Annotated in this window: 44 protein-coding genes and 1 tRNA gene (1 of these 45 running past the window's edge); 24 read left to right on the forward strand and 21 right to left on the reverse strand. The window is 69.8% G+C overall.

Annotation, left to right across the window (positions count from 1 at the left end; all coding sequences use genetic code 11):
• Together EBL84_RS08505 and EBL84_RS08510 are read right to left on the reverse strand one after the other, a co-directional pair.
• On the reverse strand, nt 1–1201 hold a 1201-nt coding region (locus EBL84_RS08505; protein ID WP_148040278.1), incomplete at its 3' end, for an ABC transporter permease.
• Nucleotides 1171–1881 carry an ABC transporter ATP-binding protein gene (locus EBL84_RS08510; RefSeq protein ID WP_123140433.1) on the reverse strand — a complete coding sequence of 237 codons (711 nt, stop codon included), beginning with the start codon at nt 1879–1881 and terminating at the stop codon, nt 1171–1173. The genes EBL84_RS08505 and EBL84_RS08510, both read right to left, overlap by 31 nt.
• A 257-nt stretch (nt 1882–2138) precedes the next feature.
• Between EBL84_RS08510 and EBL84_RS08515 the strand changes: the two genes are divergently transcribed.
• From EBL84_RS08515 to mgtE, 6 genes are all read left to right on the forward strand, one after another.
• Nucleotides 2139–3323: a glycoside hydrolase family 57 gene (locus EBL84_RS08515; RefSeq protein WP_123140434.1), complete on the forward strand. Its 1185-nt coding sequence runs from the start codon at nt 2139–2141 to the stop codon at nt 3321–3323.
• A 106-nt stretch (nt 3324–3429) separates the two neighbouring features.
• Complete coding sequence (locus EBL84_RS08520; RefSeq protein WP_123140435.1) at nt 3430–4908, forward strand: glycosyl hydrolase family 57; 1479 nt, start codon at nt 3430–3432, stop codon at nt 4906–4908.
• 128 nt (nt 4909–5036) lie between these two features.
• Nucleotides 5037–5447 (forward strand): flagellar basal body-associated protein FliL, encoded by a 411-nt coding sequence (gene fliL, locus EBL84_RS08525; protein WP_123140436.1) that lies wholly within the window; start codon nt 5037–5039, stop codon nt 5445–5447.
• A gap of 26 nt (nt 5448–5473) precedes the next feature.
• Nucleotides 5474–7087 (forward strand): ExeA family protein, encoded by a 1614-nt coding sequence (locus EBL84_RS08530; protein ID WP_123140437.1) that lies wholly within the window; start codon nt 5474–5476, stop codon nt 7085–7087.
• Nucleotides 7084–7542, forward strand: a complete 459-nt coding sequence (locus tag EBL84_RS08535; protein WP_123140438.1) for a hypothetical protein — start codon at nt 7084–7086, stop codon at nt 7540–7542. The genes EBL84_RS08530 and EBL84_RS08535 overlap by 4 nt, the downstream gene beginning before the upstream one ends.
• A 113-nt stretch (nt 7543–7655) precedes the next feature.
• A complete protein-coding gene (mgtE, locus tag EBL84_RS08540; RefSeq protein ID WP_123140439.1) occupies nt 7656–9098 on the forward strand; it encodes a magnesium transporter in 1443 nt (480 codons plus the stop codon).
• 61 nt (nt 9099–9159) lie between these two features.
• On the opposite strand, the gene nhaD is transcribed toward mgtE, so the two are convergent.
• The gene (nhaD, locus tag EBL84_RS08545) at nt 9160–10584 is read right to left on the reverse strand and encodes a sodium:proton antiporter NhaD (protein ID WP_123140440.1); all 1425 of its coding nucleotides are present in this window, start codon (nt 10582–10584) and stop codon (nt 9160–9162) included.
• Between the two features lie 594 nt (nt 10585–11178).
• Between nhaD and EBL84_RS08550 the strand changes: the two genes are divergently transcribed.
• Complete coding sequence (locus EBL84_RS08550; protein ID WP_190287920.1) at nt 11179–12747, forward strand: PAS domain-containing methyl-accepting chemotaxis protein; 1569 nt, start codon at nt 11179–11181, stop codon at nt 12745–12747.
• A 120-nt stretch (nt 12748–12867) separates the two neighbouring features.
• Here EBL84_RS08550 and EBL84_RS08555 read toward each other — a convergent pair whose 3' ends face one another.
• Complete coding sequence (locus EBL84_RS08555; RefSeq protein ID WP_123140442.1) at nt 12868–15711, reverse strand: valine--tRNA ligase; 2844 nt, start codon at nt 15709–15711, stop codon at nt 12868–12870.
• 623 nt (nt 15712–16334) lie between these two features.
• Here EBL84_RS08555 and ppdK point away from each other — a divergent pair.
• The 4 genes from ppdK (at nt 16335) to EBL84_RS08575 (ending at nt 23641) form a co-directional block, all read left to right on the forward strand.
• Nucleotides 16335–19106: a pyruvate, phosphate dikinase gene (gene ppdK, locus EBL84_RS08560; RefSeq protein ID WP_123140524.1), complete on the forward strand. Its 2772-nt coding sequence runs from the start codon at nt 16335–16337 to the stop codon at nt 19104–19106.
• A 39-nt stretch (nt 19107–19145) separates the two neighbouring features.
• Nucleotides 19146–21524, forward strand: coding sequence for a carbamoyltransferase HypF (gene hypF, locus EBL84_RS08565; protein WP_223806979.1), 2379 nt, complete (start codon nt 19146–19148; stop codon nt 21522–21524).
• A gap of 734 nt (nt 21525–22258) precedes the next feature.
• Nucleotides 22259–23332, forward strand: coding sequence for an alanine racemase (gene alr, locus EBL84_RS08570; RefSeq protein WP_123140444.1), 1074 nt, complete (start codon nt 22259–22261; stop codon nt 23330–23332).
• Nucleotides 23333–23458: 126 nt separating this feature from the next.
• A complete protein-coding gene (locus EBL84_RS08575; protein ID WP_123140445.1) occupies nt 23459–23641 on the forward strand; it encodes a PA3496 family putative envelope integrity protein in 183 nt (60 codons plus the stop codon).
• Nucleotides 23642–23728: 87 nt separating this feature from the next.
• Here EBL84_RS08575 and EBL84_RS08580 read toward each other — a convergent pair whose 3' ends face one another.
• From EBL84_RS08580 to EBL84_RS08595, 4 genes are all read right to left on the reverse strand, one after another.
• Entirely contained in the window at nt 23729–27196 is a 3468-nt protein-coding gene (locus EBL84_RS08580) for a mechanosensitive ion channel domain-containing protein (protein WP_223806980.1), read from the reverse strand.
• A 123-nt stretch (nt 27197–27319) separates the two neighbouring features.
• On the reverse strand, nt 27320–28642 hold the full coding sequence (gene argA / locus EBL84_RS08585) for an amino-acid N-acetyltransferase (RefSeq protein WP_123140447.1): 1323 nt from the start codon (nt 28640–28642) through the stop codon (nt 27320–27322).
• 38 nt (nt 28643–28680) lie between these two features.
• The gene (locus EBL84_RS08590) at nt 28681–30027 is read right to left on the reverse strand and encodes a sigma-54 dependent transcriptional regulator (protein ID WP_274606711.1); all 1347 of its coding nucleotides are present in this window, start codon (nt 30025–30027) and stop codon (nt 28681–28683) included.
• Between the two features lie 355 nt (nt 30028–30382).
• A complete protein-coding gene (locus EBL84_RS08595; RefSeq protein ID WP_123140448.1) occupies nt 30383–32002 on the reverse strand; it encodes a PAS domain-containing sensor histidine kinase in 1620 nt (539 codons plus the stop codon).
• Between the two features lie 195 nt (nt 32003–32197).
• On the opposite strand from EBL84_RS08595, the gene sucC reads away from it, so the two are divergent.
• The 4 genes from sucC to EBL84_RS08615 all read left to right on the forward strand — a co-directional run bounded on the left by sucC (nt 32198) and on the right by EBL84_RS08615 (nt 36345).
• The gene (gene sucC, locus EBL84_RS08600) at nt 32198–33382 is read left to right on the forward strand and encodes an ADP-forming succinate--CoA ligase subunit beta (protein WP_123140449.1); all 1185 of its coding nucleotides are present in this window, start codon (nt 32198–32200) and stop codon (nt 33380–33382) included.
• On the forward strand, nt 33379–34245 hold the full coding sequence (sucD, locus tag EBL84_RS08605) for a succinate--CoA ligase subunit alpha (RefSeq protein WP_123140450.1): 867 nt from the start codon (nt 33379–33381) through the stop codon (nt 34243–34245). Before sucC ends, sucD begins: the two co-directional genes overlap by 4 nt.
• A gap of 19 nt (nt 34246–34264) precedes the next feature.
• Nucleotides 34265–35893 carry an NAD+ synthase gene (locus tag EBL84_RS08610; RefSeq protein WP_223805994.1) on the forward strand — a complete coding sequence of 543 codons (1629 nt, stop codon included), beginning with the start codon at nt 34265–34267 and terminating at the stop codon, nt 35891–35893.
• Between the two features lie 113 nt (nt 35894–36006).
• A complete protein-coding gene (locus EBL84_RS08615) occupies nt 36007–36345 on the forward strand; it encodes a P-II family nitrogen regulator (protein ID WP_062276421.1) in 339 nt (112 codons plus the stop codon).
• A gap of 99 nt (nt 36346–36444) precedes the next feature.
• Here the strand turns inward: EBL84_RS08615 and EBL84_RS08620 are convergent, their stop codons facing one another.
• Nucleotides 36445–37272, reverse strand: coding sequence for an outer membrane protein assembly factor BamD (locus tag EBL84_RS08620; protein ID WP_123140452.1), 828 nt, complete (start codon nt 37270–37272; stop codon nt 36445–36447).
• 96 nt (nt 37273–37368) lie between these two features.
• Between EBL84_RS08620 and rluD the strand changes: the two genes are divergently transcribed.
• The 6 genes from rluD to gshA all read left to right on the forward strand — a co-directional run bounded on the left by rluD (nt 37369) and on the right by gshA (nt 44132).
• Complete coding sequence (gene rluD / locus EBL84_RS08625; protein ID WP_123140526.1) at nt 37369–38352, forward strand: 23S rRNA pseudouridine(1911/1915/1917) synthase RluD; 984 nt, start codon at nt 37369–37371, stop codon at nt 38350–38352.
• Nucleotides 38333–39097 carry a peptidoglycan editing factor PgeF gene (gene pgeF, locus EBL84_RS08630; RefSeq protein WP_123140453.1) on the forward strand — a complete coding sequence of 255 codons (765 nt, stop codon included), beginning with the start codon at nt 38333–38335 and terminating at the stop codon, nt 39095–39097. Before rluD ends, pgeF begins: the two co-directional genes overlap by 20 nt.
• Complete coding sequence (locus tag EBL84_RS08635; RefSeq protein ID WP_123140454.1) at nt 39090–39611, forward strand: glycine cleavage system protein R; 522 nt, start codon at nt 39090–39092, stop codon at nt 39609–39611. Before pgeF ends, EBL84_RS08635 begins: the two co-directional genes overlap by 8 nt.
• A gap of 3 nt (nt 39612–39614) precedes the next feature.
• Entirely contained in the window at nt 39615–40142 is a 528-nt protein-coding gene (def, locus tag EBL84_RS08640; RefSeq protein ID WP_123140455.1) for a peptide deformylase, read from the forward strand.
• A gap of 217 nt (nt 40143–40359) precedes the next feature.
• Nucleotides 40360–42462, forward strand: a complete 2103-nt coding sequence (locus EBL84_RS08645) for a carboxy terminal-processing peptidase (protein WP_123140456.1) — start codon at nt 40360–40362, stop codon at nt 42460–42462.
• Between the two features lie 71 nt (nt 42463–42533).
• Nucleotides 42534–44132, forward strand: a complete 1599-nt coding sequence (gene gshA / locus EBL84_RS08650; protein ID WP_123140457.1) for a glutamate--cysteine ligase — start codon at nt 42534–42536, stop codon at nt 44130–44132.
• A gap of 45 nt (nt 44133–44177) precedes the next feature.
• Here gshA and EBL84_RS08655 read toward each other — a convergent pair whose 3' ends face one another.
• The 8 genes from EBL84_RS08655 to nth all read right to left on the reverse strand — a co-directional run bounded on the left by EBL84_RS08655 (nt 44178) and on the right by nth (nt 50924).
• Nucleotides 44178–44801, reverse strand: a complete 624-nt coding sequence (locus tag EBL84_RS08655) for a hypothetical protein (RefSeq protein WP_123140458.1) — start codon at nt 44799–44801, stop codon at nt 44178–44180.
• A gap of 416 nt (nt 44802–45217) precedes the next feature.
• A complete protein-coding gene (gene sthA / locus EBL84_RS08660) occupies nt 45218–46615 on the reverse strand; it encodes a Si-specific NAD(P)(+) transhydrogenase (RefSeq protein ID WP_062276403.1) in 1398 nt (465 codons plus the stop codon).
• A 128-nt stretch (nt 46616–46743) separates the two neighbouring features.
• Nucleotides 46744–47208, reverse strand: coding sequence for a host attachment protein (locus EBL84_RS08665; protein ID WP_123140459.1), 465 nt, complete (start codon nt 47206–47208; stop codon nt 46744–46746).
• Between the two features lie 152 nt (nt 47209–47360).
• On the reverse strand, nt 47361–48134 hold the full coding sequence (locus tag EBL84_RS08670) for a DUF2063 domain-containing protein (protein ID WP_123140460.1): 774 nt from the start codon (nt 48132–48134) through the stop codon (nt 47361–47363).
• Nucleotides 48127–48975 carry a DUF692 domain-containing protein gene (locus tag EBL84_RS08675; RefSeq protein WP_123140461.1) on the reverse strand — a complete coding sequence of 283 codons (849 nt, stop codon included), beginning with the start codon at nt 48973–48975 and terminating at the stop codon, nt 48127–48129. The genes EBL84_RS08670 and EBL84_RS08675 overlap by 8 nt, the downstream gene beginning before the upstream one ends.
• 3 nt (nt 48976–48978) lie before the next feature.
• A complete protein-coding gene (locus EBL84_RS08680) occupies nt 48979–49263 on the reverse strand; it encodes a low-complexity protein (protein WP_123140462.1) in 285 nt (94 codons plus the stop codon).
• Nucleotides 49264–49431: 168 nt separating this feature from the next.
• The gene (locus EBL84_RS08685) at nt 49432–49914 is read right to left on the reverse strand and encodes a DUF1841 family protein (protein ID WP_123140463.1); all 483 of its coding nucleotides are present in this window, start codon (nt 49912–49914) and stop codon (nt 49432–49434) included.
• Nucleotides 49915–50252: 338 nt separating this feature from the next.
• Nucleotides 50253–50924, reverse strand: coding sequence for an endonuclease III (gene nth, locus EBL84_RS08690; protein ID WP_123140464.1), 672 nt, complete (start codon nt 50922–50924; stop codon nt 50253–50255).
• Nucleotides 50925–51054: 130 nt separating this feature from the next.
• Here nth and EBL84_RS08695 point away from each other — a divergent pair, with 130 nt between their 5' ends.
• Nucleotides 51055–51768 (forward strand): lytic transglycosylase domain-containing protein, encoded by a 714-nt coding sequence (locus EBL84_RS08695; RefSeq protein ID WP_123140465.1) that lies wholly within the window; start codon nt 51055–51057, stop codon nt 51766–51768.
• Nucleotides 51769–51776: 8 nt separating this feature from the next.
• Here the strand turns inward: EBL84_RS08695 and cls are convergent, their stop codons facing one another.
• The 4 genes from cls to EBL84_RS08715 form a co-directional block, all read right to left on the reverse strand.
• Nucleotides 51777–53216, reverse strand: coding sequence for a cardiolipin synthase (gene cls, locus EBL84_RS08700; protein ID WP_123140466.1), 1440 nt, complete (start codon nt 53214–53216; stop codon nt 51777–51779).
• A 94-nt stretch (nt 53217–53310) separates the two neighbouring features.
• Nucleotides 53311–53397, reverse strand: a tRNA-Leu gene (locus EBL84_RS08705).
• 49 nt (nt 53398–53446) lie between these two features.
• The gene (locus EBL84_RS08710) at nt 53447–53899 is read right to left on the reverse strand and encodes a tetratricopeptide repeat protein (RefSeq protein ID WP_123140467.1); all 453 of its coding nucleotides are present in this window, start codon (nt 53897–53899) and stop codon (nt 53447–53449) included.
• Between the two features lie 134 nt (nt 53900–54033).
• Nucleotides 54034–54846, reverse strand: coding sequence for an inositol monophosphatase family protein (locus EBL84_RS08715; RefSeq protein ID WP_123140468.1), 813 nt, complete (start codon nt 54844–54846; stop codon nt 54034–54036).
• Between the two features lie 109 nt (nt 54847–54955).
• On the opposite strand from EBL84_RS08715, the gene EBL84_RS08720 reads away from it, so the two are divergent.
• Together EBL84_RS08720 and ychF are read left to right on the forward strand one after the other, a co-directional pair.
• On the forward strand, nt 54956–56437 hold the full coding sequence (locus tag EBL84_RS08720; protein WP_123140469.1) for a mannose-1-phosphate guanylyltransferase/mannose-6-phosphate isomerase: 1482 nt from the start codon (nt 54956–54958) through the stop codon (nt 56435–56437).
• A gap of 206 nt (nt 56438–56643) precedes the next feature.
• Nucleotides 56644–57671, forward strand: partial view of a redox-regulated ATPase YchF gene (gene ychF / locus EBL84_RS08725; protein ID WP_123140470.1) — the 5' portion only. It continues 64 nt past the right edge of the window; the window shows 1028 of its 1092 coding nt (coding positions 1–1028); it begins with the start codon at nt 56644–56646; the stop codon falls past the right edge of the window.

Below are 57671 nucleotides of genomic sequence, written 5' to 3' on the forward strand. Positions count from 1 at the left end.
CGGCCCAGCCCTGGGCGCGTCGCTCCAGCCCCTGGGCGCGCATCGCCTCGCGCGGCGCGACGCCAGCGGCCTCCAGTGCCGGGGCGAGCGCGGCGAGCAGCGCCACGCCGAGCGCCAGCCCGGCGCCGAGCACCAGGGTCGCGGGGTCGAGCGCGAGCGTGCTGACCTCGAGGCGGAAATAGAGATCGTCGATGGTGCGCGCGACCAGCTGCACCAGCCCCCGCCCGGCGAGGATGCCGAGGGCGATCCCGAGCAGTGCGCCGACCAGGGCGAGGGCCAGGGTCTCGGCGAGCACCAGTGCGGCGATCCGCGTACGGGTGGCGCCGAGCGCGCGCAGGGTGCCGAACAACGCGCGCCGGCGCACCACCGTGAAGGTCTGGGTGCTATAGACGATGAAGCCGCCGACCAGCAGCGCGATCAGGCTCATCGCCAGCAGGTTGATGCGAAAGGCGCGGGTCATCTCGTGGAGCGCCGCGCCGCGTTGGGCGCTCGCTTCCAGCCGCAGTCCCGGCGGTAGCGCGGCGGCGACCCCGGCTGCCGCCGCGGGCGGCAGCACCAGATCGATGCGATCGACCACGCCGTCGCGCCCGGCAAGCCACTGGGCGCTGCCGAGATCGGCGAGCGCAAGACCGTCGAGCCCCTGCTCGATCACCCCGACCAGTCGCGCCTGCCGGGTGTGGCCGCCGTGACGTACGCTCAGCCGGTCGCCGGGGACCGCGCCGAGACGGCGGGCATCGGTCGCGCCGAGCAGCAGCGCGCCGGGCTCGGTGAGCAGGGCGGCGAGCCGCGACAGGTCGGGCAGGGCCTCGGCGGCGAGCGCGTCGCCGCGCAGCGCGTCGGCCTGGAGCAGATCGATGCCGAGCAGGGTGAGGCCCTCGCCCTCGAGGCGCAGCGGTTGCTCGATCACCGGTGTGGCCGGGTAGGGGGCGAGGGCCCGCAGCAGTCGCGCGGCCTCGGCGTCGGCGATGCCCGTGCCGCTCGACTCGATGCGATGACTGGCGCGGCCGTCGAGCTGCTCGACCGAGAGCGCGATGGCGCGGCGCGCGCTGTCGTTGGCCAGCCCCACCGCGACCACCACCGCGACCCCGAGGGCGATGCCGAGCACCGCCAGCGCGCTCTGCCAGGGCTGGCGCGAGAGCTGGCGCAGGCTGATGCGGGCGAGCAGCGGGATCACCAGGACAGCGCCGTGTCGTCGGTGCACAGCCGGCCGCGTTCGAGGGTCAGCACCCGATCGGCGATCGCCGCCACCGCGCGGCTGTGGGTGACCAGCACCAGGGCGCGCCCCTGCTCGCGAAACAGCGCCGCGAGCAGCTCCAGCACCCGCGCGCCGGTGTCGGCGTCGAGGTTGCCGGTGGGCTCGTCGGCGAGCACCAGCGCGGGCGCGTGGATCAGCGCCCGACCGATCGCCACGCGCTGCTGCTCGCCGCCGGAGAGCTGGTCGGGGAAGGCCTCGGCGCGACCGTCGAGCCCGAGGCGTTCGAGCATCGCGCTACAGCGCGGTTGCGCCTCACGGGCGCGCACGCCGTCGAGTGCCAGCGGCAGGGCGAGGTTCTCGGCCACGGTCAGCTCGTCGATCAGGTTGAACGACTGATAGATGAAGCCGACGCGGCGGCGGCGCAGCCGGGTCAGCGCCGGTTCGCCGAGGGTCGAGAGCCGCGTGCCGTCGATCTCCACCCAGCCGTGATCGGGCCGGTCGATGCCGGCGAGCAGGTTGAGCAGCGTCGACTTGCCCGAGCCGCTGCGCCCGAGCAGCGCCACGCACTCGCCGGCATGGGCGCTGAGGCCGACGCCCTCGAGCACCCGGCGCTCGCCGTGGCCGCCGGCCTCGCGGTAGTGCCGGTGCAGGTCGTGGGCGCGAAGCAGGGCATCGGTGTGGGGCATCGCCTCTCCAGCGGGTGGCTGACGGGGGTGTCTCCCGGCGAGATGGTGGGCGGGGAGGGCGGGCACAAGGGGCAACGCCCGGCGCTATCGATGGGGTTGGATGAAATGGGGCGCGAGTGACCGTCATCCGAGCGTAGTATGTCTGTCCCGGACCCTCTGTTATGCTCTAGGGACGGTCGTCCGGCATCTCCGGGGCGCACCGGACACCACGGCCGGATGCCGTCGGTCGCTCATCACCCGTCGCGGGGTCGCTCGTCATGACTGTGCACCATGCGCTCGTGCTCAACCTGCACCAGCCCACCGGCAACCTCGAGCAGTTGCTCGAGCACCAGCCCTGGGAGGCGCGCGAGATCCTCTTCGCGCTCGATCGCATCCCGCGCAGCCTGTGGGGACACGAGGCGCTGGCGCGGGTCCACCTGTCGCTCTCCGGCACCCTGCTCGAGACCCTCTCCGACCCCGAGTTCCAGCAGCGCGTCTACGGCGTCGTCGACTGCGGCTCGCTGCTCTGGCACCTGCAGAACCAGCGGCTGTTCGAGATCCTCGGCACCGGCTATTACCACCCGGTGCTGCCGCTGACCCCCGAGGCCGATCGCCTCGAGCACCTCGGGCGCTGGCTGGGTGTGGCGCGCCATCTGTTCTGGCGCCCGCGCTTCGACGGCTTCTGGCCGCCGGAGATGGGCTTCTCGATGGAGCTGATCCCGCAACTGCGCGCCGCCGGTTATCGCTACGTGCTGGTCGACAGCGAGCACGTCGAGCCGGTCACGCCGATGAGCTGGCAGGCGCTGCGCTACCGTCCGCACATCGCCCGTCATGGTGGCGCCGAGATCGTGGTGGTGGTGCGCGATCGCGAACTCTCCGACGCCCAGGAGTCGGGGATGGAGGTCGACTGGTTCCTGCGCGAGGTCGCCGAGCGCACCAGGTGGTGCGACTTCGAGCCGCTGGTGACCACCGCCACCGACGGCGAGAACGGCGGCTGGTTCCGCAACGTCACCCCCGGAGCGAACTTCTGGAGCGCCTTCTATCTGCCGCTGCTCGAGCGCGTCGGCGCCGGGACGGCGGCGCTGGTGCCGACCTTCATCGGCGACTATCTCGAACATCACGGCTTCCACGGCGAGGTGCGGGTACGCACCGGGGCCTGGAACACCGGCTGGCATCACGGCCGCGACTTCACTCAGTGGACCGGCTCGGCGCGCCAGCGCGCGGCGCTCGATGACTGCGCCCGGGTCAGCGCCGCGCTGCACCAGGCGCGCCGGGCCGCCGGCGAGCGCGACGACGGTGAGGCCCTGACGGTGTTGGGCGAGGCGCTGAACGCCTTGTTGCGCGCCGAGACCAGCTGCAACTTCTATTGGGGCGAGGACTGGGTGGGGCGCGCCGAGGCCGACCTGGCGCGGGCGGGCGCGCTGCTCGCCGGGGCGTCGCCCGAGCCCGTCGCCGACGACTGAGCGCCGGGCTGGCGCGGCGGTGGCACGATGCCCGCCGCGCGGGATCCACGGGCGCGGCCCGTCGCCGCGCCCGCTCGTGCATCACCAGCAGCAGAGGAGCACCGCCGTGGACCAGTTACCCGAATACATCGACGAATTGCCCAACATCAGCGGTCACGAGGCCGAGGTCGCGCGGGTGGCGACAGCGGCGCGCGCGCGACCGCTGTTTGCCGCGCCCGGCGGCATCGACTTCCCGCGGGTGCGCGCGGCCACCGCCATCGCGCTGCATCAGCACCAACCGCTGATCCCGGCCGGCGGGTCGGACCTGCGCAGCGCCGCCATCATCAGCAACCTGCAATACATGATGGAGCACCAGGACATCGGCGATAACCACAACGCCCCGGCGTTCGTCTGGTGCTACAAGCGCATGGGCGAGTTCATCCCCCAACTGATCGGCGAGGGCCACGCGCCGCGCTGCATGCTCGAGTACTCCGGCACCCTGTTGCACGGGTTGCGGCGGATGGGCGAGCACGGGGTGATCGAGGCGCTGCAGACGATCACCTGCAACCCCGACTACAGCCCCGCGGTGGAGTGGCTCGGCATGCCCTGGGGCCACGCGGTGGCGCCCTCCACCCCGGTGCAGGACTACCGGCTGCACGTGCGTGCCTTCCAGCACCACTTCGCCGCCCTCTTCGGCTGGGAGGCGTTGGAGCGGGTACGTGGCTTCTCGCCCTCGGAGATGGCGCTGCCCAATCATCCGGACGTCGCCTACGAGTTCGTCAAGACCCTGGTCGACTGCGGTTATCAGTGGGTGCTGGTGCAGGAGCACACCGTGATCGAGCCCGAGACCGGCGCTCACCCGCGCCGCCCCCACCTGCCGCACCGGCTGGTGTGCACCAACTCCAAGGGCGAGCAGGTGAGCATCATCGCCATCGTCAAGACCCAGGGGTCAGACACCAAGCTGGTGGCGCAGATGCAGCCCTGGTACGAGGCCCAGGGGCTCGCGCCGCTGACCCTCGACGGGCATGAGGTGCCGCCGCTGGTCACCCAGATCGCCGACGGCGAGAACGGCGGGGTGATGATGAACGAGTTCCCGCCCAAGTTCATTGAGGTGGTGCGCGCGGCCAGTGGCTCCGACACCCCGTTGATGAACGTCAGCGAGTATCTCGAACACCTGTTCGCGCTCGGCGTGCGCGAGTCGGCGCTGCCCGAGGTGCAGCCGTTGTTCCAGGACCGCATCTGGGCGCGGATGCAGCCCGGCGACGGCCCGCAGCGACTGGCCGAGGTGATCGACACGCTCCAGCGCGAGGACGACCGCTTCCACATGGACGGCGGCAGTTGGACCAGCGATCTGTCCTGGGTGGCCGGCTATGACAATGTGCTCGGGCCGATGGAGGAGGCCAGCGCGCTGTTCAACGAGCGCGTGCTGGTGCCCGGGATCGATAGCGACGACCCGCGCTACCGCAACGCGCTCTTCCATCTGCTGTGCTCGCAGACGAGCTGCTACCGCTACTGGGGGCAGGGCGAGTGGACCGATTACGGGCGCGAGATCTGCCGCCGCGCGATGGCGATCATCGAGCACGACCTGCCGCGCCCCGGCGGTTGAGTAGAGGCGCCCGGGCCTGGCCCTTTGCCCGGCCGCCCGCCTGGGGTAGAGTCATCGGTTGGACGCCGGACGCAAGGACGGCACCTTCCGGCCCCAGGCGGGGCATCATACGTACACAGTGAAATCCCATGAAGAACGCAGTGACTCAGCTCGCACTCGTGCTGACCCTGGTGCTCGGGCTGGCACAGCTCCAGCCGGTCGCGGCCCAGGACGAGCCCTTTACCGATAACTACATCGCCATCGATCCGGCCCTGATCGTCAACCTCGCCGGCGAGAGCCGTACCCGTTTCCTCAAGGTCGGCATCGATCTCTATGTCCGCACCGCCGAGGCGGCCGACGCGGTCAATACCCATATGCCGCTGATCCGCGACCGGCTGATCAGCTATTTCGCCGGTCGCACGGTCGATGAGGTGAGTGCGCTCGATCAGCGTGATGCGCTGCGTCTGGGCGCGCTCAAGGCGGTACAGGAGGGGCTGCTCGAACAGGCCGGAACCTTTGCCGTCGATGGTCTCTATTTCGGCAGCTTCATCATCCAGTAAGCCGGCAGCCGCCGCGAGCGACAGCCGTGTATCCCAGTTATTTCGGTCTCTCCGAACCCTGTTTCTCGATCGCGCCCGATCCGCGCTATCTGTTCCTCAGCGCGCAGCATCGCGAGGCGCTCGCGCACCTGGTCTATGGCGCCGGCGAGCAGGGCGGTTTCGTGCTGCTCACCGGCGAGGTCGGCACCGGCAAGACCACGGTCTGTCGCGCCTTCCTCGAACAGCTGCCCGAGCACGTCGAGGTGGCGCTGATCCTCAACCCGTGCCTCACCGCCCGCGAGTTGCTGGTGGCGGTGTGCGAGGAGTTCGGCATCGCGATCGCCGCCGACGAGCGTTCGCTCAAGCGTCTGGTCGATGCCCTCAACCAGTATCTGCTGGCGCTGCACGCCGAGGGGCGACGCGCGCTGCTGATCATCGACGAGGCGCAGAACCTGCGCCCGCGCGTGCTCGAACAGATCCGTCTGCTCACCAACCTCGAGACCAGCACCCACAAGCTGCTGCAGATCTTTCTCATCGGCCAGCCCGAGCTGCGCCGGATGCTGGCACGCGCGCAGCTGCGTCAGGTCGATCAGCGGATCACCGCGCGGGTCCACCTGCACCCTTTCGATCATCACGAGACCAGCGCCTATATCGGCCACCGACTGGCCGTCGCCGGTTGTGAGCGGATGCCCTTCACCGCCATGGCGCTGTGGCGCATCCACCGCTGGAGCCGTGGTCTGCCGCGGCTGATCAACATCCTCTGCGACCGCGCCCTGCTCGGCGCCTATGTCAGTCGTCACCCACGGGTCGATGCCGGGATCGTCGCCCGCGCCGCGCGCGAACTCGGCGGCGACCCGGTCGATCATCATGACCGCTCGCGCGGCGCCTCCCCGACACTGGTCGTCGGGGCGGTGTTGGCCGTGGCGCTCGGGGCCGCCTGGTGGGGCATGGACTGGCTCGGCGCGAGGTCGTCGCACCCGCTTGCCGGGCCAGGCACGAGCAGCGAGGCCGAGGTCGTCGAGCCGTTGCCCCGGCGTCTCCCCGAAGCGTTGCGGGCGGCCGCCGCGACCGAACCCGAGGCGATGCTGCGGCTGCTGCGTCGCTGGGGTGTCGAGCTCGAAACCCTGGGCGAGGGCGCGCCCTGCGCGCGCGTCGCCACGCTCGGGCTGCGCTGCGAGTCGGGTCGGGGGGCGCTCGCGGTGCTGCGGCGGCTCGACCGCCCGGCGCTGCTCGCGGTCGAGCCCGAGAAGGATGCGCCCGAGGCGCGTTATCTGGTGCTTGCCGGGCTGCGCCGAGACACGGCGTTGATCGATGGCCCCGAGGGGGCGGTCGAGATCCCCGCCAAGGCGCTCGAGCGGGCCTGGTCGGGGGACTTCGTGGTGCTCTGGCAGCCGCCCCCGGTCGGCGGGGCGGTGATCGGTCCCGGCGACGAGGCCGAGGCGATCCGCTGGCTGCGCCGACTGCTCGCCGAGGTGCCGGAGCTGGGCTTCAGCGATCTCGAGACCCCCGGCTTCGACCCGGTGCTGCGCAAGGCGCTGGAGCGCTTCCAGCGCAGCCAGGGGCTGGAGGCCGACGGGCTGGCCGGCGCACGGACCCTGATCGCACTGCACAATCAGGTCGACCTGCCGGGGATCGCCCGGCTGCGGGAGGTCTCGCCATGAGTTTCATCCTCGAGGCATTGCGCCAGTCGGAGCAGGCGCGCGGGCACGATCGCTCGCCGCCGGCGCCGGCCCTCGCGCCGGCGCCGGTCCCCTCGCGCTGGGGATTGGTGGCGACGCTGCTCGCGACCCTGGCGCTGGCGGTGGCGCTCTACGGGGCGTGGCGGGTGTCGACGGTGCCGCTCGTGCCTGCAGCGGCGTCGGATACGGTCGCGTCCGCGCCGCCGCGGGTCGTCGTCGAGCCGTCGCCAACCCCGCCGCCAGTCCCCCGGTCGTTGCCTGAGGCGCCCGGGGCTGTCGAGCCGCCCGAGTCGCCCGGGCCGCCACCGCCGAGCGTCGACCCGGCGCCGCCGGTGGCGGCCCTGCCCGCGGAGCTGCTGCGCGATATCGAGTCGTTCAAGCGTGAACTCGAGCGCACCCGGACCACGGCCCCCGCGACGCCCGTCCCGGGGCGCTGACCGTCACGCCGGATCGGTATAATCGCCTCGGTCCGCGGTCGCGCGGCGCGCGGCCTGTGCGAGGTCGTCCGCACGGCGATCCCCTCATCCCCGCTCAGCCCGGCCTCACGCGCATGTCACAGTCGAAATCCCGCGATCCCGACGTCCTCCACCGTCATCTGCGCGACGTGCAGGAGCTGCTCTCGCGCCAGCGTCTGGTCGACGAGCTGGTGCATCGTCAGCAGATGCCGCACCGCGACCTGGTCGAGTCGATCACCCACAAGCAGAATCTGGCGCGGTTGCAGCGCAAGCTCGACCGTCTGCACCCGGCCGATATCGCCTGGATCCTCGAGACCCTGCCGCTCGCCGACCGGCTGTTCGTGTGGGAGCTGGTGCGTGCCGACAAGGACGGCGACATCCTCCTCGAGGTCTCCGACGCGGTGCGCGCGAGCCTGCTCGAGACCATGGACCATTACGCGCTCAAGGCGATGGCACTGGGTCTCGACGCCGACGAGCTGGCCGATCTCGCCCCCGACCTGCCGCCCGAGGTGGTGCAGGCGGTGCTCGCCGCACTCGATCAGGACGAGCAGGCGCACGTGCGCGAGGCGATGTCCTACCCCGAGGGCACGGTCGGCGCGCTGATGGACTTCGACCTGATCAAGGTTCGCGAGCAGGTCACCCTGGGCGCGGTGCTGCGTTATCTGCGCCGCTTCGGCGCGCTCCCGGACCACACCGACAAGCTCTTCGTGGTCGATCGCGAGGAGCGCTTCCGTGGTCTGCTGACGCTCGAATCCCTGCTGGTCAACGCCCCCGAGCGCACCGTCTCCGAGGTGATGAAATCGCGCGCGGTGGTCACCTTCCGCCCCGACGACGACGCCGGCGCCGCGGCCCAGGCCTTCGAGCGCTACGACCTGGTCTCGGTGCCGGTGGTCTCGGAGCGCGATCGGGTGATCGGGCGACTGACGGTCGACGACATGGTCGACTACATCCGCGAGGAGTCCGAGGCCGAGATCCTCGGCAACGTCGGTCTGCGCGAGGAGGAGGATCTGTTCGCGCCGGTGATCCGCTCGGTGAAGAACCGCTGGGCCTGGCTGGCGATCAACCTGATCACCGCCTTCGTCGCCTCGCGGGTGATCGATCTGTTCGAGGACTCGATCGGTCAGTTGGTGGCGCTCGCCGCGCTGATGCCGATCGTCGCCGGGATCGGCGGCAATGCCGGCAACCAGACCATCACCATGATCGTGCGCGCGATTGCCATGGGGCAGGTCGAATCGGCGGCGCTGGGACGCTTGTTGCGCAAGGAGCTGGGGGTGGCGCTGATCAACGGTCTGGTGTGGGGCGGGGTGGTCGGGGTGCTCGCCGGGGTGCTCTACGGCAGTCCCGGACTGGGGGTGGTGATGATCGCCGCGATGACCCTCAACCTGCTGCTGGCGGCCACCGCCGGGGTGTTGATCCCGCTGTTGCGCCAGCGCTTCGGCGGCGACCCGGCGCTCGGCAGTTCGGTGCTGATCACCGCGCTGACCGACTCCGGCGGGTTCTTCATCTTCCTCGGACTGGCGACCCTGTTGCTGCTCTGAGCGCCGGCCCCGGGCGGGGCCGGCGTGGTCGGTCCACGCCGGGCGGCGTGGACCGGCGCGATCAGCCGCCCACCGGCATCGAGAAGTAGCGGTGGTTGATGATGAAGTGAGCGAGGATGCTCACCACGTAGCCGAGCGCGATCACCGGGGTCCAGCGCAGGTGGCCGAAGAAGGTGTACATGCCCTTCGACTGCCCCATCAGCGCCACGCCCGCCGCCGAGCCGATCGACAGCAGGCTGCCGCCGACGCCGGCGGTGAGGGTGACCAGCAGCCACTGGCCCTGGGTCATGTCGGGGTTCATGGTCAGCACCGCGAACATCACCGGGATGTTGTCGACGATCGCCGAGAGCACGCCGACCAGGGTGTTGGCGATGGTCGGGCCGAGATCACCGTAGGCGACCTGCGAGACCAGCTCGAGATAGCCGATGAAGCCGAGACCGCCGACGCAGAGGATGACGCCGTAGAAAAACAGCAGGGTGTCCCACTCGGCGCGCGCCACGCCGGTGAAGATGTCGAAGGGGAGGGTGTCCTCGATCTCGCCGCGCTTGATGGTGGCCTGCTCGCCGGTCTTCTTGAGATAGAAGCCGAAGAACTTGAGATAGGCCAGACCGGTCATCATGCCGAGCACCGGCGGCAGGTGGTAGAAGTTGTGGAAGCTCACCGCGGTGGCGATGGTGGCGAGGAACAGCAGCACGATGCGCAGCGCGCCGCGCTTCATCCGCACCCGCTCGTCGCTCGGCGGCGGGGTCTCGTTGGGGATGGCGCGGTGCATGAAGGCGGCCGGCACGGCGAAGTTGAGCACCGAGGGGATGAACAGCGCGAAGAAGGTCTGGAAGTCGATCAGACCCTTCTGCCACACCATCAGCGTGGTGATGTCGCCAAACGGGCTGAAGGCGCCGCCGGCGTTGGCCGCGACCACGATGTTGATGCAGGCGAGGCCGACGAAGCGCGGGCTGTCGGCGCCGACGGCCATGACCACGGCGCACATCAGCAGCGCGGTGGTGAGGTTGTCGGCCACCGGCGAGATGAAGAAGGCGAGCAGACCGGTGGTCCAGAACAGGGTGCGGTAGCTGAAGCCCATACGGATCAGCCAGGAGCGCAGCGCGTCGAACACCTGCCGCTCCTCCATGGCGTTGATGTAGGTCATCGCCGCGAGCAGGAACAGGAACAGCTCGCCGAACTCCATGATGTTGTGACGCACCGCCTCGGCGGCGGCCTCGGGCGCGCCGTGGTGGGTGGTGTAGTAGTAGGCGATGATCAGCCAGATCGCGCCGGCGGCGAGCACCACCGGCTTGGACTTGCGCAGGTGGGTGAACTCCTCGGCCATGACCAGGGCGTAGGCGGCGACGAAGATCGCCAGCGCCGAGAAGCCGACCCAGCTGGTGGTCAGGTCGAAGTGCTCGACGGCCGACTCCGAGGCCATGGCCAAGGCCGGTGAGATGAACAAGAGGGCGGTGATCAGCCCCCTGAAGACGGGATGATGCATAGGGTTTCCTTGTGTGTGAGGGTTCGTGACGACCACGGCGCGGGCAGGCCGGCCGCTCGACCGGGACGCCGTGGAACACGGATTTTCGCAAACGAAAAACACTTTAGGATGCCGCTTGGCAAAGGTTTCTGGCAAGTCCCGTGCCTTTTCTCGTCCCCCCTTCGGGCCCCAGTCCCGCTGGCCGGAGCCGTGCGCTCGCATGCCCCGGGTCCGTGGCGGCTGAGGGTGCCGGTCCACGAAGCGGTGTCCGGCAATCCTGGCCGCTGATGCGTCGCTGCGCTCGTCATCCTGATCGCCGGTCCGATTCCTGAACGGGCCGACGAGCGGCATCTGGGTGCATCACTGCACTGGCGCGGTGCGAGAAGCGGTCACTGCATCGTCAGCACGCTACGTGTCTTGAAAAGCCCCTGATGGGGGCCATTGCTTGGAGACGATCGGCTCGGGATTCAGGGCTGGAGGTGAGCGTGGCCGATTCGTTCTGAGCGCTCGCCGGTGTCGCCCGTGGCACGTCGGTGTTCACGATGCCCGGTGGTGGCTGCCCGGTATGACCTGAACCAACACGATGGACCAGGATGGGGGGCTCGGATGTTGGAGATGCACGTTCAAACGGGTCGGGTCGGCGGGGATCGCAAGCGCGACAGGACGGTCATCGACACGGAGGTCACCTTCGATCGGGAGCGACAGCTGGTGTCGACGACCGATCTGCGTGGAATCATCACCTATGCCAACGACGCCTTCGTCGAGGTCAGCGGCTACACCCTCGACGAGCTGGTCGGGCGACCGCACAACATCGTGCGCCACCCCGATATGCCCGCCGAGGCCTTCGGCGACATGTGGGAGAAGCTCAAGGCCGGCGAGAGCTGGCGCGGGCTGGTCAAGAACCGCTGCAAGGACGGGCGTTACTACTGGGTCGACGCCTATGTCACGCCGATCTTCGAGCGCGGCGAGCGCGTCGGCTACCAGTCGGTGCGCACCTGTCCGGCCGGACGTCAACTGATCGAGCGCGCCGAGCATCTCTACGCGCGGATGCGGCGCGGTCGGCGGGTGGACGTGTTGCGGCTGGTCCGGCTGGTCACGCCCTGGGTGGTGGGGACGTTCGCCCTTGCTGCCGCCGCCTGGCTGTTGTCGCCCTGGGTGATCGCCGGCGCCCTGATCGCCACCCTGACGCTGTTGGTCGGCGGGGCCGAGCTGGTCGGCTGCCTGCGCCTGTTGCGACGGATGCGCCAGGAGTACGACAGCATCAGTCGTCAGGTCTATGCCGGCGACTCGGTGGCCGACGTCGTGCGTTTTCGGGTCGGTCTGCTCGAGGCGCGGGTACGCACCATCCTCGGTCGGGTGACCGATCGCGCCGACAAGCTCAAGCTGCTCGCCCAGCGCACCGCCGATGCCTCCGCCGAGACCCTCGGCGATGTCGAGCTGCAACGCAACGAGCTCTCGCAGATCGCCACCGCGATGACCCAGATGAGTACCACCATCACCGACATCGCCAACATCACCAACGAGTCCGAGGGGCTGCTGGAGCGTACCAGCGCCAACTGCACTAGTGCCCGCGATCGCATCCACCACAGCGCCCAGCGCACCCTACGGCTGGCCGATACCATGGAGGCGGTGGCCGGGCAGTCGAACGATCTGCGTCAGGCCGCCGACAAGGTCGGCGGGGCGATGCAGGAGATCAACGGGCTGGCCGAGCAGACCAATCTGCTCGCGCTCAACGCCGCGATCGAGGCGGCGCGCGCCGGCGAGCACGGGCGCGGCTTCTCGGTGGTGGCCGACGAGGTGCGCAACCTCTCCACCCGCACCCAGCGCTTCACCGGCGAGATCCGTACCAATATCGAGCAGATGAATGCCTATATCGCCTCCCTGGTGCAGTCGCTCGGCGACAGCGTCGAGGGCGCAAGGGTGTGCTCGACCGACAGTCGCGAGTCGATCACCCTGGTCGAGGAGATCACCGAGCAACTCGGTCAGGTGCTCGACTACATCCACCGCGTCGCCTCGGCGACCGAGGAGCAGGGCGCGGTGGCCGAGGAGATCAGCCGCAACAGTCATCGCGTCGACGATGCCGCGCGCAACACCCTGGAGAAGAGCCGCGAGCTGGCCGAGGTCGCCGACGAGGCGCTCAGACAGCTGCAGCGTCTCCACGACATGAGCCGCACCTTCGGTTGAGGACGACGCGCCCCGGTCGCGTTCAAGGCGTTTGTCGGAGGGGAGGGGGAGCCGGGCGCGCCGCTGCGCGCCCGGCGTGGTCCGGCCGGGATTGCCCCAGCCGGTCGCCAGCGTTGTGGCTCAGAGTGCGGCGATGCGCTCGCGCTGGGCGCGCAGTTCGGCGATCGCGCGGCTGTGGTCCTCGAGCTTGGCGCGCTCCTTGTCCACCACCGCCGCCGGTGCCTTGTCGACGAAGTTGGGGTTGGCGAGCTTGCCCTCGGTGCGCTTGACGTCGTTCTCCAGACGCTCGATCTCCTTGTCGAGTCGCTTTAGCTCGGCCGCCTTGTCGATCAGCCCCGCCATCGGGATCAGCACCTTCATCTCCCCGACCAGGGCGATGGCCGACTCCGGCGCCGCCGCCGGGTCGTCGAGCACGGTGACCGACTCGGTGCGGGCGAGGAAGTCGAGATAGTGGCGTGCGCTCTCCAGCCGCGCCCGATCCTGCGCCGAGGCGTTGGTCACCAGCACCGGCAGCTGCTTGCCGGGGGCGATGTTCATCTCGCCCTTGATCCGTCGCACCCCGAGCACGAACTGCTTCACCCACTCGATCTCGGCGACCGCCTCGGGGTCGGCCGCTGCGGCGTCGACCTTGGGGTAGGGTGCGAGCATGATGGTCTCGCCCTCGACGCCGGCGAGCGGGCGCACCTTCTGCCAGATCTCCTCGGTGATGAAGGGCATGATCGGGTGGGCCAGACGCAGCAGCGTCTCCAGCGTGTGGACCAGGGTGTGACGGGTGCCGCGCTTGGCCGCGTCGCTCGCCTCGGCACCGGTGAGCACCGGCTTGCACAGCTCCAGGTACCAGTCGCAGAAGGCGTTCCAGGTGAACTCGTAGATCGCCTGGGCGGCGTGGTCGAAGCGGTAGTGATCGATGGCGTCGGTCACCGTGGCGGTGGTCTCGGCCAACCGCGCGCGGATCCAGCGATCGGCGGCGCTCAGTTCGAGCGCGCCGCCGGCGGCGCCGCAGTCCTCGCCCTCGGTGTTCATCAGCACGTAGCGCGAGGCGTTCCACAGCTTGTTGCAGAAGTTGCGGTAGCCCTCGATGCGCCCGAGGTCGAACTTGATGTCGCGCCCTGTCGAGGCGAGCGCGGCGAAGGTGAAGCGCAGCGCGTCGGTGCCGTAGCCGGCGATGCCCTCGGGGAAGTCCTTGCGGGTGGCCTTGGTGATCTTCTCGGCCAGATGCGGCTGCATCATCCCCTTGGTGCGCTTCTCGACCAGGTCCTCCAGCTCGATGCCGTCGATCAGGTCGATGGGGTCGAGCACGTTACCCTTCGACTTCGACATCTTGTCGCCGTGGGCGTCGCGCACCAGGCCGTGGATGTAGACCTCGCGGAAGGGCACCTCGCCCATGAACTTGAGGCCCATCATGATCATCCGGGCGACCCAGAAGAAGATGATGTCGAAGCCGGTGACCAGCACCGAGGTCGGGTAGAAGGTCTTGAGGCGTTCGGTGTCCTCGGGCCAGCCGAGGGTGCTGAAGGGCCACAGCGCGGAGCTGAACCAGGTGTCGAGCACGTCGTCGTCCTGACGCAGCTCGATCTCGGGGCCGAAGTCGTGACGCTCGCGCACCTCCGCCTCGGAGCGTCCGACATAGACGTTGCCCTCGCTGTCGTACCAGGCCGGGATGCGGTGTCCCCACCAGATCTGGCGGCTGATGCACCAGTCCTGGATGTTGCGCATCCACTCGAAATAGGTGTTCTTCCAGTTGTCGGGGACGAAGCGGATGTCGCCGTTCTCCACCGCCGCGATCGCCGGTTCCGCCAGCGGCTGCACGCGCACGTACCACTGATCGGTGAGATAGGGCTCGATCACCGCCCCGGAGCGGTCGCCGCGCGGCTGCTGCAGCTTGTGGTCGCGCACCGCCACCAGCAGACCCTGGGCCTCGAGATCGGCGACGATGCGCTTGCGCGCCTCGTAGCGGTCGAGTCCGACATAGGCATCGGGGATCAGCTTGCCCTCGTCGGGCTCGTTGGCGCGGATCGCCGCATCCGCGGTGAAGATGTTGATCAGGCCGCCGTGGGGCTGGTCGGCGATCGCCGACTCGTCGCGATGACGCAGCCACACCTGGTGGTCGTTGAAGTCGTGCGCCGGGGTGATCTTCACGCAGCCGGTGCCGAACTCGGGGTCGGCGTGCTCGTCGGCGACTATCGGGATGCGCCGTCCGGTCAGCGGCAGCTCGACGTACTCGCCGATCAGGTGGCTGTAGCGGTGGTCCTCCGGGTTGACCGCCACCGCGCAGTCACCGAGCAGGGTCTCGGGGCGGGTGGTCGAGACCACCAGATAACGCACCTTGGCCATGCGCATCGGCCGCACCAGCGGATAGCGCATCTCCCACATGTGGCCCTGCTCCTCCTCGGAGAGTACCTCCAGGTCGGAGACGGCGGTGTGCAGCACCGGGTCCCAGTTGACCAGACGCTTTCCGCGGTAGATAAGCCCTTCCTCGTAGAGCCGCACGAAGACCTCGCGCACCGCCTCGGACAGCCCCTCGTCCATGGTGAAGCGCTCGTGCTCCCAGTCGAGCGAGGCGCCCATGCGGCGCAGCTGACGGGTGATGTTGCCGCCGGACTCGCTCTTCCACTGCCACACCCGGTCGGTGAAGGCCTCGCGACCGAGATCGTGACGGGTCTTGCCCTCGGCGTCGAGCAGCCGCTCGACCACCATCTGGGTGGCGATACCGGCGTGATCGCTGCCCGGCTGCCACAGCGTCTGCTTGCCCTGCATCCGCTGGTAGCGGATCAGCGCGTCCATGATGGTGTCCTGGAAGGCGTGCCCCATGTGCAGGCTGCCGGTGACGTTCGGCGGCGGGATCATGATGCAATAGGCACCCGACTCGCCCTGCTGTGTCCGCGGGACGAAGTAGCCTCGCTCCTCCCAGTGGCTGTACCAGGTCTTCTCCAGGTTCTGCGGGTCGTAATTCTTGTCCAGCATGTCGGTTCAGGGCTCGTTGATGGTGCGAATGCGAAACCTGTCAGTATACCCGATGCAAAGGGCCTGAAAATGACGGACGAGGACGGTCGCCAGCGACCAGGAGGCTTGAACCGCTATGACGCGAAGGCCGCAAAGGAGATGAGACGTATGCAACCCGTAGGGTGGGCAAAGCGCAGCGTGCCCACCGGGTGCGAGCGATGACCTGCGAGATGGAGCGGGGAAGGCGACCAGCCGCCAGCCGCCAGGCTTGAACCGCAAAGCCGCGAAGCGCGCAAAGGGGATGATGCGAGATGCCGGCGCGAGGCCACGGACGGCGCGGGTCCGCACCACCGTCGGGTGATCGCGCCCACTGGTGGCTGATCGCTGGCGGCTGTCGGCTCAATCCCCCTTCGCGTCCTTCGCGGCTTTGCGGTTCAAGCCTCTCCGCGACTGGCGACTGGCGACTGGCGGCTGGCGGCTGGCGGCTGGCGGCTGGCAACTGGTGGCTGGAAGCTGACGACTGGCGACTGGCAGCCCGCCCCCCGCATTTCCCCGTGCGTTTCCTCGTCGACACGATAGACTCGAAGCCGACGCCGCCGGCGTGGCCGGCATCCATTCGCACACGAACGAGAGGACCGATGATGATGGCGACGACCACCCAGTCCGTGTTCGCATTCGAGGACGGCGACGGCAAGGACAAGCAACTGCTCGGCGGCAAGGGGGCGAATCTCTGCGAGATGACCCAGATCGGGCTCAACGTGCCGCCCGGCTTCGTGATCGCCACCACCGCCTGTCTCGACTATCTGGCCGCGCCCGAGCAGGGGCTGCCGGCGGCGCTGATGGAGGAGGTGCGCGCGCAGATGCGCGCGGTCGAGGAGAAGACCGGCAAGGGCTTCGGCGACCCCGACAACCCGCTGCTGGTCTCGGTGCGCTCGGGCTCGGCGATGTCGATGCCGGGGATGATGGACACCATCCTCAACCTCGGGCTCAACGCCGCCACCCTGCAGGGCGAGATCCGCGCCACCGGTGACGCGCGCTTCGGCTACGACGCCTATCGCCGCTTCATCCAGCTCTTCGGCAAGGTCGCGCTCGGCATCGACGACGCGGTCTTCGACACCGCCTTCGACGAGATCAAGCGCGCCGCCCACGCCCGCCAGGACGTCGATCTCTCGGCGCGCGAACTCGAACAGGTCTGCGAGCGCTTCCTCGCGCTGGTGCGCGAGCACACCGGCCAGCCCTTCCCCGAGGACCCCTACCAACAGCTCGAACTCGCCATCCAGGCGGTGTTCAACAGCTGGCAGGGCAAGCGCGCGGTCGACTACCGGCGTCAGTTCCACATCACCCCGGAGATGGCCAACGGCACCGCCGTCAACGTCGTCACCATGGTCTTCGGCAATCGCGGCGAGGACTCGGCCACCGGCGTGGCCTTCACCCGCAACCCGGGCACCGGCGAGAACCGGCTCTACGGCGAGTATCTGGTCAACGCCCAGGGCGAGGACGTGGTCGCCGGCATCCGCACCCCCAAGCCGATCGACCGCCTCGCCGACGAGATGCCGGAGATGGCCACCGCGCTCGCCGAGCTGCGCGACAAGCTCGAACGCCACTACCGCGAGGTGCAGGACTTCGAGTTCACCATCGAGCGCGGCCAGCTCTACTGCCTGCAGACGCGCAACGGCAAGATGAACGCCACGGCGATGGTGCGCACCTCGGTGGAGATGGTCGAGGAGGGGCTGATCGAGCGCGAGCGCGCGCTGCTGCGCATCGCCCCCGACCTGCTCGAACAGATGCTCTTCCCCCGGCTCGACCCCGGGGTGGTGGCCGAGTCCGTCGCCCAGGGGCTGCCGGCCTCGCCGGGGGCGGCCTCGGGGATCGCGGTGTTCGACGCCGACCGCGCCGAGCAGCTCGGGCGCGAACAGGGGCTGAAGGTGATCCTGGTGCGCGAGGAGACCAAGCCCGAGGACATCCACGGCTTCTTCGCCGCCGCCGGCATCCTCACCTCGCGCGGCGGCAAGACCTCGCACGCGGCGGTGGTTGCGCGCGGCATGGGCAAGCCCTGCGTGGCCGGGGCCGAGGGCATCAGCGTCGACGTCGAGCGACGCGAGGCGCGGGTCGGGCTGACCCGCTTTCGCGAGGGCGAGATCATCACCATCGACGGCACCTCGGGCAAGGTCTACATCGGCGCCATCGCCACCGTCGAGCCGGAGTTCACCGCCGAACTCGGCACCCTGCTCGGCTGGGCCGACGCGCACGCCCGGCTGCGCGTGCTCGCCAACGCCGATACCCCGGACGACGCCCGCCGGGCGCGCCGCTATGGCGCCGTCGGTATCGGGCTGGCGCGCACCGAGCGGATGTTCAACGACGTCGAGCGGTTGCCGATCGTCATCGAGATGATCGTCGCCGAGACCCCGGAGCAGCGTCAGGACGCGCTCGACCGGCTGCTGCCGCTGCAACGCGCCGACTTCCAGTCGCTGTTCGAGGTGATGTCGCCCAACCCGGTGACCATCCGTCTGCTCGACCCGCCGATCCACGAGTTCCTCCCCGACGCCCAGGTGCTCGAACGCGAGATCGCCGACCTGCGCGCGCTCGAGTGCGGCGCGCGCGGGCTCGGCGTGCTCGCCGGGGCGATGGGCCTGCTGCACGCCGAGGACACCCTGCGTCACGAGGTCGACCGCGCCCGGCGGCTGGTCGAGCCGGCGCTGGTCGAGGAGGCGATCGCCAAGAAGGAGGCGATGCTGCGCAAGGTGCGCCTGCTCTACGAGACCAACCCCATGCTCGGCCATCGCGGCGTGCGGCTCGGCATCACCTTCCCCGAGATCTACCAGATGCAGGTGCGCGCCATCCTCGAGGCCGCCGCCGAGTGCGCCAAGGCCGGCATCGAGGTCCATCCCCAGATCAAGGTGCCGCAGGTCTGCACCGCGCAGGAGCTGCGCATGGTCCGCGCCTCGGTCGAGACCATCCACGCCGAGGTCGCCGAGCGCTACGGTGCGCCGGTCGCCTTCCGCTTCGGCACCATGATCGAGGTGGTGCGCGCCTGCATGCGCGCCGAGTCGCTCGCCGAGGAGGCCGACTTCTTCTCCTTCGGCACCAACGATCTCACCCAGGCGACCTTCTCGTTCTCGCGCGAGGACGCCGAGAACAAGTTCCTGCCGCTCTACAACCAGTCCGGCATCCTCCAGGACAACCCCTTCGACGTGCTCGACCGCAAGGGCGTCGGCAAGCTCATGGAGCTGGCGGTGGAGTGGGGGCGGCGGGTCAAGCCCAACCTGCACGTCGGCATCTGCGGCGAGCACGGCGGCCACCCCGACTCCATCGCCTTCTGCCATCAGGCCGGGCTCGACTACGTTAGTTGCTCCGGTCCGCGGGTGCCGGTGGCGCGGCTGGCGGCGGCGCACGCCGCGCTGGCCGGGCGGCAATGAGGGGCATGGTCCGGCGTGCGCGGCGAGGGCGCGGCTAGGGTGTCGGGGGCGGACGGGAGCGGCGCACCGGCCGAGTCGATCCGGGTGCGCGGTCAGGTGCAGGGTGTCGGCTTCCGCCCGACGGTGTGGCGGCTGGCGCGCGACTGCGCCCTGGTCGGCGATGTCCGCAACGACGGCGAGGGCGTGCTGATCCGCGCCCGGCCCGGCGCCGGCGCGCCGCCCGAGGCGATCGCGCGCTTCTGCGCCCGGCTGCGCGCCGAGTGCCCGCCGCTGGCGCAGATCGAGCGCATCGAGCGCGCGCCGCTCGCCGACCCCGCCGCGCTCGCCGGGGTCGGCGACTTCGTCATCGTCGCCAGCGCCGACACCCCGGTGCACACCGCCATCGTCCCCGATGCCGCCACCTGCAGCGCCTGCGCCGCCGAGGTGCGGGACCCGGCGAACCGCCGTCATCGCTACCCCTTCACCAACTGCACCCACTGCGGGCCACGGCTGTCGATCGTCGAGTCCATCCCCTACGATCGGGCCAACACCAGCATGGCGCGCTTCCCGCTGTGCCCGGCGTGCGCGCGCGAGTACGCCGACCCCGCCGACCGGCGCTTCCACGCCCAGCCCAACGCCTGCCCGGTGTGCGGCCCGCGGGTCTGGCTCGCCGGGGCCGACGGGCGGGCACTGGAGGAGACCGGGGCCGACCCCATCGCCGCCGCCAGCGCCCGGCTCGCCGCGGGCGAGATCCTCGCCATCAAGGGCATCGGCGGCTTCCATCTCGCCTGCGACGCCGGCAACGACCGGGCGGTGGCCGAGCTGCGTCGGCGCAAGCGGCGCCCAAGCAAGCCCTTCGCGCTGATGGCGCGCGATCTCGCGGTGGTGCGCCGCCACTGCCTGCTCGCCCCCGGCGAGGCCGAGACCCTCGCCAGCCCCGCCGCGCCCATCGTGCTGCTGGCGCGGCGCGCCGACGGCGCCCCGCTCGCCGAGGCGGTCGCGCCCGGCCAGTCGACCCTGGGGATGCTGCTGCCCTACAGCCCGCTGCACCTGCTGCTGCTCGCCGAGTGGACGCGCCCGCTGGTGATGACCAGCGGCAACCGCGCCGGCGCGCCGCAGTGCATCGACAATGACGAGGCGCTGCAGGCGCTCGCCGGGATCGCCGACGCCTGGCTGCTGCACGACCGCGACATCCGCAACCGTGTCGACGACTCGGTGGTGCGCACCATCGCTGCGCGCCCCCGGCTGCTGCGCCGCGCCCGTGGCCATGCCCCCGGCGCGCTCGTCCTGCCGCCGGGGCTGGCGCAGGGCGCGGCGACGGTCGCGCTCGGCGGCGAGCTGAAGAACACCTTGTGTCTCGGTGACGGCGAGCGGGCAATCCTCAGCCAGCACCTCGGCGATCTCGAAGAGGCGGGCAGCGCGCGCGCCTGGGTGGCCACCCTGGCGCGCTATCTGGCGCTGTTCGAGCACCGGCCCACGCGCATCGCGATCGACGCCCACCCCGACTATCGCGCCAGCCAGTACGGTCGCGACTGGGCCGCGCGCGCCGGGCTGGCGCTGGTCGAGGTGCAACACCACCACGCCCATATCGCCGCGCTGCTCGCCGAGCACGGTCGCCCGCCCGAGGCCGGGCCGGTGCTCGGCATCGCCCTCGACGGGCTCGGTTGGGGGGAGGACGGCACCCTCTGGGGCGGCGAGCTGCTGCAGGTCGACTATCGCGGGTCGCGACGGCTCGGCGGGCTGTGCCCGGCGGCGCTGCCGGGCGGGGCGCGGGCGATGGTCGAGCCCTGGCGCAACCTGCTCGCCCAGCTCGAACGCGCCGGGCTGCTCGATGCCGCGCTGCGCCGCTGGGCCGCGCTCGAGGCGGTGCGCGCGCTCGCCGCGCAGCCGCTCGAGGCGCTACGCACCCTGATCGCGCGCGGGCTCAACGCCCCGCCGTCGAGTTCGGCGGGGCGGCTGTTCGACGCCGTCGCCGCCGCGCTCGGTCTCGCCCCGACCCGGCTCGGCTACGAGGGCGAGGCCGCGATCGCCGTCGAGACCCTGGCCGCCACCGTGCCCCCCGCGCCCGAGGGCTACCCCTTCGCCCTCGACACCGCCGTCGACGGTCGGCTGATGATCGACCCCGCGCCGCTGTGGCCCGCGTTGTTCGACGATCTCGCCGCCGGGACCACCCCGGCGCGCGCCGCCGCGCGCTTCCACGACGGCCTGATCCACGCCCTGGTCGCATGCGCCACCCGTCTCTGCGCCAGCCACCGGCTCGACACCGTCGCCCTCAGCGGCGGCGTCATGCAGAACCGCCGCCTCGTCGAACCCCTCGCCACCGCCCTGGAGGCGCAGGGCCTCCAGGTCCTCCTCCACCGTCGCGTCCCCGCCAACGACGGCGGATTGGCGCTGGGGCAACTGTGCGTGGCGCGCGCGCGAGAACAATCCGCCCCGTAGGCCGGGCAAAGCGCAGCGTGCCCGGCGGCGTTGACGGTTCGGGGACTTGAACCGCAAAGAGCCCGTCCTTCCCGTCAACCGCCGACCATGCACGCCCGTCTCCCCCACTGGAGGCTGGAGGCTGGAGGCTGATCGCTGGAAGCTGATTCGAACCGCAAAGATACCGTCTTGCCCGTCAATCGCCGATCATGCACACCAGCCTCCCCGACTGGAGGCTGGAAGCTGATCGCTGGAAGCTGGTTCGAACCGCTAAGACACAAAGAACGCGAAGGAGAGAAGGCGACAGGGTGAGTCGCCACCAAACGTAGGGTGGGCAAAGCGCAGCGTGCCCACCGCAGGCGGTGACCAGGGTGATGAGTCGGGTTGCCCGGCGACCTCTGGCGCGGGCCTGACGAGCCGTCACTGTTGGGTGGCCCGTCCGGGTGGCTTGGCGGTCTACCGGTGGCGCCGAGGGTGGACGGATCACCCAACCTACACGGCAGATTCGAATCCCCCTGCCCCCTTTCGCCAAAGGGGGAGACCGCTGGCGGCCAGCCGATACGTCTCTTGCTTCGCGTCCTTGGCGTCTTGGCGGTTCAATCTGCCGACCGCCGTCATGCGATGAGGGTCTCCGGCGTCGGCATGGCTGCGCCGGGCCCGCTGCGCTTTGCCCGGCCTACGGCTGGCGGCTGATAGCTGATAGCTGCCGGCTCGTTGTATCTTGGATCGCCTTGCAACCCAGGAGATGTTTCCAGATGTCACGTCCGGCTCGCGCCCGTATCGATCTCGCGGCGATACGCCACAACTATCTGCACGCCAAGTCCTGCGCGCCCGCGGCGCGGGCGTGGGCGGTGGTCAAGGCCGATGCCTACGGGCACGGCGCGGTGGCGGTGGCGCGGGCGCTGGCGCCGGTGGCCGACGGGTTCGCGGTGGCCTTCCTGGAGGAGGCGCTGGAGCTGCGCGAGTCGGGCGTCGAGGGGCCGATCCTGCTGCTCGAGGGGGTGTTCGCGCCGGATGAACTGGCGGCGGTCGATCGCGCCGGGCTGGACATGGTGGTGCACGCCGAGTACCAGCTCGAGTGGATCGCGGCGGCCCGTCCCGAGCGCCCCTTCGGCTGCTGGCTCAAGGTCGACTCGGGGATGCACCGGGTGGGGTTCGCGCCGCCGGATGTCGCCGCGGCGCTGGCGCGGTTGCGTGCGTGCCCTCAGGTCGGGCGGCTACGCGCGATCAGCCATCTGGCGCGCGCCGACGAGCCGGGCGAGCCCTATAGCGCGCGTCAGCTCGCCGCCTTCGACGGCGCGGTCGCCGGTGTCGTGCCGGCGAGCCTGGCCAACTCGGCGGCGGTGCTCGATCTACCGGCGGCGCATCGCGACTGGGTGCGCCCGGGGATCATGCTCTACGGCGTCTCACCCTTCGACACGGCCCATCCCAATGCCGCCGCGCTGCGCCCGGCGATGACCCTGGAGTCGGCGCTGATCGCCATCCGCACGCTGCCCGCCGGGGAGCCGGTCGGCTACGGCGGGCGCTTCGTCTGCCGTCGTCCGAGCCGCATCGGGGTGGTGGCGATCGGGTATGCCGACGGCTATCCGCGCCATGCGCCGGACGGGGTGGCGGTGATGGTGCGCGGGCGGCGCGCGCCGCTCGCCGGACGGGTGTCGATGGACATGATCACGGTCGATCTCACCGACCTCCCCGAGGCCGTCGTCGGCGATCGCGTCGAGCTGTGGGGGGCGCGGGTCGACGCCGGCGCGCTGGCCCGCGCGAGCGACACCATCGCCTATCAGTTGTTCACCAATCTCAAGCGGGTGCGGGTCGAACATCAGCGGTGATGCGCCGTCGCGGCCGTCGATCGCCAACGTTGATCCTGACGATCAAAAAAATTCTCTTTCTGAGCGCGAGACTTTGGAGTAGATAGCCGCCTGTGGTTTGCACTGTAATCCAGAGGTAACGGAGAGATGTTGGAGACCGACGGCGGTTATGGCGACGAGGTGCTCGACCGCGCCCCTCACCTGATGAACCAGAACGAAGACGCCTATGGCGGCGACGTCCTGGCGGCGCGCCGGCGCATCGAGCAGATGCGCGAACTCAAGCGGCTGCGCGACCTGCTGGAGGATCCGGACTTCGACGAGCAGATCTGACGCCCTCGCCCCGGGCCTCCTGCGCCCGGGGTCCGTTCGCTCGGGCGGCGGCAGCGCCGCCGCCACCGCACGCCATCCCCTCTCCCCTCAGTCCGTCTCCGCCGTCTTCAGCGGTACGTCCCCCGAGCCGAGTTGCGCCCGCGCGGCGCGATGCAGCCGCACCTCGAGCGGCGCGTCGGCCGAGAGATGCACGTCGCGCTGCGGGAAGGCGATCTCGATCCCGGCCTCGTTGAAGCGGTCGTAGATCGTCTGGTGCAGCTCGGTGATGATCGCGATGCGCCCGTCGAGCGAGTCGAGATAGCAGCGCATCACCAGGGTCAGGGCGTTGTCGCCGAAGCCCTCGAAGCTGAGCAGCGGCGCCGGGTCGTCGAGCACCTTCTCGTGCTGCTCGGCGACCTGGGTGAGGATCTCCAGCGCCCGGCGGGTGTCGCTGCCGTAGGCGATGCCGACCGGGATGGTCACGCGGTTCTGCTGGTCGGTGAGCGACCAGTTGAGCAGCCGTCCGGTGATGAACTCCTTGTTCGGCACCAGCAGCTCCTGCTTGTCCCAGTTGCGGATGGTGGTGGCGCGGATCTGGATGTTGGTCACCACCCCGGTGGTGTCGCCGATGGTGACGATGTCGCCGACCCGTACCGGACGCTCGAAGAGGATGATCAGGCCGCTGATGAAGTTGGCCACGATCTCCTGCAGACCGAAACCGATGCCGACGCTGAGCGCGGCCACCAGCCACTGCACCTGCGACCAGCTCAGACCCAGGGTGGAGAAGGCGAGGAGGAAGGCCACGGCGGTGATGGTGTAGCTCGCCAGGGTCTTGATCGCGTAGCGGCCGCCGGCCGAGACCGCCTCGCTCTGCAACAGCAGGAACTCGATCAGCGCCGGCAGGTTCTTGGCCGCCACGGTGGCGACGAAGATGATCACGAACACCAGTCCGACATCGGCGGCGGTGACCGGGACGAGCTGGGTGACGCCCTCGACCGTGCCCTCGTAGTGCCACAGCGCGAAGCGTTCGAGCATCGAGAAGGCGGGCAGCACGTCCGACCAGGTGATCCACAGCCCGACCACCGCGGCGAAGAAGATCGAGGCGTTGATCAGCCGCCGGGTCTGCTCGTCCATCGCCGCCAGGTCGGGCTCGGACTCCTCGAGCTGTACCACCTCGGTCGGGGTGCTCGGCTCGTTGCTCTGGGCGCGACGCGCGGCCTGGCGTTCGAGTGCGGCCTGTAGCGCGAGGCGGCGGCGGGTGACGATCAGCCAGCGCACGATGGTCTGGTGGACCACCAGCAGGGTGAGCACCAGCCAGGTCTGGGCCACCAGCGAGCGGAACAGCATCCCGGCGGTGTAGACGTAACCGGCCAGCGCCAGCCCGGCAAGGGCCAGCGGCGCGCCCACCACGAAGGGGAACCAGATGTGGCGCAGTCGGTTGAGCCAGCCCTCGGGACGCTCGGCGATGATCCCCTTGAACAGCCCCTTGGCGGGGTTGAGCAGGTGCCAGAAGAAGGCGGTGAAGCCGAGCATGCAGGCGACCAGGGTGAGCCGCATCAGTTCGCCGGTGTCGACCGGGTTGTTGTTCTCGTAGGCGGCGACGGCCACCAGCGAGACCGGCACGATATAGCCCGAGAACCAGTCGATGGCGTGACGGATGCGCGCCAGGGTGGCGGTGCTCCAGCGGAAGTGGCGATCGGCCACGCCGCCGGTGATGCACAGCCCGCGGAAGGCGAGCAGGAAGTAGAGCCCGCCGGCGACCTCGGTGAGCGCGCTGGCGAAGGCGCGGGTGAACGGCGTGGCCTCGGTCGAGGCCTGTAGCTGCATGCCGAGCAGGGCCATCAGCAGGGGCGCGGGGAGCGCCATCAGCAGGGTCAGGGCGATCGCCTTGACGGTGTGCTGGATGCCGTCGGTGCGCACCCGGCGCAGCGGCTCGGCGGTGGCGCGGATGGCACGGCGCAGCGCCGTCAGGCGCCACAGCAGCGCGGCGACCACGAGCAGCCCGGCCCAGAAGCTCCAGGCGTGTTGCAGCCGCTCGAGCAGGGTCGCCGCAACCGCCTCCCAGGCCCCCTCCCAGGACAGCAGCCAGAGGGTCGCCGCCGGCAGCGAGGTGAGCGTCTCGGTGCCGATCGGGGGCGCGCTGCGCACCCACAGCAGGCGCTCGGCGAGGAAGTCGTCATAGGTCTCGGCGATGCTCACCACCTGATCGGTGACATAGTTGAGATCGGCGAGCTGGCGGACATAGTCGTCCTCGATGTCGAGGCTCTGCGCGATCAGCCGACGGCGCTGTTCGAGCACCTCGTCGAGCTGCTCGCGTACCAGCGCGCGCTCGTCCCGGGGGACGTCGAGGGTGAGTTCGTCGAGATAGCGGTCGCGGTCGCGCAGCCGGCGCTTCTCCTCGCGGTAGCGGATCTGGCGCAGCGTGGCCTCGGCGATTGCGTCCTCGCGCGTGGCGATGTCCTTGCGGTACTGACGCAGGTCGGGCAGCTGGGTGCGACGATCGAGCAACACCTGGCCGAGCGCGCGGCTCAGTCCGGCGGCCTCGATACGCTGCTGGGCGCCGCGGAAGTCCTCCTCGATGCGCTTGCGCTCGCTCTCGATCCTCGCCTGACGTTCGTTGAGGGCCTCGAGTTGCTTGGCGATCTGTGCCAGCGAGGCGCTGATCTCGGCATTGGTCTGGGTCTCGCGCTGCACCAGCGGGTGCTTGTCGGCGGCCTCGCGCTGGGCCTGCTCGGAGGCGCGCTGGGCGGCCTCGGCCTCGGCGTTGCGCCGCTGGTTCTGCAGCTCCTCGAGCGCGCGCTGATAGGTCTTGAGCCGTTTCAGCCGCAGCGCGGCGAGATCGCGCCTGACCTGATAGAGCGCGATGCGCGCGGGCTGGCTGAGCAGCTCCTGTTCGAGCATCTGCGCCTCCGACCACAACGCCTGACGGCGCGCCTGGTGCGCCCAGCGCTGGGCCTGGACGAAATCGCCCGATTGCCCGTTGAGCTCGCCGGTGTCGACGCTCGGCGGGTCGCCGAGCTGGTCGAGCGCCTGCTTGACCTCGGTCATGCGCGCGCGCGCCGCCGCCGGGCGGTTCTCGGTGGCCTGGGTCAGTTTCTCCAGCTCGCCGAGCCGCGTCTCCTCGACGGCGACGTCGGCCAGCGCCTTGTTCAGGCGCTGGGCGATGGCCTCGCTGGTGAGGTCGTCCGGGATCACCTCCTCGGGCGTGGTGGTGGCGGCGCGGGCGGCCTCGAGTTCGCGCTCCTGTGCCCTGCGCTGGCGTGGCGCGGTCTCCAGCGAGCGGGCGAACTCCTCGGCCTTGAGATCGAAGTTGCGCGTGTCCTCGAGACTGGCGCGCGTGCGGCGATAGAGTTCGAGCAGGGTGGTCTTGGCGCTCTCGTCGAGCGCGGTCGAGTTCTCGACCTCGGTGGCGCGGGCCTCGACCTGGGCCAGGGTGGGTAGATTGGCGGTGGTCTCGGTCCCGGTGTCGGCGCCTGCCGACGGCACCACGAGCAGGGCGAGCAGCAGCCACGGCAGCAGGTTGAGCCAGGGGAATCGGGGATGGCGGGGGCAGGAGTCGGACAGCACGTCTGGCACCAGATCTGGGTTGGCGGGCGAAGGGCGTTCGGCACCCGTCGGGCGACGGGGCGTTCGGCGGTTCTGTAATCGATCAGGGGAGGGGAGACGGGGCTCCCGTCCGATTTCGTTGCGCGGGGCGGGTCAGAGCCGCTTGATGAAGACCTTGGAGTTGCGCTGAAAATTGTAAAGCGCCTGCCGGGCCATGGGAAGCGCCTCCAGCCCGGCCGGGGCGAAGCCGCGCTCCTGGAACCAATGCGCGGTCTGGGTGGTGAGCACGAACAGCCGCGCGATCCCCTGCGCGCGCGCCAGTCGCTCCATGTATTCGAGCAGCCGGTCGCCGCGTCCGCCGGCGCGGTACTGGGTGTGCACCGCGACGCAGGCGAGCTCGGCCATGGCCTCGTCGGCATAGGGGTAGAGCGCGGCGCAGGCGGTGATCAGGCCGTCGCGCTCGGCGACCACGAAACGGTCGATCTCGGTCTCGAGGCGCTCGCGCGAGCGCCGCACCAGGATGCCGCGCTCCTCGAGCGGGCGCAGCAGTTCGAGGATGCCGGCGACGTCGTCGATGCGCGCCGCGCGCAGCTCCTCGAACGGCTCGGCCGAGACCAGGGTGCCGCTGCCGTCGCGGGTGAACAGCTCGCGCAGCAGTGCGCCGTCGCCGCTGCGCCCGACCAGATGGACACGCGGGATGCCGTGACGACAGGCCTCGGCGCTGGCGCGCAGACACTTGCCCAGGCCCTCGGGCAGCGGCGTGGCGGCGTCGAGCAGGGCGTCGACCTCGCCGGTGAGCAGGGTCGGAGGGAGGGCCGCGGTACGCACCTCCTCGTCCTCGAGCAGGAACACCAGCTTGTCGGCCTGCAGCGCCTCGGCGGTGCTGCGGGCGACATCGGCGGCGCTGAGGTTGAACACCTCGCCGGTGGGCGAGTAGCCGAGCGGCGGCATCAACGCCACCGCGCCCTGATCGAGCAGTGCGCGCAGGGTGTGGCGGTCGACCCGGCGCACCGTGCCGGTATGGCCGTAGTCGACGCCGTCGAGCACCCCGAACGGTCGCGCGGTGACGAAGTTGCCCGAGACCACCGGGATGCGCACCCCGGCCATCGGTGAGTTGGCCAGTCCCAGCGAGAGCAGCGCCTCGATCTCCACCCGCACCACCCCGGCGGCCTCCTTGACGCAGGCCAGTGCGGTGTCGTCGGTGACGCGCAGCCCGTTGACATAGCGCATCCGCGCGCCGCGCTCGGACAGCCGCGCCTCGATCTGCGGGCGTGCGCCGTGTACCAGTACCAGACGGATGCCGAGCCCGTGGAGCATGGCGATGTCGTGTACCAGATCGGGGAAGCGGGCGTCGGTGAGCGCCTCGCCGCCGATGGCGATGACGAAGGTCTTGCCGCGGTGGGCGTGGATATAGGGGGTGACCTGACGGACCCAGTCGACGAAGGGGTCGCGTGGGCGGTTGGATGAGGCGGGCAAGCGCAGGGTCCTCGGGTGTGGTGCCGTGGGGCGACGGGTTATTCGATGCCGAGTCGGCTGAGCCGATAGTGCAGCGAGCGCTGCGACATGCCCAGGCGACGCGCGGCGGCGGCATGATCCCAGTGCGCCGGCTCGGCGGGCGCGGGGTGCGGTGCGGCGACGTCGGGCGCGGCGTCGTGGTGTGTCGGGGCGGGGTCGGGGAGGTAGAGATCGTCGATCTCGATCTGGCTGTGCTCGCACAGCGCGGTGGCGCGCTCGAGGATGTTCTCGAGTTCGCGCACGTTACCCGGGAAGGGGTGACGGGCGAGCGCGGTCAGCGCCTCGGGGGCGAGCCGCAGCGGTCCGTCGGCGCCGCTCTTCTCGGCGATGCGCGCGAGCAGCCAGTCGGCCAGCGCGGGGATGTCCCCGCGCCGCTCGCGCAGCGGCGGCATGCGCAGCTCGATGACGTTGATGCGGTAGAAGAGGTCCTGGCGGAAGCGCCCGCGTTCGACCTCGGCATTGAGATCGCGGTGGCTGGCGCTGATCAGGCGCACGTCGACCGGCAGCTCGCGCTGGGTGCCGACCGGGCGCACCGCCTTCTCCTGGATCGCGCGCAGCAGCTTGACCTGGGTCTGCAGCGGCAGCTCGGCGACCTCGTCGAGGAACAGGGTGCCGCCCTCGGCGGCCTGGAACAGCCCCTGCTTGTCGCTGCTGGCGCCGGTGAAGCTGCCCTTCTTGTGGCCGAACAGCTCGCTCTCGACCAGATCGTGGGGGATGGCGCCGCAGTTGAGCGCGACGAAGGGACCGTCGCGTCGCGGCCCCTGGGCGTGGATCAGCCGCGCGGCCAGCTCCTTGCCGGTGCCGCTCTCGCCGGTGACGAACACCGGCGCCTGGCTGCGCGCGAGCTTGGCGATGAGCTGGCGGATATGGTCCATCGCCGGCGAGGCGCCGAGTAGCTGGGGTGCGGCGGAGTCGCCGCCGGGTTCGCTACCGGCGCGGTGGCTGAGCTTGAGCGCGGCAGCGACGAGTTGACGCAGCCGCTGCAGTTCCACCGGCTTGGAGACGAAGTCGAAGGCGCCCGCCTTCATCGCCTCGATCGCCGAGTCCATGTTGCCGTAGGCGGTGATCATCGCCACCGGCAGCTCCGGGTGGTGCGCGGCGATGTGACGGATCAGCTCGATACCGCTGCCGTCGGGCAGCTTCATGTCGGTCAGACAGAGGTCGAAGGGCTGTTCGACGAGGCGCGCGCGCGCCTCGACCAGACTGGTCGCGGTCACCGCGCGGATCTCCATCCGCGCGAGGGTGATCCGCAGCAGTTCGAGGATGTCGGTCTCGTCGTCGACGACGAGCGCCTGGGCCTTGTCGGTCGGCATCGGGTCGGTCTGGGTCCGTCGGTGGTAGGGCATGCGCTGCATCAAGGATAGCGCGGAGCGTCGACCGGTCGCCAGCGATCAGCGGCCAGAGAGATGAACCGCGAAGAGATGAACCGCAATGGCGCGAAGAGCGCGAAGACGGAGAAAAGGTTTTCAGCCGCCAGCCTCCAGCTTTCAGTCGCCAGTGGATAAGGTTGGCGTCCATGATGGCGGCAGTGGCCGATGTCTTGCGGCGACGGTGGGAGGAAGAACGCCCACTGGAGGCTGACAGCTGGTAGCTGATCGCTTTTCCCTTCGCGTTCTTCGCGGCTTTGCGGTTCAATCCGCTGGCGGCTGGCGGCTGGCGGCTGGCGGCTGGCGGCTGGCGGCTGGCGGCTGGCCGCTGGGTTCAATCCGCCCGGTCCTCGTCGGTCATGGTCGCGAACAGCAGGCGGAAGCGACAGCCGCTGGGGCGGTTGGGCAGCAGCGCGAGGGTCATGGCGTTGCTCTCGGCCAGCTCGCGGGCGATGTAGAGCCCGAGCCCGGTGCCGCTGTGGCGGGTGGTGAAGAAGGGGTCGAATATGGCGTCGGCGACCTCGGGGGCGATCCCCGGTCCCTGGTCGATCACCTCCAGCAACGGGCGACGGGTGTGGTGGTCGCGGTCGAGCACCAGGGTCACCGGGCCGTCGCCGCCGTGAACCAGGGCGTTCTCGCACAGGTTGGCGAGGATCTGGTGGAGGTGTCTGGGATCGGCCACGACCGTGCCGGGATCGCGTTCGAGGTGCAGGTGCAGCCGGCGCGGGCCGAGTTGGCGGGTCTCGGTCAACTCGTCGACGAAGCCGCGCAACCAGTCGTAGAGTTCGAGCGTCTGGCGCTGCATGCGGTCGCGCCGCGAGAGCTCGAGCACGCTGCTGACGATCTCGTCGATACGTGCGCTGTTGCGGTGGACGATGGCGAGCAACTGCTGCTCGTCGCCCGCGAGCCCGGGGGCCTCGGCGCACAGCTCGGCGGCGTGGGAGATCGCGCTCAGCGGGTTGCGGATGTTGTGGGCGATGCTCGCGGTGAGGGTGCCGAGCGCGGCGAGCTTGATCCGCTGCGCCTCGGCGGTGGCCTCGCGGTCGTCGCGCAGATAGAGGATCACGCCGCTGGCGCGGTGCGCGCCGAGCAGCTTGACGCTGACCCGCAGCGCGCGCCCGTGATGGCTGACCACCGCCTGACGGTGCGCGCCGGGCTGGACCAGACGTTCGAGTTCGGTGGCCAGCGCGGTGCTGACCGCGCCGAGGGCGACGCCGGGGGCGTGGCGGTCGTGGGCGATGCCGAGCAGCTCGCGGGTGGCCTGGTTCATCAGTCGCAGCCGCCGCTCGCCGTCGGCCACCAGGATGCCGGTGGCCATGTTCTGGATGATGAACTCGTTGAGCTTGGAGAGGTCGTCGAGGTCGACCTGACGCCGTGCCGCCAGCGCCTCGGCGGTGCGTGCGCGGTGATAGAGCATCTGTGAGATCAGCGCCACGGCGAAGAAGAGGATGCCGAGCAGCCCGGCCTGGGTGAAGGCCGGCGCCTGTCCCTGCAGTGCCTGATAGCCCTGCTGGGCGATCACCGCGATGGTGGCCAGCGCGGCGAACAGCAGCGTCAGCCGTCCCTCCATGGTCAGCGCCCCGGCGGCCACCGTCACCGTCAGCAGGATGCCGAGGCCGCTGGCCACCCCGCCGGCGGCGTGCATCAGCAGGGTGAAGACGACGATGTCGACGAGGATGGCGAGATAGACCTGCTGCTTGCGCGCCGGCCACTGACCGTAGAGACTCAGCCCACTGAGCAGTACCAGCAGGGTGTAGACCAGGAGCACCGACCAGGCCAGCTCGGTGTCGGCGCTGGCGAGCAGCGGATCGACCGCGTTGGGCGAGAACACCAGGGTCAGCCCGACGACCAGCAGCAGCCGGATCAGCAGCAGCCAGCGCAGCGCCCCCCAGGTGGGATAGGATGCCGGGTCGAGGGGGGCGGTGCTGGCGTGGGACGAGGCGTGCTTGGGCATCGGGATGCTGTCGGGAGGCGGGCGGCGTTTTGCCAAAGCCGCTGGAATTAGACCAGAATTGTCGCGTTGCGACCATGGTAGGCATGATGGCGCGCCGCGTTCGGCGGCGTCCGCCACCATCGGTTGCGCCCCCTTGTCATCGCGGCGCCCCGGGGCGGGCGGCGTCTTCTGTCATCAGCGTGACGACGAGTTTCGATGAATCTACACGAATACCAAGCGAAGCGGCTCTTGCGGGAGCGCGCAATCCCGGTGCCCGACGGCGGCGAGGCGCGGACCGTGCAGGAGGCGCGCGCCGTCTGCGAGCGTCTCGGCGGCGCGCGCTGGGCGGTCAAGGCGCAGATCCACGCCGGTGCCCGAGGCAAGGCCGGGGGGGTGGTGCTGTGCGACGACCCCGAGGCGGTCGCGCGCGAGGCGCAGCGGCTGCTCGGCAGCCGTCTGGTCACCGCGCAGACCGGTCCGCACGGACTGCCGGTCGAGACCCTGCTGATCGAGCGTCCGACGGCGATCGCCCGCGAACTCTATCTCGGGGTGCTGGTCGATCGCGCCAGCGAGCGGGTGGTGTTCATGGCCAGCGCCGCCGGCGGGGTCGATATCGAGGCGGTGGCCGCGGCCACCCCCGAGCGCATCCTCCGGCTCGCAGTCCACCCGGCCACCGGGTTGCGGCCCTATCATGCGCGCCGACTCGGCTACGGGCTGGGGCTCGAGCGTGACCAGATCGCCGCGCTCGGTCGGCTGCTCGCCGCGCTCTACACCCTGGCCATCGATCATGACGCCACCCTGATCGAGATGAACCCGCTGGTGGTCACCGAGGACGGTGAGCTGGTCGCGCTCGATGCCAAGATCGAACTCGACGAGAACGCGCTCTATCGTCACTCCGCGCTCACCGCGCTGCGCGACCCCGGGCAGGAGGACGATCGCGAGGCCGCCGCGCGCGCTCACGCGCTCAACTACATCAGCCTCGAGGGCAACATCGGCTGCATGGTCAACGGTGCCGGGCTGGCGATGGCGACCATGGACCTGGTCAAGCTCCACGGCGGCGCCCCGGCCAACTTTCTCGATGTCGGTGGTGGCGCCACCGCCGAGCGGGTGGCCGAGGCGTTCAAGCTGATCCTGTCCGACCCCAAGGTCGAGGCGGTGCTGGTCAACATCTTCGGCGGTATCGTGCGCTGTGACCTGATCGCCGAGGGCATCATGCAGGCGGTGCGCGAGGTCCAGGTCGCCGTCCCGGTGGTGGTGCGCCTGGAGGGGACCAACGCCGCGCAGGGGCGGGCGCTGCTCGCCGCCAGTGGGCTGGCGCTGGAGCCGGCGAGCAGTCTCAACGATGCGGCGGCCCGGGTGGTCGCCTTGGCGGGCGGTGCCCGCGAGGAGCAGGGGCGATGAGCGTACTGATCGATGCCGACACCCGGGTGATCTGCCAGGGGTTCACCGGTCGTCAGGGCACCTTCCACAGCGAACAGGCGATCGCCTACGGCACCAACCTGGTCGGTGGCGTGACCCCGGGCAAGGGCGGGCAGCGTCATCTCGACCGCCCGGTGTTCGACACCGTCCACGAGGCGGTGGCCGCCACCGGTGCCGATGCGAGCATGATCTATGTGCCCGCGCCCTTCGCCGCCGATGCCATCCTCGAGGCCGCCGACGCCGGCATCCGGGTGATCGTGTGCATCACCGAGGGCATCCCGGTACACGACATGCTGCGGGTCAAGACCGTGCTCGCCGGCACCGGGGCCTGTCTGATCGGCCCCAACTGTCCCGGGGTGATCACCCCGGAGGCATGCAAGATCGGTATCATGCCCGGCGACATCCACAGCCGTGGCCGGGTCGGCATCGTCTCGCGCTCGGGCACCCTCACCTACGAGGCGGTGTGGCAGACCACCCAGGTCGGGCTCGGTCAGAGCACCTGCATCGGCATCGGCGGCGACCCCATCCACGGCCTCGACTTCGTCGACTGTCTGGCGCTGTTCGAGGACGATCCGGAGACCGAGGGCGTGATCCTGGTCGGCGAGATCGGCGGCGGTGCCGAGGAGGCCGCCGCGCGCTTCATCGAGCAGCGCATGAGCAAGCCGGTGGTGGCCTACATCGCCGGGGTCACCGCCCCCCCGGGCAAGCGCATGGGCCATGCCGGAGCGATCGTCACCGGCGGGCAGGGCACCGCCGAGGGCAAGTTCGCCGCGCTCGAGACCGCCGGGGTGGCGGTGGTGCGCTCACCGGCGCTGATGGGCGCGCGTATCGCCGAGCTGATCTGAACCCGTGATGAATGAATCGATGAACGCATCGCAGCCGACGAGCCGGGTCCGGATCGTCCAGTTCAACCCACTGGTCGGCGACATCGCCGGCAATGCCGAACAGGTGATCGCGGCGCTCGCCGCCGCTCGCGCCGAGGGCATCGACCTGGTGGTCTTCCCCGAGCTGGCGCTCACCGGCTACCCGCCCGAGGATCTGCTGCTGCGCCCGGAGTGCGCCGAGCGGGTCGAGGCGGCGCTGGCGCGCATCCGTGCCGCGAGCGCCGGCATCACCCTGGTGCTCGGTTACCCGCGCACCGCCGTCGGCGGTCTGTTCAACGTCGCCGGGGTGATCCGCGACGGCGAGACGGTCGCCGAGTACGCCAAACAGGCGCTGCCCAACTACGGCGTGTTCGACGAGAAGCGCTATTTCCAGCCCGGCACCCTGGCCGGGGTGTTCGAGCACCGCGGGCTGTGCGTCGGGTTGAGCGTCTGCGAGGACATCTGGCAGGAGGCGCCGACCCGTCAGGCGGTCGAGGCCGGCGCCCAGCTGCTGGTCAATATCAATGCCTCGCCCTTCCATGCCGGCAAGCGCGCCGAACGCGAGGCGCTGGTGGCGCGCCGCGCGCGCGAGCACGGGGTGACGATCCTCTATGCCAACCTGGTCGGCGGCCAGGACGAGCTGGTGTTCGATGGCGCCTCCTTCGCCGTCGACGCCACGGGCAGGCAGGTGGCGCGCGCGCCCTGTTTCGACGAGGCGGCGCTCGACCTGGTGCTCGATGCCGCCGGCGCGCCCGCTGCGGCCCGTGCCGATGTGCCCCGGCCGCAACCGCTCGATGACGAGGCGGCGATCTACCGCGCGCTGGTGCTCGGGGTGCGCGACTATGTGCGCAAGAACGGCTTCACGGGGGCGGTGCTCGGACTCTCGGGCGGAATCGACTCGGCACTGACCCTGGCGATCGCGGTCGATGCGCTCGGCGCCGATCGGGTCGAGGCGGTGCTGATGCCCTCGCGCTATACCGCCGACATCAGCAACGAGGATGCCTTCGAGGAGGCGCGCCGGCTCGGGGTCCAGGCCTATCAGCTCCCCATCGGTCCGGCCTTCGACACCTTTCTCGGGATGCTCGAGCCGGTCTTCGCCGGCGCCCCCGCCGATGTCACCGAGGAGAACCTCCAGGCGCGCTGTCGCGGCGTGCTGCTGATGGCGATCAGCAACAAGCGCGGCTCGATCCTGCTCACCACCGGCAACAAGAGCGAGATGGCGGTCGGCTACGCCACCCTCTACGGCGACATGGCCGGCGGTTTCGCGCCGATCAAGGACGTGCCCAAGCAGCTCGTCTATCGTCTCGCCCGCTATCGCAACCGCGAGGTCGAGGTGATCCCGGAACGGGTGATCACCCGTCCCCCCTCGGCCGAGCTGCGCCCGGATCAGACCGATCAGGACAGCCTGCCGCCCTACGACCGGCTCGACGAGATCCTGCGCCGCTATATCGAGTGCGACGAGGGCGTCGCGGCGATCGTCGCCGCCGGTTATGCGCGCGAGGAGGTCGAGCGCGTCGCGCGCCTGGTCGATCGCAGCGAGTACAAGCGCCGTCAGGCCCCGCCCGGGGTGCGCATCTCCGCGCGCGCCTTCGGTCGCGATCGGCGCTACCCCATCACCAGCGGTTTCTGAACCCCGATGCGAACGCCTGCGAGCCCCGCGCCGCGCCCGGGGCTCGCTGTCTTTTGCCCGGACGCAAACGTATACTCACGGCCAGGCCGTGATCCAAACTCTGGAGAGATTGCATGAAAAAGGTCGAAGCGATCATCAAGCCCTTCAAGCTCGACGACGTCCGCGAGGCGCTGTCGGCGGCCGGCATCACCGGCATGACCGCCATCGAGGTCAAGGGCTTCGGGCGTCAGAAGGGACATACCGAACTCTATCGTGGCGCCGAGTACGTGGTCGATTTCCTGCCCAAGGTGAAGATCGAGCTGATCGTCGGCGACGATCAGGTCGAGGACTGCATCAACGCCATCATGACCGCCGCGCGCACCGGCAAGATCGGTGATGGCAAGATCTTCGTCTCCGACGTGCAGCGGGTGGTGCGTATCCGCACCGGCGAGGAGGACGAGGCGGCGATCTAGCCGGTTTGCCGAGGGGCGCCCGCCGCGCCCCTGCACACCGTCGGGGGTTACGGCCGATCGCTGACGCTGTGTGAGGGGAGGGCGTCCCGAGGGGCGGGCTCAGTTCTCGTCGAGGCTGAGATAGTCCCAGACCTTGCGCGCGAGACTGATGTCCTCGGGCTTGGGCGTGTCGTCGATGAAGCGTCCGGCCTCGCGGTTGACCTCGAGCACCCGACGCGCGTCGGCGGCGAGCGCCTCCTTGCCGAGCGCCTCGTAGGCGTCGATCATCACCTCCAGGGCACCCTCCACCGCGCTGGTGCGCTGGAAGCGCTGGATGACGTATTCGGCGCGGTTGGCCGCCGCCAGATAGGCACCCCGCTTCATGTAGTAGCGCGCGACGTTGACCTCGTGCTTGGCGAGGTTGTTGCGCAGATAGAGCATGCGCTGACGGGCATCGGCGGCGTAGCGGCTCTGCGGGAAGCGCTCGACGAGGATGGCGAAGTCCTCGAAGGCGTCGAGCGCCGAGCCGGGGTCACGCTGCGACGGATCGGTGGGGATATAGCGGTCGAGGAAGCCGACGCTGCGGTTGTAGTTGACGATGCCCTTGAGGTAGTAGGCATAGTCGACGAAGGGGTTCTGCGGGTAGAGCTTGATGAAGCGATCGGCCGCAGCCAGCGCCGCTTCCGGTTCGTCGGCGCGATAATTGGCGTAGGCCGCATCGAGCTGGGCCTGCATGGCGTAGCGCCCGAACGGGTAGCGCGCCTCGAGTTTTTCGTAGTATTCGATCGCCCGTGTGTAGTTGCCCGCGTCGAGTTCGGCGGCGGCCTCGGCGTAGAGCTTGGACGCACCCCAGTTCGCGGTCTGGTCGATCTCCTCGCCGAACACGCCGCAGCCGGTGAGCAGCGCGACGAGCAGCAGCGCGGGAAGTCGTGTTAACGTTCTTGGCATGTCCGTGGAATACCTGTTCGAAAATCATCCCAGTATACGCGAAGGCGTCCACGCCAGCGCCCCCCTTTGCCGTCCCCGGCGCCGGGCGGTGTGCGCGTGAACGTCGGAGTCGCACACCAACGCATCGAGCGTGATCTGGTGCTCGGTCCCGGCCACGCCGGACGCCGCCTCGACCAGGTGCTCGCCGAGCTGCTGCCGGAGTTCTCGCGCAGCCGCCTGCAGCAATGGATCGAGTCCGGCGAGCTTGTGGTCGACGACCAGCGTCGGCGTCCGCGCGACAAGGTCTGGGGCGGCGAGCGCATCCGGCTCGCCGCCACCCTGGCGCTCGACGAGCGCTGTGTGGCGCAGCCGATCGCGCTCGACATCGTCCACGAGGACGACGCCCTGCTGGTGGTCAACAAGCCCGCCGGGCTGGTCGTCCACCCCGCCGCCGGCAACCCCGACGGCACCCTGCAGAACGCGCTGCTGCACCACGATCCGGGGCTGGCGGCGCTGCCGCGCGCCGGGATCGTCCACCGTCTCGACAAGGACACCTCGGGGCTGTTGGTGGTGGCCAAGACGCTCGCCGCCCATCGCTCGCTGGTCGAGCAGCTGCGGCTGCGCGAGGTCCATCGCGAGTATCGCGCCCTGGTGATCGGCGAGTGTGTCGCCGGCGCTCGGGTCGAGGCCCCGGTGGGGCGCCACCCCACCCAGCGCACGCGCATGGCGGTGGTCGCCGGCGGGCGTCCGGCGGTGAGCCACTACCGGGTGCTCGAACGCTTCCCCGGCCACACCCTGCTCGCCGTCGAGCTCGAGACCGGGCGCACCCACCAGATCCGCGTGCACATGTCGCACCTGCGTTATCCCCTGGTCGGCGACCGTCTCTATGGCGGTCGCCCGCGCCCGCCGCGCGGCTGCAGCGTGGCGCTGCGCGAGGCGCTGCAGCGCTTTCCGCGCCAGGCGTTGCACGCCATCCGGCTCGGGTTGCGCCATCCCGAGGACGGGCGCGAGCTGCACTGGGAGGTGGCGATGGCCGCTGATCTGGAGGCGCTGCTCGCGCAGCTGCGCGAGGAGAGCGAGGATGACGCCGATCCGACCTGACTGGCCCGCCCCGGCGCGGGTGCGTGCGTTCTCGACCACCCGCGCCGGTGGCCTCAGCGAAGCCCCCTACGCCGGGCTCAATCTCGCCACCCATGTCGGTGACGATCCGGCGCGGGTGGCGCGCAACCGCGCCCTGTTGCGCGACCAGGCCGGGTTGCCCGAGGAGCCGCTGTGGCTCGAACAGGTCCACGGCTGTGTCGTCGCCGACGACACCGCCGCGCCCGGCTGCCGGGCCGATGCGGCGGTGAGCCTGCGCCCGGGACGGGTCTGCGCGGTGCTCACCGCCGACTGTCTGCCGTTGCTGCTGTGCGATCGTGAGGGCACCCGGGTGGCGGCGGTGCATGCCGGTTGGCGCGGTCTGGCCGACGGGGTGATCGAGCGTGCGGTCGCGGCGCTGGCGATTGCGCCCTCGCGGCTGCTCGCCTGGCTGGGACCGGCGATCGGCCCGGACGCCTTCGAGGTCGGCCCCGAGGTACGCGAGCGCTTCGTCGACCTCGATCGGGCCGCCGCCGACGCCTTCCGCCGGGGACGCGACGACCGCTGGTTGGCCGACCTGTTCGTGCTTGCCCGTCAACGATTGGTGGGCGCCGGAGTCACGGCGGTTTACGGCGGCGATCTGTGCACCCATATCGATCCCCAACGATTCTTTTCTTACCGGCGCGACGGTGTCACCGGTCGGCAGGCGAGCCTGATCTGGCTCGATCCGACCGCCGCCGCGTCCACTGGAGACCCTGAACATGTCTGATTGGATGATGCTGACCCTGGTCGGTGCCGACCGCCCCGGGATCGTCTCGCGCGTCACCCGCGCGCTCTGCGGTGTCGGCTGCAACCTCGGCGAGGCCTCGATGCTGCGTCTCGGCGGCAACTTCACCATCATGATGATGGTCGCCACCGAGCAGCCCGAGTCGGCGCTGCGCGCGGCGCTTGCGCCGGTGGCCGATGAACTCGGGCTGCGCCTGCACATCGATACCGTCAACGGCGAGCTGCACCAGCACCTGCTGCCCAACGTCCAGGTGCGGGTGAGCGGGGCCGATCGTACCGGCATCGTCGCCGACGTCACCGAGGCGTTGGCCGCCGAGGGCTTCCACATCCTCGAGCTGGAGTCGGACGTCGCCGGCGACAGCGCCAGCCCGCTCTACATCATGAACATCCAGGGTCACAGCGAGCGGCCCGTGGAGAGGCTGGTCGAGGCGCTCGCCGGACTGGATGCGCGCGGCGTCTCGGTCGACGTCGCCGCCATCGACCTGATGATCGGCTGAACGATGGCGATACTCGACATACTGAAACTCCCGGACCCGCGGCTCAAGCAGGTCTCGACCCCGGTCGAGCACTTCGACGCCGCGCTGCGCGACTTCGTCGCCGATCTCGAGGAGACCCGTCAGGACGGCCCCGCCGCCGTCGGCATCGCCGCGCCCCAGGTGGGGCGCTTCGAACGCATCGTGATCGTCGACTGCTCGTCGCGACCCAAGACCCCGAATCACGGCAACCTGGTGCTGGTCAACCCCGAGATCGTCCACTGGGAAGGCTACGAGATGGGCCGCGAGGGCTGTCTGTCGGTACCCGACTACACCGGCAACGTGATCCGCGCCACCCAGATCCGGCTGCGTGCCCAGGACCCCGAGGGCGCGGTCCACGAGTACGAGATGGAGGGCTACGAGGCGCGCGCGGTGCAGCACGAGATCGACCATCTCGACGGCATGCTGTTCGTCGACCGGGTGGTGAGCCGACGCACCGATCTGTACCAGCGCAAGACCTACGCCAAGAAGAAGAAATCCAAGCCGGCGGCCTGAGCGCGTCGGTGGCGATCACGGGGGCGCGCCGGCGGCGACGTTGCGCCGGCGCGTTGAAGCCCTCGATAATCGGCCTTAATTCGACCCCATGGGACGGGGTGTCGGGAGCTGTCCGCGCGGCTCTCGTCGTCGCTGCCGCACCTCCCCGGCGCGGCGCGTCACCCCTCCGCCAACCGTCAGCCCCCGCCAGGCGGGGGTCAGAACACGAGTACCGCTCATGAGACCGCGTCCCCTCCGGTATCCCTTCCTCATCGCCTTGCTGCTGACCGCGGGGCTGGCCGTCGCCTCGCCGCGACCGGTGGCGCTCGCCGACCTCTATCCGGTCCCCGAGCAGACCAAGTCGGCGGTGGTCATCAACAAGGTGCTCGAGCGTTACCACTATCGCAAGCTCTCGCTCGATCCGGCCTTCGCCCAGGCGGTGCTGGCGAACTATCTCGACGCCCTCGATCCGAGCAAGTCCTTCTTCCTCGCCCGCGACGTGAGTCGCTTCGAGGACGGCGGCCGTCGGCTCGATGAGCGACTGCGCCGCGGTGAACTCGACACCGCCTTCGACGTCTTCCGGCTCTATCGCATGCGCGTCGACGACCGCGTCGACTACGCGTTGCGGCTGCTGCAGGGCGAATTCGACTTCACTCGCGACGAACACTACGCCCTCGAGCCGCCCGAGGACGCCTGGGCCGAGGACGGCGCCGAGCTCGACGAGCGCTGGCGCAAGCGGGTGAAGAACGACTTCCTGGTGCTGCGCCTGGCCGATCGCGACGACGCCGATATCCGCGAGCGGCTGCGCAAACGCTACGAGGGGTTGGCGCGGCGCATCGAGCAGTTCGACCGCGACGACGTCTTCCAGGCCTTCATGAACGCCTACACCCTGGCGCTGGAGCCGCACACCAGCTACATGTCGCCGAGCACCTCGGAGAACTTCGACATCAGCATGAAGCTCTCGCTCGAGGGCATCGGTGCGGTGCTGCGCGCCGACAACGAGTACACCGTGGTGCAGAGTACGGTCCCCGGCGGCCCGGCGCGCGAGTCGGGTCAGGTGCACAGCGGCGATCAGATCGTCGGCGTCGGCCAGGGGCTCGACGGGGCCTTCGAGGATGTCGTCGGCTGGCGTCTCGAGGACGTGGTGGAGAAGATCCGCGGCCCCAAGGGCTCGGTGGTGCGGTTGCAGCTGCTCTCCAAGGGCGCCGGGGTGAGCGCGCGGGCGCGCGAGGTCGCGCTGGTGCGCAACGAGATCAAGCTCGAGGACCAGGCGGCCAAGAGCTATGTCATCGACGATCTCGCGGCCACCCCGGGGGTGCGCGTCGGGGTGATCGAGATCCCCGCCTTCTATCGCGACTTCCAGGCCGAGGGCGAGGGCCGCCGCGACTTCCGCAGCACCACCCGTGATGTGCGCGCGCTGATCGACGAGCTGGTGATGCAGGGCGTCAGCGGTCTGCTGATCGATCTGCGCACCAACGGCGGCGGCTCGCTGGCCGAGGCCACCGCACTCACCGGGCTGTTCATCGACACCGGGCCGGTGGTGCAGGTCAAGGACGCCTTCGGTCGCGTCGAGGTCGAGTCCGATCCCGAGTCCGGGGTGCTCTACACCGGCCCCCTGGCGGTGCTGGTCGATCGTGACAGCGCCTCGGCCTCGGAGATCTTCGCCGCGGCCATCCAGGACTACGGTCGCGGCTGGGTGATCGGCGAGCCGACCTTCGGCAAGGGCACGGTGCAGACCCTGATCGATCTCAACCGCTATGTCCCCGGCGAGCAGGCCGATCTCGGTCGACTGCGCCTGACCATGGCCGAGTTCTTCCGCATCAGCGGCGGCAGCACCCAGCTGCGCGGGGTCGAGCCGGATATCCGCTTCCCCACCGCCGATACCGTCATCGACCACGGCGAGCGTGCGCTCGACAACCCGCTGCCGTGGACGCGGATCTCGCCCGCGGACTACCGTCATCTCGACATGGCCGGCGGGGTCGAGACCCTGGTGCGCAAGTCGCAGGGGCGCATCGCCGACGATCTCGGTTTCCGCATGCTCACCGAGCGCGGCAAGCTGTTGCGCGAGATGGAGGAGCGCACCCAGGTCTCGCTCAACGAGGCGCAGCGGCGCGCCGAGGACGAGCGCTTGGAGTCGGCTTTCAAGGGGCATCAGGACCGTTTCCTGCGCGCCCAGGGCATCACCCCGGTCGACGAGGACGCGGACCCGATCGATGAGGAGGCGCTCGAGGCCCAGCGCGAGGCGATCTCGCGCATCCAGGTCGAGGAGGCCGCGCGCATCCTCGCCGACGGCATCCTGCTCGGCCGTCATGCCCAGCCGCGCGCGGCGATGACCAACTGACGCCGCAGCACCTCCTGGCCGGACGCCGACGGCGTCCGGCCGATTCCTCGCAAGACTCAAGGACACCCCCTTTGAACGACCCCCGATCGATCTACGCGCGCCGTGTCGAGCGACTCGCCGGCGCCACCGTCCCGCTGTTCGCCGGCAACCGCGTCGGACTGGAGAAGGAGGGGTTGCGCGTCTCCGCCGGTGGCCAGCTTGCCGCCACCCCGCACCCGGCAGCGCTCGGTGCCGCGCTCACCCATCCCTACATCACCACCGACTTCTCCGAGGCGCTGCTCGAGCTGATCACCCCGGCGCTGGCCAGCGCGGAGGAGGCGCTCGGCTTCCTCGCCGACCTCCACGCCCATGTCCACCAGCATCTCGACGACGAACTGCTGTGGGCGACCAGCATGCCCTGCGTGCTCGAGGGCGGCCGCCGCATCCCGCTGGCGCGCTACGGCTGCTCCAACGCCGCGCGGATGAAGACCGTCTATCGGCGTGGGCTCGGTAACCGCTACGGGCGCACCATGCAGGTGATCGCCGGGATCCACTACAACTTCTCCTTCGGCGAGGGGTTCTGGGACCGACTCCAGGCGATCGAGGGCGAGCGCGGCGACCCGCGCGCCTTTCGCGATCGCATGCAGATGGGGATGCTGCGCAACCTGCAGCGCATCGGCTGGCTGGTGCCCTATCTGTTCGGCGCCTCGCCGGCGATCTGCGCGAGCTTCGTGCAGGGTCAGGAGACCGACCTCGAGTACTTCGACGACACCACCCTCTACTATCCGCATGCCACCTCGCTGCGGATGGGCGATATCGGCTATCAGAACCAGCAGGAGGAGGGCACCGGCATCAAGGCGAGCTACGACAGCCTCGCCGAGTATGTACGCACCCTCACCTGGGCGATCGAGACCCCCTGTCCCGAGTATCAGCGCATCGGCGTCAAGGTCGGTGATCGCTACGAGCAGCTCAACGCCAACGTGCTGCAGATCGAGAACGAGTACTACAGCACGGTACGCCCCAAGCAGCTCACCGAGTGGATGGAGCGCCCGACCCTGGCGCTCGCCCGTCGCGGTATCCGCTATGTCGAGCTGCGTTCGCCCGACATCGATGTGTTCGAGCCGACCGGGACGAGCCTCGCCCAGCTCCACTTCATGGAGCTGCTGATGCTCCACTGCGTGCTCGCCGAGAGCCCGCTGATCGATGCCGCCGAGCGCCGCGCGATCGACACCAACCTGGTGCTCACCGCGCACCGCGGGCGCGAGCCGGGACTGACCCTGGTGCGCGCCGGGCGCGAGACGCGACTGCGTGACTGGGCCGAGGAGCTGCTCGATCGCTTCGCCGCGCTCGCGCTCCTGCTCGACGGCGGCGAGGACGGACCGCGCGCGGCGAGCCTGCGCGCGCAGCGCGAGAAGGTGGCCGATGCCGATGCCACGCCCTCGGCGCGGGTGCTCGCCGAGATGCGCGCCCACGGCGAGGGCTTCTTCGCCTTCGCCCAGCGGATGTCGAACGCGCATCGCGCGTATTTTCAGCAGCGGCGGCCGAGCGCCGCGCATCAGGCACTGTTCGAGCGTTTGGCGCGCGACTCGCACCAGCAGCAGCGGGCGCTCGAAGCGGGAGAGGAGGAGAGTTTCGACGACTTCCTGGCGCGCTATTTCGCCCAGGGTCGGGAGGAGGGAAGGTCGAGCTGACCCCTGGCCGCGTCGGGACGCGACCAGGGACGGGAGGAGTGCCGGTCAGTCCGCGGGCTGGGCGTCCTGCGGCGCCTGTGCGCCTGCCGCGGGTGCGGCGGGGTACATCGGCGCACGCTGAGGATAGGCGGGCATCATCGCCTGGATCGCGGCACGGCGCGCCTCCATCGCCTCGCGCACCTTGGTGCGGTAGGTCTCGATCGCCTGACGACGGGCCTCGATGTCGGCGTCGCGCGCGGGCATCTCGGGGCGCTGGCCGTAGGCCGGCGGGCTCGGGTACTGATCGAAGGCCGGCGGCTCGGGCAGGTCGGCCATGCCGGGGATCTCGGGCATGCCCGGCATCTCCGGCATACCGGGCATTTCGGGCATCTCCGGGTATTCGCCGAAGGCGGGCATCGCCGGCGGCTCGGGCATGTCGGCGAAGCCCGGGGGCTGCTGCGGCATGGCGAAGGCGCCCGCCTGTTGCTCCATGAAGCGGCGCTGTGCCTCCATCGCCTGCTCGATCGCCCGGGCCTGGCGCTCGGCGAAGGCCTGCTGCTGCTCGGCCAGCGCCTGCTGCTGTTGCGGGGTCATGGGCGCCGGGTAGTAGGGCGCGCCGTACCAGGCGTTGGCGGCGTTGGCGGTGGCCCCGAGGACGAGGATGGAGGCTGCTGTGACGAGTCTGGACATTGAACACACCTTTGGTTGCGAAGATTGAGTCGAGTCGATCGCGGGGAGGCCGTGCCCTCGGCCAGTGGCCGGCGCGGGGTGTCCCCCGGACACCACAGGCTCGGCAAGCGCAATCGTCGTGGGCACGCTGCTCGGCGCGCATCCTCGGGACTGGCTCGGACATCCCTGTCGTGTCGATCTTCTTGTGCGTGCGTCGCGCCGGATCCGGGTCAGCGGCTTGACGCCTGCGCTCGCGGGGCGCGTGGCGATCCGCGCCCTCGGTCGTCTCTTGCCGTCTGCGCACCGCGCCCGGCGGACGGGGCGGCGAGTTCCGGATCAGGTGTTGATTATATAAGCGTTTGCTAAACTATCAAGCATCCCCGACATCCGTGACACACCCCCTTGTGGCGGCCCGTCGCGGCCTCCTCGGCCCGCGCTCAGAACAGCCGATTGAGTCCGTTGAGCGCGGCGACGCGATAGGCCTCGGCCATGGTCGGGTAGTTGAAGGTGGTCTCGGTGAAGTAGCGGATGTTGTTGGCCGAGCCCTGCTGCGACATGATCGCCTGTCCGATATGGACGATCTCGGCGGCCTGCTCGCCGAAACAGTGGATGCCGAGGATCTCCAGCGTCTCGCGATGGAACAGCAGCTTGAGCATGCCCACGGTGTGCCCGGTGATCTGGGCGCGGGCGATGCTCTTGAAGTCGGCCTGGGCGACCTCGTAGGGGATCTGCGCGGCGGTCAGCTCACGCTCGGTGCGACCCACCGAGCTGATCTCGGGGACGGTGTAGATGCCGGTGGGGAACTCGTCGATCAGCGACCAGCCGCACTCGCCATCGGCGATGTGGGCGCCGACGAAGCGACCCTGGTCGTAGCTGGCGCTGGCCAGTGCCGGTGGCCCGGCGACGTCGCCGACGGCATAGATATGCTCCAGCGCGGTCTGGTAACTGGCGTTGACCTCGAGCTGGCCGCGGCTGTTGGGCGCCAGGCCGATCTCCTCGAGCCCCATGTCCTGGGTGTTGCCGGTGCGCCCGTTGGCCCACAGCAGATAGTCGGTCTTGAACTTCTTGCCCGAGCGGCAGTGCAGCACCACACCGTCGGCCTCCGGCTCGACGCGCTCGTAGACCTCGTCGTGACGGATCACCACGCCCTGCTGGCGCAGGTGATAGCTCAGCGCGTCGGTGATCTCGTCGTCGAGGAAGGAGAGCAGGCGGTCGCGGGTGTTGACCAGGTTCACCTTGACGTCGAGCGCGCCCATGATCGAGGCGTACTCACAACCGATGACACCGGCCCCGTAGATCGTCAGCGAGCGCGGTGTCTGCTGCAGCCCGAGCACCGAGTCGCTGTCGAGCACCCGGGGGTGGGAGAAGTCGAGGTCGGGCGGATGATAGGGGCGCGAGCCGGTGGCGATGACGAAGTGCTTGGCGCGCAGTCGTTCACTCGGTCCACGGGCGCGGCGGACCTCGATCAGGTCGGGCTCGAGGAACACCGCGCGGCCGAACACCACCTCGACGCGGTTGCGCTGATAGTAGCGGAAACGGGTGCGCACCTGGTCGTCGATGGCGCTGTCGGCGGCGCGCAGCAGGTCGGGGAACTCGACCTCGATCTGGTGTTGGGTGTGCTGGAACAGCGGGTTACGGCGATAGTCGGCGAGCATCTGGATGGAGTGGCGCAGCGCCTTGCTGGGGATGGTGCCCCAGTGGGTGCAGCCACCGCCGACACGGTTGTGCGCCTCGACCACGGCGATGCGCTGACCGGTCTTGGCCAGCTTCATGGCCGCGCCCTCGCCGCCGGGACCGGCCCCGATGACGATGGTGTCGAACTCGCGCGTGGTCATATGCAGGCTCCGGCTGTGTCGTCTTGCAGGGTGCTACAGGGTAGCACAGCCGGGCGCCTGAGGGCGCGGCGCACCTCCCTGTGCGCCCTGCTCGAGTGTCCCTATCGGTTAGCGACGGGAGCCCGTGTTCAGAGGAAATCGGGCAGGTTCTTGCGGATGTTGGTGGGGCTTTGGGTGGTGAGGTTCTTGTCGACCTCGCCGGCGACCAACTGGCGCAGCGATGTCGACAGTTGCTTGCGCAGCACGCCGAGGAAGCTGGGTGCGGCGATCACGTAGAGCTTCTTGAAGGCGCCTTCGAGTCGCGCCGTCTCCAGTGCGTTGCAGATGAGGTTGGCGAAGCGCTCGGCGTGTTCCTGCTTGACTCCACCTTCGCCGTTGATGCCATGTCCTCCGGTGCTGGGGTCGTGTCCGCGACCGCCGCGGTCGGTGTTCAGATCCCCCTGGCGTAATCGGGCCTCGGGAAAGGCCAGGGTCTGAACCTCTTCGATCGGGCTTGCGGCCTTCTCGGCGTGGAAGATTCGAGCACGGCTCGTATCAGCGACCAGAACCCAAGTTGGCATGGTGTCACCTTCCTCCAGGTTGTTGCCCGGCATCGGCCATGGGTGATGACGGGGGCGTGCGCGAATGCGTTGGCTGCCGAATCGCGCCGGGCGCTGCCTGCCAGACACGCCGTCCCGTCCGGACTGAGTGTAACAGCTTGGTCATGGATGGGGCGGCGAGGCGGGAAGGGGCCGCTCACCGGCGCTCAGGCGGGGTGCGCGACGGGCGTGGGGCGGGTGCCGAGGAGCACGCCCTCGGCGCGGAGACGCGCAAGGGTCTCGGCGCCGAATGCGACCACCCGCTCGGGCTCGGGGTGGCGCAGCTCCGCGGCGATGCCCAGCAGCGCCTCGCGCCCGCTGGGCGTCGGGCTGGTCTCGATGCGTTGCAGCAGGCGCTGGGTGACGGCGTTGATCTCGATGAAGCGCACCTGCTGGGTGCGGTCGCGCAGCACCACCAGCTGTACCGGCTCGGCGGATGGCGTCTCGGGCAGGTGATCCGGGGCGATGCGATGGACGGGAAAGCGGTAGCTCAACGGCCAGGCCAGCGGGCTGCGTACCGGGGTGGCGGCGAGCAGGTCGCCGTTGGGGTCGATGCCCTCGAGGTCGGGCTCGGCCTCGCTGTTGTGCAGCGCGATCTCGATCCACTCGTAGTGTGCCAGTTCGAGCAGGAAGGGCGGCTCGTCGGCGCTGGCCGGGCGCTGGCCGAGGAAGTCGACGAACTCGCCGGGGAGACGGTGGAACAGGGGCGTGCGCGCACGATGCCCGAGGAGGAAGTCGCGCACCAGCGCGCGCCAGCGCGCCGGGTCGAGGATGCGATGGAGCACCGGGAAGCTGCCGGCGAGCAGTGCGTCGAGGTTGTTGAAGATCAGCTCGCGATAGACGCGCATCCGCTCGGGGGCGACGTCGGCCGGCGCGTCCGCCCGCGCGGGGTCGCGCAGATGGGCGCAGAAGGCCTGTTGCTGGACCGCGAACTCAGCCATGGGCGCGTTGCTCCGGTTGGGCGCGACGCTGGATCGTGGCGATCTGCTCGACCTCTTCGACGAGTTGTGTCAGCGGCGGGATGTCGAAATCACGTTCGAGCAGGGTGGGGAAGACGCCGAAATGCTCATAGGCCGCCGCCAGCAGCGACCACACCGGGTCGATCACCGCGCTGCCGTGGGTGTCGATGCACAGCTCCGGGGAGACCTCCCGGTGTCCGGCGACGTGGCCGTAGCGGATGCGCTCGCCGGGCAGGGCGCGGAGGAAGTCGAGGGCGTCGTAGCCGTGATTGACGGCATTGACGTGGAGGTTGTTGACGTCGAGCAGCAGCTCGCAGTCGGCGCGTTCGAGCACCGCGTCGATGAAGTCGAGCTCGGTCATCTCCTGGCCGGGCGCGGCATAGTAGGAGACGTTCTCGACGGCGATGCGCCGCCCGAGGAGATCCTGCACCTGACCGATACGGGCGACGACATGATCGATGGCCGCCTCGGTGAAGGGGATCGGCAGCAGGTCATAGAGCTGACCGTCGTCGCTGCAGTAGCTCAGGTGCTCGGAATAGACCGCGATGTCGTGGACATCGAGGAAGTCGCCGATCGCGCGCACCAGCTCCAGGTCGAGCGGCGCCGGGCCGCCGAGCGAGAGCGACAGCCCGTGACAGACGAAGGGGTGGCGCTCGGTCAGGGCGCGCAGCCGTCGGGCGTTGGCCCCGCCCATGCCGATCCAGTTCTCGGGGGCGATCTCGTAGAAGTCGACCGCCGCCGGGGACGTGTCGAGCAGGGCGCGCACGAAGGCGCGCCGCAGCCCCAGACCGGCGCCGTGGAGGCTCGCGGGTCCGGTGATCATCGGCTAGCTCGCGCCGCCGCACTTGCCCTCACCGCACTTGCCCTCCATGTCCTTGCCGTCGTCGCTGCTGCCGCACTTGCCCTCGCCATCCTTGTCGCCACCGGCGCCACCGCACTTGCCCTCGCTGTCGGCCGAGGCGAGCTGCATGTAGCCGCTCTCCATCACCGTGGCGGCGAAGGGGTTCTGTTCGGCGCTGGCCGGGGCGATGGCGGCGAGGTTGCCGACCAGGGCGGCGCCGAGCAGGCCGGTGGCGGTGGTCAGGGTGGTCTTGGTCTTGATGTCGGACATGGTCTCGATCCTCGATCGTGGGTGAAGCGTCGCGTCTGCGGGTGGTCGGGAACGACCGTTATATCCGACCTTCAAGGTCGGGATTAAGAGAGTGGCTGCGTCGAACGCGAATTCAACGCATGGATTTCGAGGAAATCGAGGGTGGGTGGCGCGTCTCCGCGCGAAGACTCAGCGGGACTTACGGGACTTGCGGGACTTGCGGGATTTCCGCGACTTGCCGGGCTTGGGCGACCTGCCGATGCAGTCGAGATAGACCGTCTCGTCGAAGGTGGCGCCGGGTTCGCGCTGCAACCGCCACATCGTCTGCGCCAGACACTCCATGATGCGATGCTCGGCGGCGTGGGTGTCGCCGAGCCTGGCGACCAGTGTCTGGTAGCGCGTGCGGATGCCGCGCGGCTGGTCGGTGCTCAACTGATCGAGCACCGCCATGTGCAGCCCCATGTGGAGGAAGGGGTTGGTCTCCCCGTGTTCGGGGAGGAAGTCGCGATCGAGCGCGTCCTCGCCGGCCTCGAGCAGGGCGTGGTACTCGGGGTGGTTGCGCGCGACGGTGACGATCTGCGTCTCGGTGGGGTCGAGCGGCTGCTCCTCGGCGGCCTTGCGCCAGGCGGTCACGAAGGCACTGCGATAGCTCTGTCGATCGTTGGAGAACATGGCGGGATCTGTCCTGGCTCTTATGGTCCAACCAATAACTTTCACATAAGGACGAGGGTGAAGGGAAGCGGTCGGCCAGCCGCCAGCCGCCAGCCGCCAGTCGCCAGTCGCCAGTCGCCAGGATTGAACCGCAAAGGCGCGAAGCGCGCAAAGGGAATGATGTGTGATGACGGCGTGCGGCCACGGACGGTGCGGGGCCGCACCGCCGTCGGGTGGTTGCGCCCACTGGAGGCTGATCGCTGATCGCTGATCGCTGGTCGCTGGTCGCTGGTCGCTGGTCGCTGGTCGCTGGTCGCTGGAGGCTGGTCGCTGGAGGCTGGTCGCTGTCGCCTGACCACTCAATCCCCCTTCGCGTCCTTCGCGCCTTCGTGGTTCACCCCTCCCGATTTCTCCGGATACTCGCAGAGGTCGGCGATGGGGCAGGTGGGGCAGCGGGGGGCGCGGGCGGTGCAGGTGTAGCGGCCGTGGAGGATCAGCCAGTGGTGGGCGTCGTGCAGGTAGGGCTCTGGCACCTGTTCGAGCAGGCCGCGCTCGACGGCGAGCGGGGTGCGCCCGGGGGCGAGGCCGGTGCGGTTGGCGACGCGGAAGATGTGGGTGTCGACGGCCATGGTCGGCTCGCCGAAGGCGGTGTTGAGGACGACGTTGGCGGTCTTGCGCCCGACCCCGGGCAGGGCCTCGAGGGCGGCGCGGGTGCGCGGCACCTCGCCGGCGTGGTGCTCGATCAGCCGTTGGCAGGTGGCGATGATGTTGCGCGCCTTGGTGTTGAACAGGCCGATGCTGCGGATGTGCTCGCGCACGCCCTGTTCGCCGAGGGCGAGCATCGCCGCCGGGGTGTTGGCCGCGGCGAAGAGCCCGGCGGTGGCGCGGTTGACGCTCTTGTCGGTGGCCTGGGCGGAGAGCAGCACCGCGATCAGCAGCTCGAAGGGGCTGGCGTAGATCAGCTCGGTGGTGGGGTGGGGGTTGGCGGCGCGCAGCCGCTCGAAGAGGTCGCGACGGGTGCTGAGCTTCATCGGGCGTGTCGGGTCGGGGCGTAAAAGGCGGTCATTGTAACCGGATGGGTGACGCTGCCCGCGTGTCCGGGCTCTGTTAACCTAGCCGCATGCATTTGGCCGAGATCATCCGCTCGGGGGAGTTCCACCCATGCCGTTGCTGTTGGTGCTGTTGCTGATCCTGCCGTCTGCCGGTTGGTGTTCGCTCTCCGATGGCCAGCGTCTGCTGCCGGTGGCGCCGGACGTGCCGCGTCCGAGCCGCGCCGAGGTCGAGGCGATGGTCCCCGAGATCGCCAAGGCCCGCGGGGTCGAGGAGGCGCTGGTGCTGGCGGTGATCGCCGCCGAGTCGAACTTCAACGCCCATGCCGTCTCCCACGCCGGCGCCGTCGGGTTGATGCAGCTGATGCCGGAGACCGCCGCCGACTACGGCGTCGGCTCGGTCGAGTCGCTGTTCGACGCGCGCACCAACCTGCGTGTCGGCACCCGCCATCTCAAGCGCCTGCTCAACAAGTACGACAACGATTACGGGCGCGCGGTGATGGCCTACAACGCCGGCGAGGGCGTGGTCGATCGCACCAACAGCCGGGTGACCTATCTCGAGACCCTCAACTACACCGAGGCGGTGCTGTTGCAGTACGTTCGCAACGGCGGTCGGGCGCCGACCCAGGCGGCGCTGCGTCAGGTGCGCGCGCTGCGCGGGATGCGTCACGCCGGGGGCGCGCGGCGGCTGATGAAGCGTTATCTCGACCCCTCGCTGCTCTCGCTCAAGGTCAAGCCGACGCTCGACCTGCCCTCGCTCAGCCCCCGCCTCCACGAGCCCGGTCCGGCCAGCCGACCGATGTTCGAGCTCGACACCGGGCGCTGAGCCGGCCCTCAGAGCACCGGGCCGAACATCGCCACGGCGTTGTTGACCAGATGGCGCGGCAGCGGCCAGGCGGCGACCGCCGCACGGGTGATCTCGCGCGACTGGGCGAGATAGTCCTGCTGGCGCGCGCGCAGCGCGGCGGTGAGCGTGGGGTCGTGGAAGAGGATGTTGTTCTCGTAGTTGAGCTCGAAGCTGCGGCGGTCGAGGTTGGCCGAGCCGATCAGCGCCACCGCGCCGTCGAGGGTCAGCGACTTGGTGTGCAGCAGCCCCGGCTCGAACTCGAAGATCCGCACCCCGGCCTCGAGCAGTCCGGCGTAATAGCTGCGGCTGGCCGCGCCGACGATCAGCGAGTCGTTGCGCGCCGGCAGGATCAGGGTGGTGGCCACGCCGCGGTAGGCGGCGGCGCAGAGCGCATCCTGCATCGACTCGTCGGGGACATAGTAGGGGGTGGTGATGACCAGCTCGCGGCGCGCGGTGTGCATCAGCGTCTCGAACACCTCGGGCATCGCCGAGTAGCGCACCGTCGGTCCGGTACCGATCACCTGCGCGGCGAAGCCGTCGGGATGGGCCTGCGGCAGCGGTCGGGCGAGCAGCTCGTCGAGCGGGTCGTCGACATGGCTCATCCAGTCGCTGGCGAAGAGGTGCTGGTTGTAGCGCGCGATCGGTCCCTCGAAGCGGATCACCGCATCGACCCAGGGGGCGTAGCGCGGTTTGACGCGGAACTCGGGGTCGGCGCAGTTCTGGCTGCCGCAGTAGGTGATGCGGTCGTCGATGACGACGATCTTGCGGTGGTTGCGCAGGTCGATGCGGCCCTTGATCGGGCGCATCAGCGGGTTGCCGATGGGCAGCGCCGTGGCCAGCCGCACCCCGGCCTCGCGCATCGCGCGCCAGTGCGGCGAGCGGATCAGCGCGCGCGCGCCGAGGTCATCGGCCATCGCCCGGCAGGTGACGCCGCGCGCGGCGGCGCGCGAGAGCGCGCTGGCGACCCGGCAGCCGTTGCGGTCGGCCAGCCAGATATAGAAGAGCACGTGGACGTGATCGCGCGCGGCGTCGATGTCGGCGACCAGGGCGTCGATGGTGGCGTCGGAGTCGGCCATCAGCTGGCCACGATTGCCGCCGACGGCGCGATAGTCGCAGATCGACTCGCCGAGTCGGAAGAGGTGCGCGTAGCGCTCCGGTACGTCGGGCGGATGTCCGGGGGGCGGGGCGGGCAGGCGCGCGAGCACCGCGCGCAGCCGTGCGACACGGCTGCGGCCGATACCGACCTCGCCGAAGAACAGATAGGCGAGCATGCCGACCACCGGGAAGACCAGCACCACCACCACCCAGGCCACGCGCGAGGCCGGCTGACGGTGTGGGCGCAGCAGCACCCGGACCAGCACCGTGATCTGCAGCGACAGGTGGAGGAGATAGAGCAGGACGGTGACGATGGTGGCGGTGGTGCTCACGGGGTCCCTCGCGCGCTGTCCACGGATGAGGCGCCGACGCGGGCGCTCACGCAAAAAAGGCCAGACGGGCGTCTGGCCTTTTTCGGAATCGGTCTGGTACCGGGAGCCGGACTCGAACCGGCACGGTGTTGCCACCGTCAGATTTTGAGTCTGATGCGTCTACCAATTTCGCCACCCCGGCAACGCAGCGGACAATTATAAGGCGCAATGCGCGTGCGCGCCAGTCCCTGTTAGCCGCCTTCCTCGAAGCCCGCCAGCCGATAGAGCCGCTTGGCCTCCTCCGGGTCCTTGTCGACGCCGAGCCCCTCCTCGTGGAGCATCGCCAGGGTGGTCATCGAGCCGATCAGGCCCTGGTCGGCGGCCTTGCGGAACCAGCGCGCCGCCTCGGCGTGATCCTGCTCGGCGCACTCGCCCTGCATGTACATGAAGCCCAGCCCGTGCTGCGCCAGCCCCAGGCCGGCCTCGGCGGCGGCGTGCATATAACGATAGGCGAGCGCGCTGTTGGCGGCCATGCCGAGCCCGTTCTGCGCCATGATCGCCATCCGGTACTGGGCCTCGGGGTTGCCGCCCTCGGCCAGCGGGGCGAGCAGGCTGGTGGCGCTGGTGAACTGGCGCGCCTCGAAGGCGGCGATACCGCTGGCCAGATCCATGTCCAGCCCTTGCATGTCGTCTCGATCGCTCATGCTGAAAGACTCCGTGACTGTCCGCGCTCGGGTCCGAGTCGCGCCCTGTCTTCGGTGGACGCGATCCCGAGCAGCAATGCTGACGCAAGCCGAGGTGTGATGCCAGCCCTGGATACACCTCGGTTGTTGGGGGATCAGGTCTCGATCAAGGGTAGGGCGACGAACGCGTGCCAGAGTTCGAACAATCGCCGATCGGCGGCGGCGAGGGCGACGCGCGGCTCGAGATCGAGCGTCTCGACCGGACTGACGCCGCCGGGGCGGTAGAGCCGCGCGGCCACGCCGGCCTCGTGTGCGATCAGCCGCCCGGCGGCGTAGTCCCACAGCTTCTGCCCGCCGTGCAGATAGAGCTGGTAGCGCCCGCAGGCGAGCCAGCACCACTCCAGCGCCACCGCGCCGAGGTTGCGCTGCGAGCGAAAGCCGCCGGGACGCAGCAGCGCCGGAACGCGCTTCGGCGGCAGGCGCTTGAAGTCGACCATGGCGATGCAGTCGCCAAGTGCCGGGCCGGGGGCGAAGGGCGCGATCGGGGTGCCGTCGAGCTTGGCCCCGGCGCCGCGCACCGCGCTGAAGCACTCGTCGCGCACCGGGTCGAGGACCACGCCGAGTTCCACCCGGGCGTGACGGACGAGTGCCAGGGAGATGGCGAAACCGGGGAAGCCGCAGGCGTAGTTGCCGGTGCCGTCGATCGGGTCGAGCACCCAGACGCCCTCGGGCGACTCGCTCAGGCGCGCTTGCTGCGCCGCCTCCGACATCTCCTCGCCGAGCAGCGGGATGCCCGGATACTCCGCCGCCAGCGCTTCGGTCAGGCGTTGCTGCACGGCCAGGTCGGCGCTGGTCACCAGGCTGCCGTCACCCTTGGTGTCGGCCTCGATCCGTCCCCAGCGGGGCAGGATCTCGGTGCCGGCGACCTCGCGCAGCAGCGCGCCCAGTCGTATCGGATCGGGTCTCATGCGACCTCCTTTCTCCGTCCGTCGGTTTGGCCCGGTCTGGCCCAGTCTGGCCCGGATTGGTGTAATCTTACGGGCCAAGTCCTTCAACTTCAGCAACAGGTACCCGTTGATGCTTCTGCAACCCGTCATCCTGTCTGGAGGCTCGGGGACACGGCTCTGGCCGCTCTCGCGCGAGGCCTACCCCAAGCAGTTCCTGCCGCTCACCGGCGAGCACACCATGCTCCAGGAGACGGTGCGCCGTCTCGACGGGCTCGAGCGCGAGCATCCGCGTCAGGGGGCGGGCCTGGTCGACCCCATCGTCGTCTGCAACGAGGCACATCGCTTCCTCGTCGCCGAGCAGTTCCGCGCCGTGGGGCGCCGCGCCGCAGCGATCGTGCTCGAGCCCGAGGGCCGCAATACCGCCCCGGCGCTGACCCTGGCCGCACGCATCGCCGTCGTCGAGGGCGCCGATCCGGTGCTGCTGGTGATGCCGGCCGATCACACCATCGCCGACGAGCCGGGGTTCCGCGCTGCGGTCTCCGACGCCTTCGCGCTGGCCAGCGACGGGGCCGTGGTCACCTTCGGCATCGTCCCCGGCAAGCCCGAGACCGGATATGGCTATATCCGTCGCGGTCAACCCTATCACGGTGACGGCCTCGATGGGGCGGCCTACCGGCTCGATGCCTTCGTCGAGAAGCCTGATGCGGCCACCGCCGAGTCCTATCTGGCCAGCGGCGATTATCTCTGGAACAGCGGCATCTTCGTGCTCCGCGCCTCGCGTTGGCTGGCGCTGATCGAGCGCTTCCGCCCCGACATCGCCGAGGCGGTGACTCGCGCTTGCGCGGCGGTGAGCGATGACGGCGATTTCCAGCGCGTCGATCCGGCGCTGTTCGCCGCCTGTCCGAGCGACTCGATCGACTATGCGGTGATGGAGCGCCTCACCGCCGAGGGTGAGTCGGTGCCGGCGGTGGTGCTGCCGCTCGACGTCGGTTGGTCGGACGTCGGTGCCTGGCCGGCGTTGTGGGAGGTGCGCGCGCGCGATGCCGAGGGCAATGTGCGCGACGGCGACACCTTCGTCCACGAGGCCGCCGACAATCTGCTGATCGCCCAGCATCGCATGCTCGCGGCCATCGGTGTGAACGACCTGATCGTGGTCGAGACCCCGGACGCGGTGCTGGTCGCCGACAAGGCGCACGCCCAGGATGTGAAGGCGGTGACCGAGTCGCTGCGCCGTGATCAGCGCAACGAGTACCGTCATCACCAGCGTGTCCACCGCCCCTGGGGGGCCTACGAGTCGATCGACCAGGGCGCGCGCTACCAGGTCAAGCGGTTGACGGTGAAGCCGGGCGAGTCGCTCTCGTTGCAGATGCACCACCACCGCGCCGAGCACTGGATCGTCGTCTCCGGCACCGCGCGGGTGACGTGCGGCGAGGAGACCTTCCTGCTCACCGAGAATCAGTCGACCTATATCCCCGTCGGGACTCGCCACCGCCTCGAGAACCCCGGCACCATCCCGTTGGAGCTGGTCGAGGTGCAGTCCGGCAGCTATCTCGGCGAGGACGATATCGTCCGCTACGAGGACCGCTACAACCGCGACGCCAGCGATTGCTGAGTCGGCCAGCCGTCGCCAGCCGCCGGCTTCCAGTGGAGCGCAACGCCGGCGCCGGAGTCTTGAATATCCCATGCCTTTGCGCTCTTCGCGTCCTCGCGGTTCAATCCTCCCGGCTGGCGGCTGGCGGCTGGCGGCTGGCGGCTGATCGCGGTTCAATCCCCTTGATGGGTGGTGTAAAATGAGCGGTTTTCCAGCGAGACCTCGCCATGGGATTCAAATGCGGTATCGTCGGCCTGCCCAACGTCGGTAAGTCGACCCTCTTCAAGGCCCTGACCAAGGCATCGATCGCGGCCGAGAACTATCCCTTCTGCACCATCGACCCCAATGTCGGCGTGGTGCCACTGCCCGACCCCCGGCTCGACGTGATCGCCGGCATCACCAAGCCCGAGCGGGTGCTGCCGACCACCATGCAGTTCGTCGACATCGCCGGTCTGGTGGCCGGCGCCTCCAAGGGCGAGGGGCTGGGGAACAAGTTCCTCGCCAACATCCGCGAGACCGACGCCATCGCCCATGTGGTGCGCTGCTTCGTCGACGACGATGTGGTGCACGTCGCCGGCGGCGTCGATCCGCTGCGCGACATCGAGGTCATCAACACCGAGCTGGCGCTCGCCGACCTCGAATCGGTCGAGCGTGGGCTCGATCGTGCCCAGCGCATGGCCAAGACCGGCGACAAGAAGGTGCTCGCGCGCAAGGAGCTGCTCGAGCGCGTGCGCGCGCAGCTCGACGGCGGTGCACCGGTGCGTGCGATGGGGCTCGACGAGGACGAGCAGCTGGAGCTGCGCGACCTCTTCCTGCTCACCGCCAAGCCGACCATGTACATCGCCAACGTCGCCGAGGACGGTTTCGAGGACAATCCGCTGCTCGACGCGGTGCGTGGACTGGCCGCCGAGGAGGGCGCCGAGCTGGTCGCGGTGTGCGCCGCGATCGAGGCCGAGGTGGTCGAGCTGGAGGACGCCGAGCGCGACGAGTTCCTCGCCGAGCTGGGACTCGACGAGCCCGGACTCAACCGCGTGGTGCGCGCCGGCTACCAATTGCTGGGTCTCGAGACCTATTTCACCTCCGGCCCGAAGGAGACCCGTGCCTGGACCATCCCCGCCGGCGCCAAGGCCCCGCAGGCCGCCGGGGTGATCCACACCGACTTCGAGCGCGGCTTCATCCGCGCCGAGGTGATCGCCTACGACGACTTCGTCGCCTGCAAGGGTGAGCAGGGCGCCAAGGAGGCGGGCAAGCTCCG

This window comes from Marichromatium sp. AB31, assembly GCF_003718685.1.
Taxonomy (GTDB): Bacteria; Pseudomonadota; Gammaproteobacteria; order Chromatiales; family Chromatiaceae; genus Marichromatium; species Marichromatium gracile.

Excerpts from the sequence above, each read along its gene's own strand:
- EBL84_RS08615 (WP_062276421.1), top strand. The coding sequence starts at position 36,007 with ATGAAAAAGGTCGAAGCGATCATCAAGCCCTTCAAGCTCGACGACGTC.
- EBL84_RS08670 (WP_123140460.1), bottom strand. The coding sequence starts at position 48,134 with ATGGCTGAGTTCGCGGTCCAGCAACAGGCCTTCTGCGCCCATCTGCGC.
- EBL84_RS08720 (WP_123140469.1), top strand. The coding sequence starts at position 54,956 with ATGCTTCTGCAACCCGTCATCCTGTCTGGAGGCTCGGGGACACGGCTC.
- EBL84_RS08575 (WP_123140445.1), top strand. The coding sequence starts at position 23,459 with ATGTTGGAGACCGACGGCGGTTATGGCGACGAGGTGCTCGACCGCGCC.
- EBL84_RS08680 (WP_123140462.1), bottom strand. The coding sequence starts at position 49,263 with ATGTCCGACATCAAGACCAAGACCACCCTGACCACCGCCACCGGCCTG.
- EBL84_RS08695 (WP_123140465.1), top strand. The coding sequence starts at position 51,055 with ATGCCGTTGCTGTTGGTGCTGTTGCTGATCCTGCCGTCTGCCGGTTGG.
- sucC (WP_123140449.1), top strand. The coding sequence starts at position 32,198 with ATGAATCTACACGAATACCAAGCGAAGCGGCTCTTGCGGGAGCGCGCA.
- EBL84_RS08510 (WP_123140433.1), bottom strand. The coding sequence starts at position 1,881 with ATGCCCCACACCGATGCCCTGCTTCGCGCCCACGACCTGCACCGGCAC.
- EBL84_RS08710 (WP_123140467.1), bottom strand. The coding sequence starts at position 53,899 with ATGAGCGATCGAGACGACATGCAAGGGCTGGACATGGATCTGGCCAGC.
- nhaD (WP_123140440.1), bottom strand. The coding sequence starts at position 10,584 with ATGCATCATCCCGTCTTCAGGGGGCTGATCACCGCCCTCTTGTTCATC.
- EBL84_RS08685 (WP_123140463.1), bottom strand. The coding sequence starts at position 49,914 with ATGTTCTCCAACGATCGACAGAGCTATCGCAGTGCCTTCGTGACCGCC.
- EBL84_RS08515 (WP_123140434.1), top strand. The coding sequence starts at position 2,139 with ATGACTGTGCACCATGCGCTCGTGCTCAACCTGCACCAGCCCACCGGC.
- EBL84_RS08665 (WP_123140459.1), bottom strand. The coding sequence starts at position 47,208 with ATGCCGGGCAACAACCTGGAGGAAGGTGACACCATGCCAACTTGGGTT.
- EBL84_RS08655 (WP_123140458.1), bottom strand. The coding sequence starts at position 44,801 with ATGTCCAGACTCGTCACAGCAGCCTCCATCCTCGTCCTCGGGGCCACC.
- sthA (WP_062276403.1), bottom strand. The coding sequence starts at position 46,615 with ATGACCACGCGCGAGTTCGACACCATCGTCATCGGGGCCGGTCCCGGC.
- EBL84_RS08555 (WP_123140442.1), bottom strand. The coding sequence starts at position 15,711 with ATGCTGGACAAGAATTACGACCCGCAGAACCTGGAGAAGACCTGGTAC.
- EBL84_RS08635 (WP_123140454.1), top strand. The coding sequence starts at position 39,090 with ATGTCTGATTGGATGATGCTGACCCTGGTCGGTGCCGACCGCCCCGGG.
- EBL84_RS08715 (WP_123140468.1), bottom strand. The coding sequence starts at position 54,846 with ATGAGACCCGATCCGATACGACTGGGCGCGCTGCTGCGCGAGGTCGCC.
- EBL84_RS08675 (WP_123140461.1), bottom strand. The coding sequence starts at position 48,975 with ATGATCACCGGACCCGCGAGCCTCCACGGCGCCGGTCTGGGGCTGCGG.
- ppdK (WP_123140524.1), top strand. The coding sequence starts at position 16,335 with ATGGCGACGACCACCCAGTCCGTGTTCGCATTCGAGGACGGCGACGGC.
- EBL84_RS08535 (WP_123140438.1), top strand. The coding sequence starts at position 7,084 with ATGAGTTTCATCCTCGAGGCATTGCGCCAGTCGGAGCAGGCGCGCGGG.
- EBL84_RS08590 (WP_274606711.1), bottom strand. The coding sequence starts at position 30,027 with ATGCCCTACCACCGACGGACCCAGACCGACCCGATGCCGACCGACAAG.
- pgeF (WP_123140453.1), top strand. The coding sequence starts at position 38,333 with ATGACGCCGATCCGACCTGACTGGCCCGCCCCGGCGCGGGTGCGTGCG.
- EBL84_RS08550 (WP_190287920.1), top strand. The coding sequence starts at position 11,179 with ATGCACGTTCAAACGGGTCGGGTCGGCGGGGATCGCAAGCGCGACAGG.
- EBL84_RS08610 (WP_223805994.1), top strand. The coding sequence starts at position 34,265 with ATGAACGCATCGCAGCCGACGAGCCGGGTCCGGATCGTCCAGTTCAAC.
- alr (WP_123140444.1), top strand. The coding sequence starts at position 22,259 with ATGTCACGTCCGGCTCGCGCCCGTATCGATCTCGCGGCGATACGCCAC.
- nth (WP_123140464.1), bottom strand. The coding sequence starts at position 50,924 with ATGAAGCTCAGCACCCGTCGCGACCTCTTCGAGCGGCTGCGCGCCGCC.
- mgtE (WP_123140439.1), top strand. The coding sequence starts at position 7,656 with ATGTCACAGTCGAAATCCCGCGATCCCGACGTCCTCCACCGTCATCTG.
- sucD (WP_123140450.1), top strand. The coding sequence starts at position 33,379 with ATGAGCGTACTGATCGATGCCGACACCCGGGTGATCTGCCAGGGGTTC.
- EBL84_RS08595 (WP_123140448.1), bottom strand. The coding sequence starts at position 32,002 with ATGCCCAAGCACGCCTCGTCCCACGCCAGCACCGCCCCCCTCGACCCG.
- EBL84_RS08645 (WP_123140456.1), top strand. The coding sequence starts at position 40,360 with ATGAGACCGCGTCCCCTCCGGTATCCCTTCCTCATCGCCTTGCTGCTG.
- fliL (WP_123140436.1), top strand. The coding sequence starts at position 5,037 with ATGAAGAACGCAGTGACTCAGCTCGCACTCGTGCTGACCCTGGTGCTC.
- EBL84_RS08620 (WP_123140452.1), bottom strand. The coding sequence starts at position 37,272 with ATGCCAAGAACGTTAACACGACTTCCCGCGCTGCTGCTCGTCGCGCTG.
- def (WP_123140455.1), top strand. The coding sequence starts at position 39,615 with ATGGCGATACTCGACATACTGAAACTCCCGGACCCGCGGCTCAAGCAG.